Genomic DNA, 50,745 nt, shown 5'->3' with positions numbered 1-50,745 from the left:
AAGAGTAGTGAAGTCCTCGGAAATATCAGGATCTATATCAGATGGTTCAACATCAAGAATCGAAGCAAATTTAATGATTGTTTCTTTGCTTATAGGCTGCTTACTATTTGGGTTCATATAGTGGCTTACACCGCCCTGTGTCTTAATATCCAACAGATTAGCGATTTTAGCTTGAGTTAATCCAAAATCTTTTTTCTTTGTTTCATAAATACTTTTTAGGCGAGTTTTAATCTCAAAAAGTCTTTGTTCCACTTCGCTCATTGTATCCCTCTCGTATCTTTTGCCGGAATTATATTAGCCCCGCTAATAAGATCAAGAATAGTGAAAATATTAAAGCTATTGAATAAGTTAAATAGTTTTGCTAATATTTAACTATTCAGGAGGCTATATGAAACTAACCGATTATTTAGCCGAGAAAAAACTCACTCAAGAACAGTTTGCTCGGCTTGTACAAAAAACCCAAGGATTTGTTAGCCATTATCTGACGGGACGTTGTGAATTAAGCGCGAAAACGACATTAGTTTGGTCTGCAGTAACTGATTATTTAGTTACTCCGCATGAATTAAGTCCGCACTTATATCCAAACCCAGATGATGGATTACCAAAACACCTTAGAGCGTAATTTACCAACCTTTACCTAAAAGAAAACCATAAAAATAAGGCAAAAATTATGGAAATGAAGAAAGTTATTATCGAAATGATTGATCGGATTCCTGGGGGGAGAAGTGCGGTAGCAGGGTTCCTAGGTTTTACCGAAAGTGAATTAAAGAATCGCCTTTATCAAATAAAAGGCCAACGATTCAAAAATGAAGAATTGATTGCACTGCAACTTGAGTATGGATGCACTGATTTTATCGATGAGCTTTGCCGAAATGCTGGTGGACGTTTTGTACCTGATGTGGCAGAGGATGAATTAGACAAGGTTGAGCTTGCCAATTTACAACTGCACGAGCTTTCGGCTCGAGGCTTGTTATTTGCTGCATTAGAAACAGCGTTAGAAGACGGTGAAATCACCTCGAAAGAAGAAGACAAAATCCGTCAAGCATTGAGTAAGCATTTAGCAGCAACACAACATTCGATTGAATGTGCGATTGTGTTACACAAGAAATAAAAAAGCCACGAGGAGATTTCGTGGCTTTAAGGAGACGTTTTATATGAATAAAACGAACATAAAAGACAGTAGTGATTGTACTTCTTCATCTCCGCTTTGGCAAGCCCTTGAATATCGAAAGCGATTAAAAAAACTTATCGAGCAAGGGGCATCAATTAACGAATTAGATAAACAAGCAAAATTGCTATTTAAGGAGATGAATGATGGGAAATCTCGTCAGAATTGAAGATTGGCGCGAATTACGCGAAAAAAAAGAAGAGTCTAAACCCGAAAAGCAAGGTGTGAAGAAAGTGAGTGTGGATGATGGATTTACGGCTATTCCGAATGAACTTTTAAAAGCAATTTTGCGATCTAAAGTTTTAGGTTGGAAAGGATCTTATTTGTTGGCAACCATACTTAAAACGCTTTCTTGGCGAAAAGAAAGCGATTGGTTCACGCATTCACAGGTTTGTGAAATGATGGAAATAGCACCAACCAAATATCACATTAACCAACTTTCGGCAGTAAGAAAAGAATTAATTAAAGAGCGTATTTTGTTTGAAGATGGCAAAAAAACAGGCGTGAATTTGTCTGTTTTTAGCTGGGAAATGCTTAATCCCGAAAAAGTAGGGAGTTCCCGAAATAATAGGGAATTAGTTCCCGAAAAAGTAGGGAGTGACTATCCCGAAAAAGTAGGGAACACAAAAGAAACTATTACAAAAGAAAAAATAAAAGATAACCCCCTCCCCCCTAAAGGGGAATCGACTGACACCGATGTGACACAAGGGCATGGAGATACACACCCTGATGGAAATACACACTCTGATGAAAAACAAAAAATTGATCGAACCGATTATATCGGGATAGCTCAAGCCTACAACGATGCACTGGACTTAACAGGCGTTGCTTTGCCAAGAATTGCCGATCCGTCAAATTTGAGTGACAAACGTAAACTAGCCGTGAAGAAACTTTCTGAGGTGTTTAAAAAACGATTTGGCGATGGTAGTGCGTCGGCATTGGGCGAATATTTTACGGATTTTATGCGCTCTGCTCGTGAGTTTTATTTCGGTGAGAATAACCGTGGCTGGAAAGCTGATTTTGATTTTTTACTACGAGAAAACACGTTGGATAAAGTTTTGGAGGGGAATTTGTAATGCGTAACGGAATCTACGATTTGGAATATTCTTTGGTCGGTGCGTTTTTAAACGGTGGATTATCCCCACAAGCTCGCGAAGTGATGAGTTGGCTTGAACCAGAAATGTTTGCCACATTCCAACTTGGCGCACTTTACGGAAATATTCGCAAACAGGCTCGCAAAGATGATTTGATTGATATTTTGTTACTTGCGCAAGATTACGGTGAAAACTTTGCCAATCTAGCGGAATTAGCAAGCGGATATGCCTACAGCGGAAACATTTTAGGGTATGCAAAGAAAGTCCATTCTGCTTGGGTGAATCGTACTGCTCAACAGGCATTGTTGAAAATGGCAGGGGAGTTAGCCAACGCGAAAGAGGAGCAAGTAAACCAAATCACTCAAAATGCACTTAATCAAATTCAAAAACTGCTTGTCAGCAAAACGGAAATCAAGCCGATTGCGATGGGTGAATTGGTCGATTCTTATGTGGATGTTTTAGAAAAACGTTCAAAAAGCGATTTTAAAGAACGTTTACTTTACACAGGCATTGAGGCGGTCGATAACATTCTTGGCGGCATAAATTCAACGGATATTGTCATTGTGGCTGGTCGCCCAGGAACAGGGAAAACAGAATTTAGCCTGACAGTGACTCGCAATATCGCCAAAAATCATGGCTCAGTTTTATTTTTCAGCCTTGAGATGGGTAACTTCCAATTAGTCGATCGTTTGTTGAGTGCTACTGGTGGCGTGAGCGTGAAGAAATTGCGCAATCCAACCGAGCTTGATGAGGGCGACTATCACCGCTTAACAAGCGCATTGCAAGACGTGCGGTCGCAAGATGTTTATTTTGTCGATCGTGGTGGTTTATCTGCCGATGAAATTTGCGCCATTACAGAAAACTATATTAGCGAGAAAGGCGCACCATCTGTGGTTGTAATTGATTATTTAGGCTTGATGAATCACAAGCAAGAGCGCGGTGTAAATCTAACCCAAGCTATCGCTAATTCTATGAGCAAGCTAAAAGCCTTTACCAAAAACTTCAATATTCCAATCATTTTACTTTGCCAGCTTAACCGTGATGTAGATAGCCGTGCAGTAAAACGCCCTGCTAATTCAGATTTACGTGATTCAGGCTCAATCGAGCAAGATGCAAGCCAAATCATCATGCTTTACCGTGAGGGGGCATACAAGGCAGATTGTGATAATCCTTACTCCGAAGCTATTGTGACTAAAAATCGGTTTGGTGGATTAGGCACAGCTTATATGAAATTTGATAGAGGTCACTTCCTCGATTGCGATCAGGCGCAAGCGTATCAATTCATCAATGAGAAACCACAGCAACAAGCTAAAACCTATGCGGCTAAAAGTTATGGGAAAGGGGCATTGCAATGACAGAACAAAAATTTGATAAAGATACATGGCAAACACCACACTATGTTTTTGAATGGCTATCTCAACGTTTCGGGTGGTTCGATCTTGATGGTTGTGCAACAGCAAACAACGCCTTGACATGGCGCTATATCGGCGAACCTAACTCAGATAATGATGAGAATCAATCAATTGCAGATGACTTTCTAATGCCGCTTGAGCAAATGTTAGATGTGTTGTTGGATGAAGTAGCGGAACGTTGTTCGGCTCCGTTAAGAATCTATGTGAACCCGCCTTATTCCAACGTTACACCATACCTACAACGCGCGAAAGAACTACGAGATGCAGGATATCTAGTGGTGATGTTGCTTAATAACGATAAATCTACTCAATGGTATCAAAACCACATTCAAGGCGTGGCGAATGAAGTGATTGATATCACAGGTGGTCGAATTGCATTTATCAACCCTGTAACAGGAAAAGAAATCAAGGGGAATAGCAAAGGGCAAATGGTCGTAGTCTTTAATCCAACAATGGAAGACTTTGTCACACGTTCAATTAGCCTTGATTTTATTAAAAAGGTTGGTGGGTATATCGGCATGGAGAAATAGGTTAATGGCTTGTAGTGTTGACGATATTAAAAAAGCGCATGGGAAACGAACTGAAGGACGGTTAAAAATTCAGATGATTAAGTTACAAGGCGGTGTTCTTGCACCACTTGATGAGCTGGAATCAGAAGAATTGAAATCATTAAAAAATGGTGAGCAGTATGAAATTGAAATCATCCGTACACGCAATCCCGCTTTCCATCGTAAGGTGTTCGCCTTTTTTAAGTTCTGTTTTAACCATTGGGCTGCAGATAAAACAGAATGGGAACACTTTGATGAACGAAAGCAATTTGACACCTTTCGCAAGCATCTAACGGTATTGGCGGGGTTTTACGAATCCACATACAACATTAAAGGTGATTTGCGGATTGAGGCGCAATCTTTGAGTTATGGAAATATGGAGCAAGCAGAGTTTGAAAGCTGTTACAAGGCGTTAATTAGTGCAGCAATCAAGCATATTTTTAACGATTCAACCGATGAAAATACGTTAAATCAGTTATATGAGTTCTTTTGGTAGGAGTTAGATATGGACTGGATTATTTACTTTGCGCTGATGTTGATAGTGATGAGCTTACCTTTATTAGCACTTCTTTTGGGGCTAATTTCCCCATTCATTGCTAGATTTTTTAACTGGATATTGGTCGTAAGCACATTGGCATATTTTATCTTGATTGCAGTCGGCATTGGTTACGGCGTGATGAGCTTGGTGGATTAAATGAAATTAAACGATGACGATATTCTAGAGTTAAAAATTGTACTTTGGATTGCCGCGGTTTGGGTGATTTTTAATATGGTGTTTGGCTAATGGCTAAAGAGTATAAATGCAAAGTCTGCGGCAAAGCGTTTATAAAAACCTTTAGCTCGACACAGAAAGTTTGCTCACCTGAATGTGCAATTAAATTAGCCCGAGATAATGCGCAAAAAGCGCAAGAGCGAGCAGAAAAGAAAAAGCAAAGGGAACGTAAGGCTAAATTAAAAAGCCGTTCAGAATGGCTGAAAGAGGCGCAATCGGTATTTAATAAATTTATCCGTTTAAGGGATAAAGACAAGCCTTGTATCAGTTGTGGTCGGTATCATCAAGGGCAATACCACGCAGGGCATTATCGGAGTGTGGGGGCGTGTCCTGAATTAAGATTTTGTGAGCTCAACGTACATAAACAATGTGCACCCTGTAATGACCATAAGAGCGGAAACATCATCGAATATCGAATAAATCTCGTCAATAAAATCGGTGCAGATAAGGTAGCTTGGCTAGAACGCCAAGACCACGATCCAAAGAAATACACCATTGAAGATTGCAAGGCGATTATTAAGTATTACAAGGCAAAAATTAAGGAGCTTACATGAATATTGATGTGATTTCAGTTGAATTTGGTTATTGGGCTACACCTCGTTATGAGACTGAATTTCCACGTGTAGCCGCAGGGTTTGCAGAAATGAAATGTGATGCTCGTTATGCTGAAAAATATCGTACGCGTCCTATAAGCGATGAATTAGGTATGGAAATTGATGGCTACCTTGGTGTAATTAGAAAAGTCACACCAGAACTTTATGATGTATTCGTTCTGACTTATATCAAGAGATGGGAAAAACAAGAAATTTGGCGATATTTACATATTTCACGGCGTGAATATTTCAATCGATTGAAAACGGTAAAGACATCACTTTTATTGCTATTATCAACAGAAGGTAAGCAATGTTTATTTATTGCCTGAATAAGTGCGGTCGATTTTGACCGCATTTTCATTATTAATACCTACAATAACCACAAAAATAATTGACATTAATTAATTTATAGGTATAATAACCACATAAACAAACAATATAGGAGCAAATCAATGTGGATAGCCGAAAAATAATTAAGATGATTGAAGCAGATGGTTGGGTTTTCCATCACGCCACAGGAAGTCACCACCACTTCACTCATCCAACAAAGAAAGGGATTGTGACCATCCCACACCCTAAAAAGGATTTAAAGAAAGGGACGGAAAATTCAATATTAAAACAAGCGGGGCTAAAATAGCCCTGCTATTAAAGCAAAGAGGAAAGATTATGTTATATCCAATCGCAATTGAGCCGGGCGACGAAACTCACGCATTTGGTGTTATAGTGCCAGATATTCCTGGTTGTTTTTCTGCCGGTGATACGCTTGAAGAAGCCTATATTAATGCGAAAGAAGCTATTGCGGGGCATTTGGAATTATTGGTTGAAATGGGCGAAGAAGTACCATTGCCAACATCAATGGAAAATCACCGTAACAACCCTGATTTTACAAATTATGGAATGTTCTTTGGTGTGGTAGATGTGGATATTACCCATTTATTAGGTAAATCTGAAAAAATCAACATTACAATGCCTGCTTATTTAATTAAGCGCATTGATGATTTTGTCTCAACACATCGTGAATATAAAAACCGTAGCAGTTTTTTAGCTAAAATCGCAGCAGATAAGATCTTATCTGCGTAATCTTATCTCCCCTTGATAAGCTCCTATTTCAAGGGGAGTTATTTTATTATACATCGAAAAAAATGATAAAACCGTTTGACAGTGCACACTAAAAGTGTATTATATGTACTATATTGCGGTTTTAGCGCATAGCAAACGCAAGAAAGAATTTTACAGCCCTGATCGGAAACGGTCGGGGCTTTTTGTTTACAGTAATAGCTCCTTACCTTGTTAGACTTTATTGGGCGAGAAATCGCACGGGGTAAGGCCATCTATCACAAGCTCACGTTAATGCGTGGGCTTTTTTATTGCCTAAAAAATTAGGGGGAAATATGCCAATTAAAGAGCCTGATGTATGGGCGTTAATATGGTCTTGGTTACAAATTAATTTGAGTTCTAGCTCTATTCAAAGCGCCCTTTGGGCATTATTTATTTCTGTTTTAAGACTTGGATTTATGCGTAAAAAACCAAGTTTCCGATATGTGTTCATTGATGCAGCTATGTGTGCATCTATTGCTGGCGTAGCAGTGCCTATCTGCACTCATATTTTTGGGCATAGCGAATATTCCTCATTTCTTGGCACGATGATTGGTTTTGTTGGTACTGAGAAAATTCGCGAATTCTTATTTAAATTCATTAATCGGAGAATTGAAAAAGATGACAATGATGATTTCCGAAGTGACATTCAATAAAATTTTCCCTCATGCAGTTAAGGGCGTTTATCAAGCCATTTCAGAACAAATAGAAAAAGCAGGTTGTGTGACTAAGATGCAACAAGCTATGTTCTTAGCTCAATGCGGGCATGAAAGTGGAGGATTTACAAGATTTAAAGAAAACTTAAATTATTCTTGGTCTGGGCTTTCTCAAACTTTCCGTAAATATTTCCCCGATCCACTTACAGCCAAGAAATATGAGCGCAAACCTGAGCTAATAGCTAATCGTGTTTATGCTAATCGTTTGGGTAATGGAGATGAGAAAAGTGGAGATGGTTGGAAGTATCGTGGTCGTGGACTGATTCAGATCACAGGTAAGGATAATTATGCCGCGTTTAGAAAATGGTTAGGTAGAGATATTGAGCCAGAAGATATAGCAAGTAATTTAGACTTATCAGTTAAAGCTGCTGTTTGGTATTGGAAACTCTGTGAATTAGCCGATCTTAATTCGGTAGAGAAAGTGACTCGAAGAATTAATGGTGGGCTAAATGGCATTGATGAGCGTTGCAAGCTATATCGAGCATTAATGGTAACTGATAATGACTAAGTACATTTACATAGCGTTAGGGGTTGTTGTAGTGGTTTTGTTTGGCGCATTGCGTTACCAATCAAGTGTTATAGATGAGTTGCATATAACCACAAAACAACAAGCCCAAACTATTCAGCAACAAGAAGATGCTAATAAAGCATTGAACATTGCACTGCAACAAGAGCGTGATGCAGTCATTGAGCAACAGCAACGTAATGATGAAATAGAAAGGATGGCAACAGAAAATGCTGAATCAGTTAAAACAATCATTAAGACACAACCTTGTGCTCACACTCGTTTGCCTCAGTCTGCTCTTGACCGCCTGTACAAATAAAGTCACGACCAAGGCAGAATATATTTACCCACCTCAAGCCTATACTGCACCTTGTGTTAAAACAGCATTTACCGGTGAGACATACGGTGATGTAGTCATACAGCTTGTTAAGGTAACCGCAGAGCGAGATAAGTGCGCAAGCCAAGTAGATAATCTCAATAAGTGGATTAATCAAGCAAAAGGCAGTAAATAATCACGACTAATGTCTAACATCTTTAAATTGGTAGAAACCAAGCCTTCTCGGTAGTTTTGTTAGGACTAAATAACCCGATCAGAAATGGTCGGGTTTTTTATTATCTAAAATTCAGCAGAAGGAAAAAATATGCAATTAGCTAATCCAGAAAACTTTAAGCAATTTGTACAAAATAAAGATGCAAAAACGATTACCACATCAGAAATGGTAGCAAAGGTTTTTGGTAAATATCATCATCACGTTATGCGTGATATTCGTGAAATTTTAGAGGCAGGAGATGATGAATTTAACCGAACCAATTTTGGTTTGGTTGAATATATCGACAAAAAAGGCGAAAAACGTCCAATGTTCGAGATGACAAAAGACGGTTTTATGTTGCTGGTTATGGGTTATAAAACTAAGAAAGCAATGGCAATCAAGATTGCTTACATCAAAGCCTTTAATTTTATGCAAGAGCAGTTAGTTCAAAGCGGAATGACACTCCTTGAGCAATATTACCAAGTGCTTGGCGAATATCAGTCAGATAAACGTTTTGCGAGTTTATGCGGTGCTGGCTTAAGTCAATGGAAAGGTAAAAAGCCATTGCTTGAAGGAACGCTAAGCGTTTTTGAAGATAAACTGCAGATTGAACTGCCGATTAAGTAAGGATTTTCTATGTCAGACGTGAAAGGAAAATCCACGTCTGATGGCGTGGGGAAGTTAACTGATAAACAAAAGCAATTTGTTGAAGAATATCTTGTTGATTTAAATGCAACGCAAGCAGCAATAAGAGCAGGGTATAGTGAGCAAACAGGCTATTCAATCGGTCAGCGATTGTTGAAAAAAGTTGAAGTGCAAGAGGCAATTCAACAAGCCCAAAACAAGCGGTCGGAGCGCACACAAATCACCCAAGACGAAGTGATTCGTCGCTTAATTGAAAATGTGGATATTTCAATGGGTAAGAAAGCGACGGTGATTACCATTCCAAGCAAAAGCGAAAATGGCGAAGTGATGGGCAATGATGTGGCACAGTTTGTGTATGAACCTTCTGCGGCAAATAAAGCTTTGGAGTTACTTGGTAAACATTTGGGTATCTTCAAAGACGGTGTCGATATTACTTCAGGAGGCAAACCATTACAGCCAACTATTATCGAACTTGTCGGGGTAAGCAGTGAGTAAGGTTCAACTTTCTATTCCTGCCAAATTGGTTGATGTGTTCAAAGGTGAGTGTCGATATCGAGGCGCTTATGGTGGGCGAGGCTCTGCAAAAACACGTACATTTGCTTTAATGACGGCTGTTTGGGCATATAAAAGGGATATGGCTGGCGATAGCGGTGTGATTTTATGCGCCCGTGAGTTTATGAACTCATTAGAGGAATCTTCGCTTGAAGAGGTAAAACAGGCGATTCTTTCAACAGAATGGTTGTTGCCACATTTTATTATTGGTGAGAAATTTATTAAAACCAGAAGCGGTCGGATTTCTTACGTTTTTGCAGGATTAAGGCATAACCTTGATAGCATTAAATCCAAAGCCCGTATTTTGCTGGCGTGGGTAGAAGAAGCGGAAACCGTCAGCGAAATCGCGTGGCAGAAATTAGAGCCAACGGTGCGTGAGCATCAATCTGAAATTTGGGTAACGTGGAACCCTGAAAAACGAGGTTCGGCAACTGATGAACGATTTCGACAGCATAAGCCTGAAAACAGTAAGATTGTAGAAATGAACTACCACGACAATCCGTGGTTTCCTGCTGAGCTTGAGCAAACACGTCTGGCAGACAAGCAGCGTCTCGATGATGCTACTTATCGTTGGATTTGGCAAGGTGATTATCTCGAACAATCTGAAGCACAGATATTCCGTGATAAGTTCAAAGAACTGATGTTTACGCCGCAATCTGATTTCAACGGTCCATATTACGGATTAGACTTTGGTTTTGCGAACGACCCGACTGCTGCGGTGAAATGCTGGGTGTTCAACAATGATTTATATATTGAATATGAAGCGGGCAAAGTGCGGTTAGAGTTGGACGAAACGGCAGAATTTATCACACAACGTATTCCTGAATTTGCTCAACATAAAGTGCGGGCTGATTCGGCTCGACCTGAGTCGATTAGTTACCTTAGACGACACGGTGTGCCGCAAATGGAAGGTGTGAAAAAATGGCAAGGCTCGGTTGAAGATGGTATTGAGCATATCAAGTCTTACAACAAGGTGTACATTCACCCACGTTGCAAAGAGACGCTCAATGAATTTCGCTTATACAGCTACAAAACAGACCGTTTGTCAGGTGATGTGTTACCACAGATTATCGATGCAAATAACCATTACATTGATGCATTGCGGTATGCCTTAACGCCTTTGATTAAGAAACGAGGCGATTTTAAACAAACCAGCCTCAAACTCTATTAAGGATTCACTATGTCAGTTCATCTTCCCACCGCTGAAATGGTGGAATTAACCAAGAAAACCAAAATCATTGATGATTTACTCGGTGGCACAGCAACAATGCGGAAAGCCGCACAAACCTATCTTTTCCAAATGGAAATGGAAGAATCCGATAGTTACCGCAAACGCCTTGAGCGTTCGACCCTTTATCCTGCATTGTCGGAAACCCTTTCGCAAATGACAGGTCGAGTGTTCTTCAACCCGATTGACGTTGCCGATGTAACAGAAACGGTGCAAGCCCTTTTTGATGATGTGGATTTAGCAGGCAATAACCTTGATGTATTCGCCTCCCGTTGGTTTTATTCCGCCTTGGCGTATGGTTGCTCGTTCGCTCTGATTGATTTTACCCGCGTAGAAGTCGTGAAAAGTCGCGCAGAAGAGAAAGCCTTAAATGCCCGTCCATATTGGGTACATATTAAACCGCATCAAGTACTGGGTATTAAAACCGCACGAGTAAATGGTAAACAAGCGATTACTCAATTCCGCTATGTTGTAAATGAACAGGTTGAGGATGGCGAATTTGGCGTAAAAACCGTGAAACACGTTTATGTGTACGAAATCGGTAAAGTGCGGAAATTTAGCGAAGCGGAAGGCGAGTTTCGTCTTGAATCGGAATTGCTCCTCACTGCCCAAAATCGACCTCTTGATTTTGTGCCTGTCGTGCCATTTATCACAAAGCGTAACGAACTCACCAATGCCATTGAGCCGCCTTTAATGGAGTTGGCGTATTTGAATGTAAAACACTGGCAGTCTCAATCGGATCAGGACAATATCACTAACATTGCTCGCGTACCGTTGTTAGCGATTTATTCTAATGATGAAGTGAAACAGCTTGCTATTGGTGGTAGCGCGATTCATTTACCTGTTGATAGCTCAATGCAATTTGTCGAACATTCAGGACACGCAATTGCTTCAGGTGTTGAAAGCCTGAAAGATTTGGAAGAGCAAATGAAAACCGCAGGGGCGAAGTTGCTTACCAAAACCGCCTTAGCAATGACTGACAGTCAAGCCCGTGATGAAGCAGGCAAAGAAATTTCCCAGCTACGTTTACTGGCAAACCGATTTGAAGATGCTATTGATTTAGCCTTGGAATATACAGGGCATTGGCTTGGCATTGCCAAAGAGCAGGTGGGTAACGTGCAGATTTCTGGCAACATTGAAAACGATCTCGACCCGTCCGCTTCAATGGCAAGTGTGATTCAGTTACGTAATGCTGGCGTGATTTCGAATCAATCCACCTTTGACGAAGCCAAACGTCGTGGTTTATTAGCCGACGGCTTAGAATGGAACGCAGAGCAAGAACGCCTGCAATCGGAGGGAATGAGTTTTGGAAACGAAGAAACATCAGAAACCAACGCTTAGACAACGCATTGCCCACGCCTTAACCGACCGCAAAATCTTGCATTTTCGCTATGATGCTCACTTGCGACAACAGGTGTACAAGCGGTTAAATACATTGCAAAAATCGCTGATTAACCGCATCAGTGCTATCGGTGTAGAAGGCTTGTCCGCAAAGAAACTAGATAAACTGCTTACAGAACTGCAAACGGAAATTGCAAAAACTTACCAAGAAACAACCGCTTACACGCAAGACGAGTTAAGCGGTTTTTTATCGTTTGAAGCCAGCAAAATCAGCCAGCTTTATAACGATGAAATCGGCTTTGATTTGTTTAATGATGTGCCAAAAGAACGTATTAAAGCGATTAAAAACGTTGCTGTGATTGAAGGGCAACCGTTAGAAGCATGGTGGAATAAACAGCGTGCCGATTTAGCCTTTAAGTTTGAAGGAATTATCCGCTCTGGTGTAGCAGAAGGAAAGCAAAACGGACAGCTGACAACAGAAGTGCGAGAATTGATGAACATTAGCCGTCGCAATGCGGAAACATTAGTGATTACGGCGGTGGCAAAAGTGGCGGACACTGCTCACGAAGAACTTCGCGATGCAAATTTAGATATTCTCTCAGGTGAAGAGCACCTTTCTACGTTGGATATGCGGACTTCCGCAGTTTGCCAAGTACGAGATGGCAAACGATGGGATTTGGACAAAAAGCCAATCGGGCATAACATTCCCTACAAGCGCCCACCGCTGCACCCACGTTGTCGCAGCATTCTTCAGCTTGTCACCAAAAGCTGGGAGGAATTAGGCGTGCAAGGAATGGACGAAATGCCAACTAGCACCCGTGCTTCAATGAATGGACAGGTCGATGAGCGAATCAATTATGAATCGTGGTTACACAGCAAAACCCACGAAGAAAGAGAGCAAGTTCTCGGCAAAGGCAAGGCGGATTTATGGGAACGTGGTGTAATTACTTTCTCGGATATGTTAGATCAATCTGGCAGGGCGTTGACGTTGAGGGATTTACAAAAATCCTATACGCAATCTTGGATAGCGGAAGATATTTATCAACGTATTTCAGAAGAAGTAAAAAACAGCCTTAAAATTCAGGCATTTAAAGCCGCTTATAACATTACTCATCACGAGCTTGTTGCAATGAAAGCCTACACGAGTGAGCTTTATTGGGATTTAAATTACAATATGCGTAATGATAATCTTACACTGACCGATAAGCGGTTTATTGCTGTGGTAAATCAAGGGTTGGACAAAGTGCCTGCTTATAACGGTATGACTTATCGCGATACGACTTTGCCAGATGAGGTATTAGAAAAATATCAGATAGGTAAAATAGTCACAGAAAAAGCTTTTATGAGTTCAAGCATTGATAATAGTTTATCAACTTTTAAAGGTAATGTTCGATTTATTATTCAAAGTAAGAATGGTAAAATAATCGAAGATATTAGTGATTATCCTGATGAACGAGAAGTTTTATTTAAAGATAGAACTAAGTTCTTTATAAAAGATCGCTATATGAATGGTAATGTTACCGTAATTGAAGCGAGGGAATTATAAATGTCAGTGCTTGATTTACCTTTAGAGGAGCAAAAACGGATTGCGAAAGAGGTTTTTCAAATGCCTTTTGAAGAATGGATGGAAGATATGAAAACTTCTTTGAAAGAGGCAAAAGAGTTTCAAAAGAAACTTGAAAATTACAAACCGACCGAAGAAGAAAAGGCTCGTAAAATAAAAGCACTTCGAGAAAATCCCAATGCTATTCATTTCTACCGTAGAGTAACTGATAATTACAATTTAACGGTGGAAGAAGCGATTGAAGCCATTAGACGTAGTTAATAAAACATTATATTGAACCGCTTACAGCAATGTAGGCGGTTTTTTTTACGCCTTGGAAAAGGCACAACCTTAACTAACTGGAAGGAAATCCAATATGAAATTAAAACTTGATGAAAATGGGTGTAGCCGTCCGCGAATTTTGGGAAACGTAACCACTAAAAGTGAGAAATTTGAAAAATTGAACGTTTCCCATTTTAAGCGGTTATTGTTCACTAAAAGTAAGAAACAAAAACGCCCTTTAAATCATCATTAAAGGGCGTTTAAAATTTATACTTTAGAACTTGTAAATATATTATCCTCATACTTACCTGAATAGCTTGCTGAGGTATTGACTACAATTTATCAGAGTCTGTATCTTTAAAAGAATTAAATTGTTTTAATTATTTAACTGCTGATGGTGGTTGAGGTTTAGGTGGTTGAGAATCTCCTTTATCTATTCTACTAGTGTAATCATCTCTATTTTGAGGTAATACTCTAACTTTAAAGTTTAGTCCTTCATTGAGGGGGCGTAGTGTCATCCCTTCCATGGAAACTACATTATTTTTTATTGGGTTAGTATTTTTTTTATCTGCCATTTAATTCCTACCATTTAGCTTGAAGGTGGTCTATTGGGTGATTGCAAGATCAGGTCTTTATAACTACAAGCTAAGCAGACATGATCCATTTCAGATATTGGTTTTAAATTACCACTATCTTCAATCCTATATAGTGTTACATTTCTTAAAATCAACTCATATTCATTTTCTTTTTCATTGATAGAATCAATAATTCCGCGGTACATCAGATTTTTGCTATAAAATAGAGCATCTATGTAATTACCTTCGTATTTTTTTGACATTAGGACGAAAACACTATAGCTTCCATACTTATCAGTAATACCACATTTTTGCAAAAATCTGGATAAAACCTCTGTTTTCTCTAATCGACATAAAAGCATGGCATTAATCAATGCAACAACTCCAGCCCACATAATTTCCGAATAAGGGATTTCATTCTTTTGCGAAACATTGTACACAAATTGCCAAGAATTAAGGAAAACCACCTTATATTCTTTCCAATTATCTATGCCGACATGTAGAAATTGGGAAAAAAGTTGTATTAGTTGCAAGGTAAAATAAGCCAAGATTCCATAAAAAATGATCAATAATGAGTAGATATAGTTCCCCCAAGGTTTATGTTCTGTAAATTTATCAAGAAATATCGTTGTAATAATACCAGGAAATAGTAGCATCACGATTTTTATGCTTAATTCATCCATATAAAGACTCCTTTATGCCTATTTTCTGTATTCTACATTAAATGCTTTTCAAAAAGCAGCTATTTCACAAATCTTCCTGAATTATCCAAATACTTCAAAATCTTGCAATTTTCGATTGCTACCATCAAACAAAGCCCATCCAATAACTTTTGTTTTCTTGGCGAAATTGTCTGATTTTCGTTTGTTGTTTCAACCATTAAATTTTTCCTTACTTAAACATCGCTGCCAACTGATTCGGGCTAAATCGCCAGCCATTTTCCCCACCGCAAATCGCATTAAAACACCATTCGCTACAAAAATATTTGCTTCGTTTTTGCTTAATCCCAAGAACAATACCTAACGCGCCCCACCAGTCGTATTTACAACCCAAAGTGCGGTCAAAATAGGCTTTGATTTGTTCTTCAGCCACACCATCAAGCGGAATTAAATCCCATTTTGTGCTATCGCTTACATCAATTTGCTTGCAACGCACCCCGCCATCTTGTACTGACGAGGAGTAGCAGTCATATACTGTCGCATGCTCATAATGATGCCCATTGCCAAACTCAATACGCTCAATGGCAATCTCGCAGTGCGAGTATTTGCCCTTTGTGCAAAATCGAGTAATGCGGTCGGCTATCGCTTTGACTGGCTCTTTGCGCCAGTCGCGTTTGTGTTTGTACATCGCCAAATACACCTTAGCCATTTTTATATGCCTCCATCAAGTTATCCATTTGCTTGATAATGTCATCATGGATTGATTGCAGTTGCTCAAGCGTGAGATTAGGGGCTTTGAGCTCATACTTACGCATGCGTTGGTTAGCCAACTCAACTTGCAATTTTTCCAAGCCTGCTGCCTGTGTCAAAATCAAGTTTGCAGCGGTCTTATTATCCAGTCTCGCACGTTGTGCAAAGTCTGAGATATATCGACTGCATTCGCCTTCATAATTGGCAGATTTAAATGCTTCTGCAGCCGCTTGGCGCTCACGGTACTCGCTTTCAAAGCGTGTCCATGTACTGTAGATTTTTGCCGCGTGCTCGTCGATGTTGGCGATAAGGTGAGTTTGGGTTGTTGTAAAATTATCAGCAATTTTTTCTTCATCTTTTACCCATGCTGTACCGTTCCATTTACATGGTTCAGTAAGTGGTACAAGTGCGGTTAAATTATCAGGCAATTCACCTAGTGCGGTATGTTCTACTTTTTCGCCTGTTTCCTTGCTGTAATAGGTGCCCCGATGGTCAGCTTGATATTGCCAACTGTTATCTGCTCGCACAATGACAAATCCTTGTTTCGGTTGTGGCGGGGCATCTAAATAACTGCCTGCGGAAAGGCTTCCGCCTTCGCTTACATATTCGATAGTACTGTGGCTGTAAATATCTTGGCTGTCTGTGCAATACACGATGATTTCACCACTGGTTTCGGCAAAGCCGTCTTGATTAAATGTTACGGTCATGTTGTACTCCTTATTCGGCTAAGCAGATGTAGTGATAGGCGATATTGCGGGGACGGTTTTCGTTGGCGGTAGGGACTGTGCGACTTGCATCGAAATCCCAAAAAATCCAGTTTAAATTCCCGTTAGGGTGATTTTCTGTTCCATTAATTAGGGCTTTTGCTCCATTAGAATTTATTCTGATAGCACCATTAGTATCTCCCTGTCTAGCATCCCCATTGGCTAGCCATCCTTTGTATGAGCCGACTGGTGAACCAGCCTTGATATTTCGAATAGCATCACCTTGGCTTGAAAGTACTGTTCGAGCATTATCAATTCCTCGCCCATTATCCCAACCACGAATAAACTCCCCTCGCAAATCAGGTAATACACCTGACGGATATTTCTGTGCCAATTTTGGATAACGGCGAGTGTCAAACCGCTGTCCGTTCATGGCTAAGCAACCTGTTGGGACAGTAGAAAGCGGATAAGGAATAGGGATACCAACAAATAAATCATGTAAGGCATTAAAATCAGTGGCATTGGCTTTTTTCCCAATTTCCGCAAGCAAAGTTGCTTTTAAGTTTGCATCACCAGCTAATGCACGTGCCAATTCTTCCAGCGTGTCTAATGCAGCAGGTGCCGAACCTACCAATGCGGCGATTGCGGTTTTCACAAATTCTGTCGTCGCAATTTGGGTGTTGTTGGTGTTTGGGTTGGCAGTAGGGGCGGATGGGACGCCAGTGAACGCTGGGCTTGCTTTTGGGGCGTAACCTGTGCGGTCTTGGTTGATTTCATCCACTTGGTCTTTTAGATAATTGGTTCTCGCCCCTAGCTCTTTGGCTTGGCGATTATCAATACCGTCTGGCCCGCCCATTACCGGGTCGGATGTTTCCAATTGATAGATGTTTTCCACCCATTGTCGGGTTAAGGTTAAATTTGCCATTTTGTTTCCTTTTTGAATTAAGCTGTGCCACGATTAAATCTGCCGTTACGCATTGCCATACCGTTGTGCCGAAGTGCTGCTTGACGGTAGTCTAAACTTGCCAACACACAGCGTGCTGGTGCAAATACACGCAAGGTTTTTCGCAGTAAATCGGCTTGGTCGTTAGTAATGGTTTGTTGCAGAATCACGCGGTAATGCGCCCATTTGGAACGGTCGCCGTGAAAATATGTACCGTCTCGGGTAAATGAACCGTCGTGACGTTTATCGAATAAACCTTCAATAATCTCCACTTCCCCAAACCCAAGCTGGCGGATAATTTCCCGCATTGCCCACGGTGTGCCTTTGTAGCGGTGCAGTTCAACGGCTCGTTTAATCAGCTTGCGTTTGGCATCAATACTTTCTGCAAGTAACCAGCCGTCATAGCCGGTGACACTCCATTTTTCGGCAAGCAGTTCTAAAAACTCGGTCGGAACTAAATCCACAAAACTGGTCATAATTTGCGATTTATCCAGCAAATTTAACCGCTTGCTAAGGTCAGCAAGTGCGGTCAGTTTTGGCGATATTTCAATGATTGACGGATATTGCAACTTAGCCATCTTTGCGCTCCGCGTTGATGTTTATCGTGATGCTTTCGCATTCTGCCCATTGTTCAGGTGTGAGCTCAGTAAGTTGTGGGCTTGCCAAATGCACGTTATACACGCCAGCGACTTTCAATACGCTTTGAATATCAAGCGGTACAATGTCCAGCCCCAATTTTTGCGTACGTGATGAAAGATAGGTTCGCAAAGCGGTTTCGGCTTTGGCTTTCACTTCATTTTCGGCGACGGTAGCGAGCAAATCTAAGTTAGCAACCACACGATAGCTTTTGCGTTCAGGCGCAGCCACAATCACGGTGTCGCACAGTGGTCGGCGTTTTTCGCCACTGATGTAATGGCGAATTTTCTCCTGTAAAATTGCTGATGGTAGTCCGTGCTTGGTAAGCACCGTGACTTTGACCGTGCCACCTTGAGGGGTGGAAATCGCCACATCAGAAATCACTTGCGACACGCTACGAGTGTGATATTCATAAGCGGCAACCGAACCACAAGTAGTGAACGCTTCAGGGGCGAGCAAAATCCGCTTGCGGTAGTCGTCATCGCTTTCAGTGTCGATACCATTTGCAGACACATCAATATTGGAGACGGTTACATCGGTTGGCAGTTCGCTTTTGAGTGTCTTTACTTGCCCGATTTGCCAGCCATTGCCACTTTCGCCTGTAGTTTGGCAAATCGCCGTTACATCCACATATTGCTCAGTCGGGTTAATTCGCACTTCGGTTTGCGTAGCGAATAATAGACTGTCGGTTGCACCAACCAGCGTGCCTTGTGGAATAACAATGGCGGAATGCGAACCACTCACGCTAAAACGCAAAGTGACTTCGGCAGCTTGGTCTGATAAGCGATAACAGCCCATCGGTTCGCCGCATAAATCTAAAGCAAGCCCTGTGGCAAATTGCGGAAAGGTTTGCAAAAAGGCGTGGTTAATGCCTTGTCGCACTAACATTTCGCGGTAGGCGTAAGATTGAATAATCGACCGTTCAATATGGGCAGGTTGCAATGTTTTACCTGTGCGCTGCTCGTAGTCGGCAATGGCTTCCGCTAAAATTTGCTTAATATCATCGGAGACAATTTTCACGTCTTCTTTTCTCATTGCACCACCTGTGTCTGATAAAGTTCCCGATATACATCGTCCACTAAAGTCCAGAAAATCAACAATTCAAAATGAGGAGCTTGTCCGCTGATTTGCACACTTTCGACTTCTATGCGGTTTTCCCATCGTTGTAGGGCAAGCGTGATTTCACGCACCATATTCGGCAGGGCGACATCTTCGGGCTGGTCAATATATTGAAAATGATCCGAGCCAAATTCAGGGCGAAGCACATCGGTGCCTTTGAGCGTATTGAGAATGTTGGCAATGCACTGATGAATATCATCAATGCCTTGCACCGCCTGCTCGTTAAGGTTCGGTGCAAGTTGCCAGTGGGTTGAGTGTATCGGATTTATATTCATAGCCTTGATGATACAAGGCTATTTGGGGTGGGGCTTTTAAACTGATTTAAAGAATTAGGCTTTAGATGGGCTGGTTGGCTTGCCGTCACCTTGTTCGATGTGGTGATGATTTTTAAGGGAAATGCCGTCAGCAATCACATCGCCACTATTTACGTTCACATTACCGTTGTTCACTTCCACTTCGCAATCATTGACGATAATTTTACCGCTGGTATGAATGGTTAAATCGCCTGATTTACGGTCGTGGGCAATAGTTGTACCGTTTTTAAATTTTTTGAACCAAATGTCGCCATCTTGCACTGGCGTTTTGTCTTGCTCGTTATAAATCGTGCCCAACACACAACCACCTTCACCTCGCGCATCGAGGAGTAGCGCGACCAATTCCCCCTCATCAGGCAAGCAGTAAAACTGGTTACCGCCTGCATTGGGTGTTAAGAATGAAAGCCACGCGGTTTCTAAATCTTCCAATGCAGGAATTTTACACCGCACTTTGTGGCTTTTCGGGTCGATTGCCGACACAATGCCTTCTTGATAGGTCGCACCAAAATTATGAGTTTGCATTCGTCATCTCCATGCCTAAAGTCATCAAATCATCGGGGATAAATTCCAACATTCTCACCTCGATGCTGGTGGTGTAGCCCTGTTTGTTAAAGGTATGGCGTGATTGTTTGATTAAGTATTTGCCCGAAAATATGCCCAAATTTTTAAGCATAATGGTTGAACCTGCCACCAGTTTTGGGTTGCCAATCAGGGTAATATCGCCTGCACTTTGGTCTTCGTTTTGCTCACTTAATGCTGCATCGCCTCTGGCATCAATCTGTTCTTGGCTTTCGCCACGTGTCGTGATTTTGAGCGTATCGCCACTTGCTGCCTGTGCCTGTTTAATTTTCGGGCGAAGAGCGGTGGCTTTTTTGCTTTTTTTCACCACTTTTTTACCGCTTGTATCAAATCCTTTGATTTCCACTTGCTTTGCTGTATCTTTAATCCGATCTCGAAGTCGCAAGCTAATACATTCGCTTTCATCGAGTACGACTACGGGTTCGCTTTGCCCGAGTTCATCTTTATTGGTAAACACCAGCTGATTGCCCACAATCTTGAAACTGTGATGATATTCACGGGCAAGGCGGGCAAGAAATTCCACATCGCGCTCTTGATATTGGGTGATGCGTTGAATGGGAATGTGGCGAATTTTGCCCACCACTTTGAGTTTCAAGCGATTTGCCACCGCTGCCACCACTTGGGCGAGCGTGGTGTTCTCGTAGGCTTTTGGCTTAAGTGTGCGGTTAGCTTTGCTAATGCCAGTGGATAAGGCTCGCAAGGTAATGCTGGACGGACGATAGCCATATTCTACCTCATCAATCTCAAACTTCCCAATTTGCACCAGAGACTCGCCCTGATAGCCAATCGCCGCCTTGAGTTTGTCGCCCTGAGTGGGGAACCATTGGCGAATCCACTTACCGCTGATGTCTTCAAAGGAAACAGAAAGCTCGTCCGATTGTCCTTCCAAATAGTCGGTGTAAGTTAATTCCAGCAAAGACGGCTCAATCTCTGCCGTGATATTGGTTTTCTCATAAAAAAGCGAAAAATCGGGCGTTTGGACTTTACTCATTATTTCCTCTTAACCACGGCGGCAGGTTTTCGTTTTGGGTCGGCTTTACATTGAGAACAGGGATAAACACGGTTGCCCCTGTCGGCAACACTTCGCAAAAGCTGATATGCGGATTGGCTCTAATAATCCGAGCATATTCCAGTGCGTCGCCATAGTAATAATAGGCGAGATGATCCCAGCGTTCGCCTTGTTTGACGGTATGTTTAAGTACGGTTTGGGTCATTCAAAATCTCCACGTTTTCATCTTCACGCAACACAATCCAAGCGGTCATTTTTGCCACTGAATTTGCAGAATTATCCAGCCGCTCATTGATTTCAGTTAAAGCATTATCGGCAGGCGTGAACCAGTTATTCCATTCGCTATCGGCAGATGCCCGACTGAAACTCTGTTTCATTATTTGCAAATCGTCATACACCGCTGCCACATCACGACTAAATTCACTCACAGCAGGCAAGTATTGGCGAACGCTGTCAAAGGCGGATTGCATCCCGACCAACTCACCAAAACCGCCCAAGGCGTTGTCTAAATTAGCAAGCATACTCGGCAAATACGCCAATGCGGTCGCAGGGTCGTGTACCAACTGGCGAACTACTGCAACGGTGTTTCGGACTTCGTCCACCGCACGTTTGCCTTGCTGATACAATTCCACGCCACGGCTAACCGCACTTTTCACCGTTGAAAGTGTGTTGGTTAATCCTTTCGGCAAAATCGAACCGAGCAAAGATTTTCCGCCTACATTCAATGCCGCACCAAGCAAACCCTGTTGCGAATTGCCAACAAACTCTTTCAAGCTGATGTTCATCTCGCGTGCCAACGCATTGCCTTTGCCGTCGGTAAATAGTGTGGTCGATGAAATATCGGTGATCACAAAATTGCCTTTGTATTTTGAAGCCCACATCAAGGCAAGGGCGTCTTGCTTGGCTTTAGCCGTAAGCAACGACTGATAGCGACTTTCTACGCCACCGATTTTGTGGTGCAGGCGAATGGCAAAGGATAAATCTGTCAGTTTTTCGCCCATGGCTTGCAGTTTTGGCTTGCCTTTGAGCACCGCGTGTTCAGCGAAATCCGCAGAATGGGTTTCATTGAAGTCGGTCAAATTGACAGGCTCAAAGGCGATATTGCCTAGCATAAAATACATATTAGTACGCTCTCCGTTGTCGTTGGTCTAGCACGCGATTAAGCAGGCGTTCAAATTCCACAAGGCTCATATTCAACCCTTGCTGCACCTGTTCCATTACGCCCTGATTTTGGCTACCGTTCACGTTAATGGTCGGGTTAAAATTGACCACGATGCCGTTGTGCTGATTGGTTTCATTATTGGTAACCGCATTTCTATTTAGCGGTTGATAATCGTGAAAAATTGACGCTTCTGTCTCTCTCTTTTGTAAAGAGGGGTCAGGGGAGATTTGGGCATCAGGGTTAAAATCAGGCGTACGAAAATCAGTCGATTGATTAAGTCCAAGCAGATTACCAACAAAATTCGCCCCGAATTTCACATCGTCCCACAGTGTGCCGAAAAAGCCTTTTTTCTCGTTTAACAGCGGTTTAAAGGCGGTTTCAACGCTATTTAAAACAGGCTCGAATTTGACCGCACTTGAGAGATTTTTGCTGGCTTCCGTGGCGAGTGGTTGAGCGTTATCCATCCCGATTGCTAATCCTTCCACCACGTTTACACCGTAACCCTTAAACACGCGGCTTGGCGAGTGAATACCGAGTTTTTCAGCAAACCAACCTTTAATGCCATCGCCTAAATCGGAGACGATTTGTTTTGCTCCTTCCCACGCATTGCGAATACCATTGACTAAACCGCTGATAAGGTTCGAACCAAATTCGGTAAACTTCGCTGGCATATCAATACCAAACCACGACAACACGGTAGAAAATACTTGCTGGAATAAACCGAGTGGCGACCAGTTCAGAATGGTGGCGGTGATGTTACCAATGCCTGATGTGAAGAAGTTACTGATATTTGTCCATGCTTCAGAACAAAAACCGGTAATCGCTGACCACGCTGAAGAAAATGCACCGGAAACGGTTTGCCATAATGCTGTGAACCATGGACCGATTTTTTCCCAGTTATCCCATAAGAGATAAGCAAGTCCCGCGATAACGGCGATAGTGATGCCGATTGGATTGGTGAGCAAGGCTCGACTCATCATCAAAATGCTTTTACCAAACGTGATTGCCATATCTAAGACTTTTACGCTCAATACTGAAAACAACATAATGAGCTGTCGCCCCCAGCCTAAAAATGAGCGAATAAAGCCAATCGTTTTAAGAATTGGTTTACCCATTACCACCCAGCTCATACTTACACCACCAATCACTGCAGTTAAAGCTGAAAAGCCAGTGAAAACACCTGCTATTGCACCACCCAAATAGAGTAGCGTATCGGCAAGCCAACTGTTTTGAGCCATTAAATCGGTTACCCAATGCATGAGGTCGGCTAATTTACCGGCAACACTATTAATCACTGGAAGGAGTTTTGCTCCTAATGCAGTCCAAAATTCAGTGACGCTATTCTTCAATAACTGTAAGCCGTTTTCCGTGGTTGCAGCGCGTGCCGCAAACTCTTTTTCCATTGAGCCAAGATATTTCGGCTTGCCGTTTTCGTCGGTTTCTTGTAGTGTTTTTAGACTTTTATCCAGCACATCAACGTTACCGGCTAGCAATGCCACATCATCGGCATATTCCAAGCCAAACATATCCACCAATGCGCCCATTTGTTTTTCTTTTGGGAGTTTATTGACCCGTTTTAGGAAATCCTTTAATGCCCCTTCAGCATCTTTACCGATGGCATTTTTCAGCCCTTTGGCATTCATCCCCATTGACTTCAGTGCCGCTTGGAATTTCTTCCCACCTTTTTCCGCAGTCATTAATTTAGTCAGCATACCGTTAATGGCTGTCCCCGCCACTTCTGGTGTTTTACCAAGGGAAATAAAACTATTAGAGAGTGCAGCAGCTGCATTCTCGGTTAAACCAAATTGCTTTGACACACCTCCAACACGCCCCAACGTATTCACAATGTCTGCCGCTTTTGCAGGTGAGCTATTTGACAGTTCATTAATGGCATCACCTAAATTGCCAATGTTGCTAATGGGGATTTTGTACACGTTGGCTAGCTTTGCCATGGCATCACCGCTTTGCTCGGCAGACATATCAAATGCAACCGACATTTTGGCAATCTTTTCAGTAAAGGATTTTAGATCTTGTTCTGCCACACCTAATTGACCACCAGCTGCGGTAATCGCTGCCAGATCTTCTCCGGTCATTGGTAAAGTGCGGGTAAGATTTAAAATATCTTTGGATAAATTTGCAAAGCCTTCAGGTGATTTGAAGTCCACAACCTTTTTCACATCTGCCATGGCGCTTTCAAATTTAATGGCAGGTTCAGCGATATTCATCACCATACCGCTTGTGGCTTTAATGCCTGAAATCGTACCGGTTAAACCCAATGCGGTTGTGCCAGCTAAACTTTTTAATTTAGCAGTGGTACTGAGCGTGCTATCTCTTAAAGTATGAAGGGTATTTTGTAGGCGTTTAATGCCCGCCATTGCGCCGCCTACGCTTGCACCAATCATCAAGGCTATTGAAAGATTACTTGCCATCGTTTATAGTGTCCTTAATTATTTTTTAGGGGTAGAGTTATGCAAAAACAAGAAAAAGTGGGTGTGCTTGAATCCTTATTCTGGTTCTGTTACGGGCTGTTGATGCTGGGGCTTTTCGGTGTTTTAACTTATGCCTTTTGGCAAAACGGCTTAATGACTTCTTGGTTAAGCGGTTTGGGTTATGTAACACTGGCATTTTTCATTACCGTCATCATCAACACCTTGCTCATAATGGCTTATTTTGCTTTTGCCTTTATCTCCCGCTTATTCGATGTCGCATTCGAGTTTGCTTTCCCATCAAAAAACAAAGCCGCTTAAATAGCGGCTTTTGTGTAATTAGCTTTTATCTGCCGTTTGGCTTGATTGAGCCACCGTTCAATATCATCAAGCGTCATTTCTTCCAATTCACTTGGCTGAAAGCCGAACCAAAAGGCTAAATCTGCCAACACTGCATTCAGACTTTCTTCGCTTACTTTCCCTTTTGCATTTTCTCAATGATTTTTGCCGCGCGTTGGAAGTCGGCAATATCCAGCTCATCAATATCTTCCGGCACTAAACCTGTTACGATAGAGAGCAAGCTCACACTTTGCTCTGCCTCCGTTGCACCGGTCATTTTGCGAACATCACGAACTTTGGGGCGGCGGATTTTTAATTCAGTGATGGTATTGCCTTGCCCGTCTTGAATCGGGAAGTCGAGAGCGAGAATAGTTTCAGACATAAAAAAACTCCTTTGTGAGTGTATTGTTTAACGTTCACAAAGGAGAATATCGCATTAGAGGTTGTGTTGATTTTAAAGGCGTTTAAAGGTTTTCACGCCATTATTGACCGATATTAGTGCGGTATTTTTGCAATACATCCTGACCGTTTACACGGTAGATGTTTGCAAGCACATCCACAAACAGAATTTCTTTTCCTGCGAGTGTTTGTTTTACCGAATAAATCTTGAAGCTATCAGAATGTTCCGTCGCTTCCTTATTCTTCAAACTTCCACCTGTGGTTTTGTTAAACGCCACGTTCATAATAGTGACAAGCGGTTCTTCAGCCGCTAAGCCACGAGAATCAAACACCTGTAAATTAGAACGCGCCATCAACTGCACGTTTTTGTATGGATTGTAGGCTCTTGCGCGCACTTCAGGGTAAAAGCTATCCCAAATCACTTCACCTTCCATTGCATTTAAGCCAGCCGGAAGTTCTACTGTGCCGTGTAGCCCCAAGCCTTTGTGTTCAATGAACTCAAACTCAAGATCAGGCAATTTAAATTCTTTGGCTTTACCCAAAAGCGAGTTGCCGTCCATATAGACATTGGCGTTCACAATCTGATGAATTGCGGTACTCATAATTTTCTCCTTCTAGCGTTGTGACACCAAGTTCACTAAGTATTTACGGGTCATTACCGATTTATTGCTGATAAGTTCGGCTGGCAATTTCGGCGTGTATTCATACATCAACGGCACGTGGCCTTTGCTAAATTCATCGACTAAGTCGGTATCGTAGTCAAGGCTGACGTGATAACCTACAATACTTGGTAAGGCTCGCAAATAGGTGTCTACCGTTTCCAATAAACTGTCAATCAACGCATCATCAATTGGGCGGTCAATAAATTGCAACTCGGTGCGACGGATGCTTTCGTCGATTAAGTCACCTGTGCGCAATGCCGTTTCAAAATTGATGATATGGGTTACCGTTGGATAGTTTGATGAACGGTTACCCCATAAGCGGAAACCTGTACCAAAGCTATTGAAAATCGTGGTAATGCCGACTGCGTTAAGTAGGTTGGTTTCCGATTGCTCATCGTCTACGCGAGCAGTTAAAGGCACTTCCATACCTATTACGCCTTGTAATTGACGGTTAGAAGTGGAGAACCAGTAGCCGTTGTCGGTATCGGTTTTCATCCGCAAGCCTGCCGCGTGTACCGCTAAACTTTCTAATGTATTACTTGAGCCAAGCGCATAGGGATAGAAATGACGAACACGTTCAGAACTTGCGGAGGCATTCAATACACCAATCGGGCCGCGAGCTTGAATCGCTTTAGAAAGCGATGTGCCTTTTGGTAGTTGCACGTAAGCTACTGCTTTGAGCTGTTCCGCAAGAGTTGAAAGTGCAGCAGCACAACTTGCTGTTTTATCAAACTCAGGGCAGATTAGAATTTTTGCGTCCGCACCGTAAAGGTTGAAGCCATCACGCAATAACTCAAAACCTTTGCGTTTGCCAGTCGCTGAATCAATGCCGCCTTTGATGTCTTCTTCCGTCACTTTGGTTGGGTCAGCGTAATCGTAGGTAGCTTTTAATTCACTGTGTTTTGCTTTTAGGATAATTTCACCTGTTTGCAAATCTACGGTGTAATCGTCACCTTCCGTTAAAGTGCGGTCGGAAACTAAGGTTAAATTTAATAAGCCTGCGTGAGCGGTTTGCGTACGTAATGTGTTGCTATCTTGTGTTAGCACTTCGTCGCTGACGTTAGTTTTGTGTTTTGCAGTATCTAATACATTGACCACATATACTTTCCCTGCTGCATAACGCGATAGTACGTCAAAGGCATCAGGCAAGGTAAAGCCTTTATTTAAGATGACACCAAATTTTGAAAAGTCTTTGGTGGTTTGGCACACGGTGAGTTCATTCACCGCCCCAATTGGGGCTGTACCGACGATACCGATAATCGCACCGTCCACAGTTTCCACCGCAACAGAGCCACCTGTCACGCGTATCGTTTTCGTCCCATGATGAAATGCCATAGTTATCTCCTAGGGTTGATTAGGTTTAAGGTTGTCCGCACGGCGATAAAGTGCGGTGGTAAATTTAGGTAAATCTTTGGATTCGCAAAGCTCCACTTGCCACGTTTCCGTTTGCACCATCAGCTGATATTGCCAAAGTCCGTCCGCTTCACCGGCGAACTCCTCACTGATCAGACTACAGGCGGTACAGTTGGTCGGCTTAAAGCCTACTACGGCCAGGCGAATTTTATCCAACATATCCACCGCACCGTGGTCGTCATGCTGACTACGGGCGATTACCGTAAGAGCAATCATTACTATGCGGCGTTGTTGGATAATGTCCACGCTGTCAATGCTTTCAAACTTCGAGCCGGCATATTGCACCAATACCGCACCGAATTCGTCGGTGAGGTTGTAGTGTTCTAAATCATCAGGAAATAATTCAATGCTGAACTGTTCCGTTTTGTCTTCAATCCGCTTGCGGATGCTGTCTAAAATCGGGAGAGTGGCACTCATCTTAATATCCTGATAAATCCAGTTTCTGCGGAGCCTTTGTTTTGAATTTAAGAGCGGACGGCAGGTTGTCATCTTGGGCTGAGCCTAGTTCGGTTAAACCAAGGTGTAACTTGCCGTTTTGAATCCGTTCCAAATCCTTCAAGGCTTGTGTGTGGGTTTCCTTCACATTATCCGGAAAGCCTTTGCCTTCCGGACGGCGTGAATACAACCAAAAACGCGCCAGTTGCAAACAGATATTGCGCACAAGGGTCGGCACTTGGTTTAACGGCAACACATAACGCGAGCGTAAATAACCGTCCACGATTTCCATGGCGTAAGCGCAGGCGTTGTTAAGTACAGCTTGGTCTACTTCGGTAGCACGTGATGTATCGTTAGATAACGCAATCAGCGTGCTTTCGCTCATCACTTCCGTTAAATCTTGTGCCGAGATGTACATTATTGCTCGTCCTTATCTTTGTTATCTTGGACGTCTTTGTCAGCTTGTCCGCTTTTTTTAGCTGCTTCCTGCGCTTTTTTCTCCGCTTCGGCTTTTGCCTTCGCTTCCTTTTCAGCCGCTTCTTGCGCCGCCTTTTCAGCAGCTTCTTCTGCCGCTAAACGTTGTTTTTCGGCTTCTGCTTCAGCTTGTTGGCGTTCTGCTTCGGTGTCGTCTAATACAATGTAAAGCGAATTTTTTTCCGCTTCTTCATCGGTCAGTTCGATTTTGTCTCCTTGCTCGTAGCGTTTACCGTTGTGCAAAATTGCTATCGCGGCGGCTACCAAATAGGCTTTTTTTTGTGTTTCGGACATGGTTATCTCCTAAAAAATAAGGTCAAAATCAACCGCACTTAAAACGGGTTTAAATGCGGTTTGAATCGGGTTTAAATACAGCCTTTGATTAAGTAACCGGCGGCTTTACCCACAATGTACGGTTTGTTGATATCGGTAGTGCGAACAATTTCAACTTTACCGCCCACTTCTTTGTAGGTATCCACATACAAGCCGTTTTTACGGCGTACGGTATAACCAAATGATGGCTCGTAGATATTTTGTTTTTGTTCTTTTGATGCCGGCGCAACATAAGCCAATACAATCGCTTTCGACCAAATATCTTTTAATTCACCCGCTTGTTCATGCACTGCTTCACCCACAACAACACGATCTACTTTGATTAATTTTGCAAAGTCTTCCGGAGTTAATACAGCAGTAGCCACGTATTTGATTTTTTCTAATACTTTTGGGTGTTCGCTTAACACTTCCCACACGTCGCCAGAAATTGCACAAACGTTTGGTTTGCGGCCAGTGGTGCGTTTAATTGCACGAATACCGGTTTTAATCACACCAATAGGGTCTGAATTAGGGTCGGTAAATTGAGACGTGCCGCTTAAGGTCACTTTGTTTGTGGTTTCGTAATTGGCTTCGTCTAAAGCTAAGTCCGCACAAGCTTTTTCACGGCCAAGGGCAATAACATCCTGAGTAACACCGGTGGCGTATTGACGCAACGGATATACACCTTCAGTTTCATTCACTTCACGGATATCAATCGGGTATTCGATGTCGTTTTCTTCTAAAACAACAGTCAATGATCCAATATCTTCTGGTGTTAAACGGTTTGATTTTGCGCGGAGTTCACGTTTAGTGGTTTGTAAACGGAACGCCAAACGGCCGAATGTCGGGATTTTACCGCCTTCTTTTTGCGTTTCGGCAACCGGGAATAACACTTCGGAAATCATATTGCCGTTGTAATAGCCTTGCGCGAGTTCGGTTAATACCGGGTCAACGACGCGTTGTTTTGATAAATCAGTCATTGATTTGCTCCTTTATTGAGTGATTGCGTTAAATGCGGCTGTGTAGTCCACATTGTGTTCTTTCATATAAGCACGGACTTTTTTGTCCATGTCGATGGCGTCAGCTGACGTACCTTCGGCATATTGCACCGTACCGTCTTCTGCGCCTGCGGCTTTGTCTTTAGTCGCGACTTCGCCAAATTCCACAATTTGCGGCTGAGCTTCTAAAAACGCTTTGATTTTGCCATGTAGGCTTTCACCTTCACCAAACTCAACCACGCTACCGGCGGCAGTTGTCGAGCCGTAATTCAATAAATCGATGGCTTGTTGTTTCGCCACTGGGGCTAATTTGCCCGCTTTGACTAAACCTTCGGCAAAGTCGGCATTGTCGGCTTTGGCTTGATTCAGTAATGCTTCAGCTTTTTCGGCTTTCAACTGTTGGTTTTCTGCCTTGAGCTGTTCAATTTCTTCAGGGGTCATTTCAGGTTCTCCTTGTGGTTCTGAAGGTTGATTAGGTTCATTAAAACTAGGCATTGGAATACCTATTTCGTCTTGTTGATACCGTTTTAAATCATTGCGAATGGATTCTTCTTGCACACTTGCCACCAAATAATCTGGCACAGCTTTGTCTGCTTCTTCCTGTCCGTGCGTGCCGATAATCCAATCCCGCAAGCGACGCCAAAGACTGGCTTCTGCCCAATCGGAAAAGTCCACCACACCTTGTTCGTTTTCCGCAAATTCTGGGTTGCGTAAGCCTTTTACAGCCGGTGGCATCGCTCCTAAAAAGCCGACATGGCGTAAATACAAGTTACCGGGGCAAGGGTTATTCGGGCTATCGGGCAAATAAAAAGAGGAAGAGATTTTCTTGAATCGCCCTTTTTCCACCATTTCCGCGAACTCGGGATCAATTTGGTCGAACTCGGCTTTCAATACATCACCGTCTAACTCAAGACGTTTTACCCAGCCATAAGCAGGGGCGTTGTGTTTGGGGTGACCGATCACCGCAGGGGATTCGTGAAAATTGATGTTGTAAGCGTCAACGGCTTGTTGCAAATCGGCTGTAGTGATTTCCACTTCCACGCCATTTGCGTCGGTGCGTTTGCCTGCTTTGAAAATTTCGATTAGTTGCATAAGGTATCCTCGTTTGAATACCGCTAGCATAGGCGAAAATGATAAGTTTGGATTTTAAAGTGATTGAAAGAATAAAAGAGGGATAAATTCCGTTTGAAGTGAAATACACATAACCTACAAATCTAAAACGGTTTAAGAGGCGTTTAAATGCGTTTAAGTGCGTTTAAATTTTTTAAGACGATAAATTACATTATTTTTAAATTAAAACGCCACCGCGCGATTTTGTGGCGTTATTTTGATTTTTAGTAGTTATCTTAAATTTTGGTCGATTTGGCGTTGCAAAAGTGCGGTGGCTTTTTTCAGAAATTTTTGTTCGTCCTGAGCATTCACTCCCAACCATGGACGCGCAGGAATTTTAGACTGTTTAGCATAAACGGTATTACTCCCTTTTCCAAATTTTAACCGCTTGCCTTTCTTCGGTCTAATTACGCCACCGAACTGGTGCAGTTTGGCATATTTTGCATCGGAACCAAACTCAAGACGATTATCATCATAATTGTATGCTGTCTTTTGTGATAAATAACCTCCCTGTTTTAGTATCTGATCATTTCCTTTTATTTCCCGTGTAATAGGGGAAAGGGGTTGCCATTTTTTACCATCGGGCGCAACTTCAGCTTTAAATCGGTCGGCATGAATTTTCTTCAAGGTTTCGCCCAATAAGCCGTAGAGTTTGCGCGGGTGTTGCAATTGGCTTACGATTTTTGTGAGCTTTCGAATCGCCTGGTTGTCGTCTAAGGTGATTTTTAACATGGGTTTCTCTTGATTAAAAAATAACTTGGGCGTATATTGGTGGTGCGGTGGGGGTTTCCTACTGGAAAGGTTGCTTGGCATAAGCCCGCATTATCCTGTTCGAATCAGGCAAACCACCGCAATAATCACAATTCTCCATATAACACTTTAAAACGTCCTAACGCGCTTAAATCTTCTAAACGACTTGCTGTTCTGACCATGTTCAATTTATGTGGTAGTTTCTTACCGCTCAACACGTCTTTTAGCTTGATTTCATAGTCCATTTTAACCGCCACTTTACCTTGTTCGGTTTCATAGACGAATAACAGGGTCGGTTGTTTTTGTTGGTCGTCCAATAAAATCACCTTCGGATGGCGTAGCTTTTCTGGCAACTGTTCCCAAAATTCTACAGGCAAGCTGATTCCCTTGGCTTGTTTGCTGTCGCGTAGTGCATGCAATACGTCATCATCACGCACCGCAATCACCGCACTTTGTGGGGCTTTATCCAAATTGTCTAATTTGGTGATCACGTTTTCCGGAATCACGCCCACGTATTTCATATTGCCGCGCGCTATTTTTTGCGTGTTGACGGTATCCACCATGTCTTTCATCGCGCCGTTTAACAACACCATGGCTTTCGGATTTTTCAGCACGTCATCAATCAGCAGACTGGCTAAGTGCGGTTCTGCCATAGTTATTTTTTGCAGTAACAGCTTGTCCACGTCCACATCTCGGGATTGGGTGAGGCGTTCAAAGTTGTAGGGCGCAAAACCTACATCATAACCTTTCGGCACACGCACCGTGCGCGGATTGCCGGAACGCACGCCCACCAGTTTTTCTTCCCACTCAATTTCAGGCGATGAGCTCACGGTTTTACCCATTTCGGCTAAGTCGTCTTCATCATGCGCTGATACAGTGCAGTGGCAACCGTACGCTTTGATTGGGTAATAATAGCGCCAAAACGGATCAGTCGCCGGTAAAATCGTGCCGTCTAGGTCGATATGTTTTTGGCGTGGGTGCGCATTGTCGTGATGGTGATATTCCCAATAAGGCAATACATCCGCCAAGTCTAAATGTTGTTTTAAACGCCCACGGTTATATGCACCATAAACGTTGGTGTCGTAAATAATCCGTGTGCGCCAGTTGCGACCTCCGTTATATTGCCAGCCGGTATTTGCCACAATCTCGTCAAAGCGCTTACGGAAACCTTCAAGGGTTTCACCGTTAGAAATCGCGTCATCCACCGCTTCGCGAAACGCTGTAAGCACTTCGTTACGATTCGCCCCGGCGACCATGAAGAAATAATCATGTTCTTCGCCCAGCACGTCTAAATAACTGTTGGTCGGTAAATTGAGTTTCTTCTCAAAATATTTGACCTGCTCTTCAAAAGTGAACTTCATGCCAAATCTCCCCTAACCCCTCTTTGCTAAAGAGGGGGACTTGGTGCGCTCATCTTCTACGGATTGACGACCGGCAAAATGCGCGGTAGTTGATGCCCACGCCATCACCTTGCCATATTCGGCGAAACTCAATTCAGGAATTAAACTGTCAAGCTGATGACGGAAGTCTTCCAGGCTTTCAGCCTGTGAAAGTTGGTCTTTGATGGTTTGTAGCCATTCCTCCACGAACGGTTCGCCTTCGACTTCCAACTGCTCACCAATGCTATCCACGATAGATTTTGGAATTGGCTCGGCAAAATCCACCTTATCCGTTCCCTTCTTTTGTAAAGATAGGTTAGGGGAGATTTCTTGCACCACAATGTCGCCCTCTTCAAAGCCATAGGTGCGCATTAAGTATTGTTCGGTAAATTGCACGCCCAAGCCAACCAGTAAGCCATCACGTTCCGCTTGGAGTTTGTCAATGCTTTCCTGTTCGTACAAATCAAAGGTCGGCAAGGTTTCTACACTGAAATTCAGCTCGCAAATCCACGCCAATAATTGATTGAATACGCCTTCCACAAGGCTTGCGTCGTCATCGCGAATGTCGAGCGTCACTTCCAAGCCCGCCGTTGCGCTGGCACGGTTGGCTTCCGCTTCGGTTGTTTGGTTTTGCCCCAATAACGCAATGGCGATTTCAGACTTGCAGTAACGCAGGAAATCATCAAACACTTGTGATGACCCGCTTTTGCTTGCGCTTTCTAACATAGAAATAGAGCTATCTTCGGGGATTGCTGCCACCGCCGTACCGAGCATTTCTTCCATACTGGCCAATAGCTCATTAATTTCATGCACCTGCGCTTGACGAGGATGTTTGCCGACTAGCCAAGGCGAACCGTATTTTTCCATGAATTCGAGCCAGAATTTAAAGCCACCTTTCTTGAAGGTCGCCGCCCAAAAACACATCGCAAGGTCGGCACGTCCGTAAGGATTCATATAGTCCGCTTGTTGTGTCGCAAGTAAGAATTTCTTTTCCGGAACAAGATCGCCGTTGCGGTTATCTTTGGTGCGGAGCATTAAACGGTTTTCTTCATCGAACACAAACCATTCCTGCGGTTTACCCACTACAGCAACGGGTAATAATAAGCCGTTTTGGTTTTCCCACATGACTTCCAAGGCTTGGTAGCCAAACAGGGTAGCATCTAAAATTTGGTTGATGATTTGGCTCACTGGCAAGCGGTCGAAAAGTGCGGTCAAAATCTCGTCCGTTTTTTCGTTACCAGTTGGGGTAAGGCGCCATTCAAGCCCTTTGATTGCTGCCTTACGTCTTCGTACACAGCCACCCACGTGGCTATCGGATAGGATTTCGCGATAAGCCGAAATGTCCTTGCCCATTTTTTTCAAAACAGGATCAGGGTTGGGTAAATAGTGCATAAACGACCAAAAGTCGATAGCTTTGGCGCGGGTCGCGATAACGCCGATTAAATCTTGTTTCTTCGCTGTCATAGTTAATATCCTTGGGTCATTTTGCGACTGGCACGCGGTTTACGGCTGTGTGCCATTACAGGTTGCATTACTGCTTCAGTAGCGGCAGTTAAGGCTAAAAAGCACGCCCACGTGCGGTCGGCGTGTCCGTTGCTGTCGCTTTCTGCGGTAAAGCGTGGCTGTCCGTTTGAGCCTGTAACCTTTTTCAATTTGTGCAAATCTTCTCGCAAATCGCTGTTGCCTTGCGGAATACGAATCTTGCGGTCTTCAAAGGCGGTTTTACCAATGGTGGCCATTTTGAGTTTAGTGGAAACATTAAAGAGCGTGCCTTGAATACGTTTGCCGTGTTCGTACTGAGCGTCTTCTACCATTTTTTCGCCCATCCCAGTTTGGTCGAGGTTTCCGCCTACTACGTGATATTGTTTCATAACACGGTTGAGTTCTTCCAACTGCTCGCGCAATGGCACGCGTTTGAGTGTAATGAGCTCACGCGTCCAATAAATATCGCCGACCAACTCCAATACCCAAATGACGGTTAAGTCACCACGCGCGGCAATATCCATGCCCACAAAACAAGCGCCACCTTGATAAAGCTCGGGCTTGCCGGCATCAGAATGTTCTACGGCATCAATCAAATCGTAAGATAACCATGCACTTGCTTCGTCTAACCATTTGAGTTCGAACTCTTGTGCCCATGCATCTTCATCATTCAAGCCACGACGGAGTTGGTCAATGTCACGTGGTAAGCCGTCCGCTACCGCTTGATAAATATCAACGGTATGGCGAGACCATTCAGTGTTGTCTAGGTCAGTCATCAATTCATAAAATTTATTGCCTTTACCATTCGGCGTAGAAACTACGCGCAATTTCCAACCGGCAGATATGACGGGGAACAGAGCTTTCCAAATTTCACGGCTATCTGCATGGAAGGCAAATTCATCCAGAAATACATTGGCAGAAAACCCCCGTGCGGTGTCAGGATTAGCAGGCAGTGCGGTGATTTTTGAACCGTTAGGGAAGACAACTTCAAGGGCGTTAATAGTGGTATCGTCTTTGAAAGGCACTTCAAGTACCTCGCAGACCATACCCAAGGCTTCAAGATGGCGTTTTACGCCTTCATTCATGGCTTCTTTAGCTTGGCGCTCACCGCGCGATAAAATCACCCAGCGAGTGCGTTCGCCTTTAGCTTCTGCGTCTAAACAATCCAGTACAATTTCAAACGTGGTCGTAAATGTTTTCCCTGTTTGTCGGGCAAACATCGCCACTTTGAATCGGCTTTTATCATTCAGCCAACGCTTTTGATAGTCATAAAGAACGGTATTATTCGATGCCATAAACTGCTTTTACCATTTGTTGAACATCTGCCAAACTAACACCCTGTTGCTTACCTGCTTCTTCCACGGCTTCTGCAGCACGTTTAATGGTTTCTTGACGAATGGCTTGCTCGCGTTTAAAACTTAAACTTTCAGCCTGTTCCAACCGTTGAATGGCTGACGATAGCAATGCCAAATCCTTCGGCTCTGCCTTGCCGTTTTCGCTCATGCCGATAGAGGTTTCAAAGGCAAGATTCTTCACGATTTCCATGAGCAGTTTGCCAATATCGCTTTGTGGTGCCTCGCCGAATTGTTTCGTCCAAATCTCAGCGACTTCACGTGCATTGCGAATTTTGCTTGCCATTTGTTCCATACGGCTTGCATAACGATTAAGACCTGTGCGGCTTAATTGATAGCTGTCATCTAACCCGCAATCGCGGATCAGGTCGTTGATTTCTTCAAGGATTTGCGCTTGTGAAAGGTGCTTGTCTCGCAACATCATTGCAAGTTGGGTTTTGATATTAGGTGGAAGTAAGTCCACTTTGCTTGCACGGCCACGTGTATTTTTATCGCTCATTTAAACCTCCTTTAAATTGGGTTTAAATCTTTGGACTTGGCTTTTTTACGCCGTCCACGAAAACGCGACCTTGTGCCACATCCAACCCACGCTGTGTAATAGTAGCTACGAAGAAATCTTTGCCGTTGTTGTTTAAACGAGCCAGCGTAATCAAGCCTTGCTCCTCAAGCCATAACAGGTGGTTTCGCACTAAGTCTCGGCTAATATCGTGGCCATACATATCTAAGCAATCATTTAAAATGCTTTCATTGGCATCATAACCACATTCTTCAAGCGAGCGCAGAATAACCAAACGTTGGTCTTTGGTGAAAATATCTTGACGCATCATTCTTTGTTTACCTCTTTTTCAATTAACAACTTCACTTGATGGTTAAGACTGTTGATGTTGGTATTTAATACGTCGGTTGTGCCTTTCATTTCCGTCATTAATAAACGCAAATCGGACACTTCTTTTGAAGTTGGCAAATGTCTTAATTCACCTTTGACTTCCGATAGGCTTTTTTCGTTGTTCTCAATTGCCCTGCGTAAGTCAGCAACATCAGTTTTGCGAGCATATTTACTGTCCATCGTCAGCCAAAAATATGTCCATACAGCACCGCCAATCGCCACTACAATTGCCCAATGACGTTGCACAAAATCCAGTACTTCTATCATTATTTAGGTTCCTTTTTTTGGCAGATTTTTTCATAAGTTAAATTATGATTAAGCACCTGCCGTTTGGTTTCTTCTGTATCTTTACGGCTTGGGTAAATAAGACCAAATGCTGAACATCCGCTAGTCTTCACGGAAATAACCTTTTGACTGCAGCTGCTCATCAACAGACTTGCCAGACAAAGTACGGTTAGTTTCAGTAATGTTTTTTGCCGTGTTTGCATTTTCTAACTCCTGGGCGACTGCGGCCGCTTCACGTTTTACGAATTCGATCTCTTCTTGTTGCTTGCGAATTTTTGCCGCTTGCACGCGACCATGAATAAAAACGCCAGCCAAAACGGCGAAAGCCGCCCCTACAATATAAAGATTAATCACTGTTACCCCCTTGGCCATTGCGGTTTTGCATCGCATTGGCAAAGCCTTTCGTTGCCGCGCCACCGCCACAAAAAATAGCAAATGTCGTGAATAATTCCGGTACATAGGAGCGATTTAACCATACGCAAAATACCAAAATCCCCGCCATGAGAAGTGCGCCAAAGAACTGGATAAATGCAGTAGTTGACAGGCGACCATCGGCGTTAGTGATAAGCTGTGAAAACATTAGTAACTCCAATACAAGTAAAAACCTTGTGCGGCAGTCGTTCCGCCATTGATTACGCGATTACGCTTTGCGTTGTTGCTTGGCTTAAAACGTGAGGCTTTGTAGTTTCCCCAACCTTTCGGGACGGTGGTGTTTTTTACGCGTTTGCTCATTTGTCCTCCTGAATTTGTTGGCATTGGTAGATGGTGCTACCAACACTAAATTTGCCGTATGTTTGGCAAGTATCTTCAACAGCCAGCATCGTAAACACAACGACAAGGCAACATATCACCCCGACCAGAAAAGCACCGGCAAGCAAGGGATCTAAGTCCTGTATGAGAACTGCGGCAAAACACAGGCTCAAAATAAGCGCAAGAAATAATGCAATTCCCATAGCTACCCCCTGAACAAATGGTCGAAATTAATCACTTGCTCGGAATCCAACCACGTCCACACATCAAAACACGGGCAATCTTTAATCCATTCGTTCGGTGTAATCGTGCCGTCACCATTCAGATCAGGGCTTAAATCACGATGTCCACAAATGCGTGCACTGGGATATTCGCTTTCCAGTTTTTGCAATAATGTATGCAGGGCAATCCATTGCTTTTCGGTGTATTCGCCGTAGTTTTTACCGCTTTCGTCAATACCACCTACAAGACAAATGCCGACCGAATATTGATTATGACCTTTCACGTGCGCGCCGATTTCGCCAATCATTCGACCGGTTTCAACGGTGCCGTCCGTGTCGATTACATAGTGATAGCCGAGGTGTTGCAGGTGTGGGTTGAATTGTTTGACTAACACGGAGCTACGCTTAAAATCGCGCTGTTTATGCCATTCATCAATACGTTGCGCGGCGGTTTGTGTCGCCGTGCGTAATGATTTGCCATTTTTTGTGGCAGAACAGTGGATCACAATTTTGGTAATGGGGAGGGATAAAGACATAAAAAAACTCCTTCTAAGTGAACTTAAAAGGAGTTTAAAACGGATGGGGTTTTATTGATTTTAAATTGATTTAAAGAAGTTAATCGGCAAAATTAGCGGAGGATATGATGCCTGTATATTTACTCGCAGATACACCATATTTTTTACCGTTCCAAATAATTGTTTTAGATACATCTTGATGTTTTTCACTGTATTCAGTCATCACAGACATGGTAAGCTCCATGATTTTCTTGCCTAATGTTTTGATCTCGTTGTCGCCTTCAAAAGCAGATAACACAGCTGAGTTAGATAATACCATCAAAATATTTTCATCGGTATTCGTTGGTGATGGTGTCACCACTGTCATCATGCTTTTTACTTTATGGGTTTTCTTATCTAGAGTAATGATAAGACCAAATCTTTCGGTGAACATATAGTTCACCACATCATTGACTTCACCATCGGTTATTTTTGGATTTTTCGTCATCTTGTATGGGGATTGTGCATTTTTTAATGCTCTTCCGATTCGGGATGAGAATTTCTTCACATCAAGATCAAGTGTTTGCTCTGGTTTTTCGGCTTCTGTTTTAGGCTCTTCTTTGACTTCCTCTGTCACCTCAAGCTGTTCAACCGTTTTTTCTGTTACCTGTGATTCGGTTTGTGCTGATTCAGCTTTTTCAACCTGTTCAGATTGAGGCGTTACGACTTCTTCTTTTGTCGGTGTGCTTTCTACTGCTTGCTGTGTAGTTTCTGTCTTAGTTGGTGTTTCCGCCTTATTTGGGGCAACCATTACAGCGGCAATAACTAATCCCACAAAACCCACAACAAAACCGGCTAAGTGACGAACGATTTTGCCACGCCCTTTATTCTTAAAGTATTTTGCAACAAAATACCATACTAAGACTAATACAATGAGAGGTAAAAATTCCATAGGTTATAGCTCCTTAAAATTATTGTGAATAGAACGGTGAAATAATAACCTAAAAAATCATTTTTAACCCATAAAAAAACGCCCTTTCGGGCGTTTTTATTAATTATCTACCACAATTGCATTGTGGAATTGGCATCGGGCGACGTTTAGCTCTAATAGTTTCTCCAGTTCTTGGGTCTTTATGAGACCAACGGAAGATTAGAGGACAAACGCACCCACATTTTGAGCAAATTGTTGTTGCCATGGTGGTTCACCGTTAAATTTCAAATTACCATCACTTAGCCTATGGACAACACTATGCAACTTGTTTTAGAATACTTCACCGTTTTCGAAGGTGTTCTTCTTTTGCAGGCATTGTGTACAGCGGATGGAGAACTATACATAGTAATTAATACGCCAATATTACTTACTATCCTAAAACCCAGTCTTTATGATTGGGTTTTTACATTTCTAGCCGACCGAAATCTAGTGAGATTTGTGTAATTGAGTAACCCATTGCTTCTAAAATAATTTCTGCAAAGGTGTCTGCCTGCCATTCGGGATCTTCATTGATTGTAGGTGGCTCGTCTGCTTTGTGTAAGTAGGCTTGGTGCATTAGAAAAACGTGTCCGAGTTCATGCAACACAATTTCGAGTGAATCTTTATCGCCTTTACAGGCAAGAATATAGGTATTTTCAGGAATACGAATGGTAAACTCGCTTGGGCTGAAATGCCCTTTGGTGAAGTTATGGGTGAGTTCCTGCCATTCGGTCTCTGACAGGATCTCAAGATTGACAATCGTTGCCACATTTTCCAATACATCATCAAAACGTTGTCGTGCTTTATTCCATTTGGTAAATTTCAAATGCTTAGCAAGAGGCAACGCCATTTTTTCAATTTCATTTCTGGTCATTGGTTTTACTCGTAAGCCGTTCATTTCGTATAATAAACTTTGTAAACTCATCCATTACTCTCCTTTTTCTGAATGGATTTCTTTTAATAATTCGGCAAATTTGGTGAGTTGCTCTGCGGTCATCGCAGATTTGGCAAAACCTGCTACCATCATTTGCTGTTGTAATGGCAAACCTTCTACAGGAATAGCGTCATTAGAAATATGAGCCAATTCTTTCAAGTTTTCAGTTTGTACGTTTCTGTCTTTAAAGTAGTCAGCAATTTTTTTTACCCATTTAGTCGTGACTTTTTTACGACCAGTTTCCATTCCGCTTAAAAATGCAGGAGTGGTTCCGATAGTCTCTGCCATACTAAGTAGTGTTTCACCGGCATCAATCCGAGCTTTGCGGACTGCTTTGCCGAATTCTGTAAGTGCCATAGTTTTATCTCCTTGTCTCTCTTATTTCCCAATTTTAAGCAATTAAACAAGAAAGTCAATAAATTATTTTTTGATTTTTGATTTTTTATTTACCTATTTGGTAAATACTGGATTGTTAAAAAACGCCCTTTCGGACGTTTTTTCTCATTTTTAGCGGTTATGCGTTGCCAAACATATCAAACTGACGGCGTTGGATTTCTTCTTTTGTGATTTTTTTCACTATCTGATAAATCCACTGCATAGATACGTTATATTTTCTGGCAAGTTCGCGGTGATTTGTACCGTTAAATTCGTTGAAAATCTTACGGTCACGCTCGTTTAGCAATAAAACAAGGTTGCGCGGGATATAAATCACCTCACCGCCCCAGCATTGTGCAATGTGATTTGCCACTTCAATGCTGATTTGTTGTGCGAGCATAGGTTCAATATCAGCGATTTTCTCTTTTATTTTTACTTCTGTATGCTTTGCTAAATCCGCCAAAATCTCAGGCGCTTTTTCATTAAACGTTTCAATTTGTTCCGTTGTTGCATTCAACATAGCCACCTCTACTGTTTGGACGATCATTATTGCGCAAAATTATAGCGATATTGTTCCACATTGTGCGGATTATTTTCAGGAAGGAATAAGGGGGGAGTGAATAATTAATTGATTTATAAAAGAAAAACCGCCCTTTCGGGCGGTTAAAAAAGTTTATTTGGATTGGTTTTCTTTCCATTTTTTCCAGACTTCATAGCCTGGTAAATGTTCCACTGGTTGCCCCAGTTGGTAAAAGCGTTCGATATAAAGAATGGTGTTTTCCATTTCATTATTTTCCGCCACACGTTGGGCTTGTTTGCGTTCTTCGTTGTTGATTGCAGCAGACCCTACGCCTGAAAATAGTGGTTTGTTGGTTTCCATCACTTGCATTAAGTAACGATGATTGTTAAGCGGGGCGAGATTTCGGCTTTCTCGTCGCTTTTTCTGCACTGAATTGACCGTCTCACTCAAACAGTGGGCTAATAATTGAGAAGGCGGGAATAAATCTAGCACTTCTCGCATTAATTTAACCGCTCTTAAGTTACTCAAGGCTGATTTATCAGGGCGGAACAATGCAATATAGCTGACCAAAGGACGCGCCACACCATATTTTAACTCGGTAATCAGCCCTAATAATTCACGTCCTGCATCATCTTCCAACAGTTGGTCGAGGTGAATATCAGAATGGCACACCGGACAACGGCACAATTTCATACATTCCCCCTTGCTTGCCATTTTTTCAGGCGTTCAAGCACTAAACCAGCCATTTGGTCGTTTAATGCGCCCACATTCAGCGCAAGCGGTTTGTTTTGAGCCGTTAATATCGGGTTCACCACACCGCGCACCCATTTGTTTAATGCGGTTTCCGACCCATCGCGCACCAATCCTTTCTTGCTCATTTCAATCCAAATTGCACGAATTTTGTGCGCAATTCGGCTTTTTACAACCGCACTTTTTCTGCTTGGCAAATGATTTCGGCGGCTGGTTTTCTTAAATCCTTTGGCTTCCATCTCCGCTTCCACTTTCATTAACTCCGCCACACTCATTTCTTTGCATGATGTTTTCCCGGTCACTCGCTCCAGCATAGCGCGATAGCTATACTCATCCATTGCCAGTTTTTGCTTGGCAATATGAATTAGCTGGATCAGCTTTGGTTTAGTTTTATGCATTGTTTATTCCTTTTTAAAACACATTATTCAGCCCACTTAAATCCCCCTCTTTCGTAAAGAGGGGGTAGGGGAGATTTAATAGGCTGTAAATGGGTTTTATTTTGCATTCTGAAGAATTTCGTCAATAACTGGATCCTTCAAAAGAATTTTCTCAATAATGCCAATCAACGTACGACCAATTTCATTTGGATTATCAACTTTCGCACTAACATCCCATTCATCACCATCTTGGGTGCAAAAATCTAATTTTATTTTGTGCTCGAAACCATTTTTAACGTTAGCGTCCATACCCTCAAAAGCAAGCCAACCAGCTCTAACAATTTCAGGTAACTTAAACATTAAACAAGTCATCGCATCCTTCACATATAAAACTGTCACTTGATGGTATTCTGTATTGACATTAAAAGTTAAATCGTCATCACTGACTCCCACTTTAAACTCAAACGTTACTGCATACTTTTTTTCTTCCATTTCATTTATCTCCCTAATCTCATTCTCAACCCTGGCAATAAATTCTGCACATTCCCCACATATACCGCTGCGTGTTGCGCTTGCCCTGTGCGCAAGGCTCTTAATGCACGCACCAGTTGTTTTGCTGCTTGCTCTAACTGCTCATCCAACCGCACTTTTTCTTGCTCAGTCATACTTCTTCCCCTTCAATCACTGAATCAATTTCCACACCATTCCAGTTAAGGGAGGAGCAGTGTTCAAATCACACAACTCAATGGCTTGTTCTAGTGTTTCTGCTGTCATTTTCACTTCAATCACGCCATATAAGCGCACGATATAATCAGCCATAATCTCCCCCTTAAAACGGTTTTCTTAATACTCGTTCACAAAACGCAGCGCGGTGTTTGCACCATTCTCGGTTACGAGCGTCAGGTGCGTTAAGTTCCGCAATCGCCCATTGCTCTTTGGCATCTTGCAATTCGCCTCTACGTTCACTGTTTGCCGCTTGTTCACTGTAATATTTAAAGCGATCAAACTTGTTGATGTTTTTGTTCATAAGGTTCTCCTGTTGGTTTAAAGCCTATTATGAACGCCCTTCATTCCATCCCCCTCTTTTGTAAAGAGGGGTTAGGGGAGATTTAAAGAGCGTTTAAATAGGTTTTAATATTTAATAAATGTAGTAACTATCCAAGCAATACAGATACAAAATACACAAATGGTTATCGCACCGCTCCAATCCATCACGCTACCTCCTGCTCAAACGGTGTAATCACAAAGTCTTCTACGCCTGTTTTAATGGTCACGCCTGCTACGGTTGCCGCTAATTCTGGCTCGTTTAACATGGCTTCTTTGTTCACTTCTTCTTTCGTCCGGATGAAATGTTCAAAGCCTAGCTTGTGCAAACTTTCCAACACGCTGTCCGCCCCGCGAATGCTGACGGAAGGCGGGCGTTGACGCCATTGCACCTCACCTGTGTTGAATGAGCCGGTTTTGGTTTTGCCGTTTTGCGTGAGTTCATCACGTCGGCTTTCACACCACGCTTGCACCGCATCTTGTTTGGGGGAGAGCTTTTCTTTCACTGCGTTCATCAAAGGCGCGTATTCTTCGGTGATTGAAGCCAGCTTGTCGTTTTGTTCAATCGCTAGTCGTTCTAATTCACGGTTTAAATCGCCGATCTCTTTAATTGCCGTTTCCACTTCGTCGCGGGTTTGATAACGCACTGCAAAGGTGTCGGTTTTAATGCTGGTTGCTTTTTTAGCCATTTCTTTTCTCCTGTTGGTTAATGTAAATAGGAACGCCAAATTACTTTGATGCCTTCCACCATCATTTGATATTCCGCCCAATGTGCGCCATCGTTGCCTTGAATGTAGGCGAGGGCTTGTCCGGTTTTCTCAAATTTCTTGGTGATGGCGTTTTGCTCAATGCGAACGCGCGGTTTAATTTTGTCGAACTCAATATTCACCACATGCAAGCCCATTTTGTTAAGTTCGTTTACGCATTTCTGCGCTTGTGATAAATACCCCAGTGCGATTTTGTTGCATCCACCAAACACAGGGTGCGGTTTGGCTTGTTCGCGTAAAGTGCGGTTGATTTTTGCTGAGTTTTCCATTAGTTCGCTCCTTTCATTTGTGCTTGGGCGGTTAAAATGAGATCTAGTGTGATGACAGTGCCTTGTCCTTTCGCCGTCATGCCGGCTAGGCGTAAATATTGCGTTAAAGCGCGTAAGCCGCCCGCCTTGCCGCCGATGTCATAAAGGACGGTCATTAAATCTTTGTCGGCAATATCCAAGCCCCATGCTTGTGCAATCGCTTTAATGTCGCCTTTTGTACTGGCTTTTAAGCCACAGTTGTTACCAATGCGTGACCATAAACGGGCATACTCATGCGCCTGATTCACACCGCCTTGGATTCGTGTGTACACTTTGTCGTTACCAATGAGCGCAAAGCCCACTTCTGCTTCTTCTTGAATAATGCGGATTTCTTCGAGTGCGTCATAAGGCAGGTGGTCGCTTTCGTCGATAATCACTAAGCCTTGTGTGCCTTTGAGCTTTTTAGTAATTAGGCGTGATAAGCGGTCTTTACGGCGTGGCGCATCGTTAATACCTAACTCAAGGGCTAACTCATACAAAATACTGCTTAATGTGGCACGCGCTGGACTTGCGGTTATCATCCACACGTTTTGGTTCGTTTTTTTGTATTCTTGGCATGCTTTAGTTTTGCCCACACCGCTTGCGCCATACACCGTCACCATAGTCGGTAGGATTTTTGCCATATCCAATGCAGAAAACACTTTCTTCGCTGTCGGAATTTCAATAAAGTGCGGTGCTTCCACAAACACTTTTTCTTTCTTTTCACGGGTGTCGAGCCAGTTATTTAATGCTTGTTCCACTTTTTCCACATTGCCGGCATAAGTGCCTTTTAAATACGCGCTTAATGCCCCTGGATTCACGCCTGATTGCGCAGCAATCTCGCGCTGGGTGTAGGTTTGGTTGTCTAAGAGTTGTTTGATTTGGTTAATTAGTGTCATAATAATCACCCTGTTTGTTTGCTAGGAGTATCTATGTTTAATCTTTGTCAATTGCCCATGGATGTTGAATACAAAGAGCTAGACTACTGCGCCGAATATGCCGCTCAGGTTATTTTTTCCGATTGGGATTCCAAGGATTTTGATGCGCTCTTTGTCTCGTTAAAGCACTATCCAAGCCTTGAAAAATATATTGAATTTGAAGAGGAACACCTTCGCCCTTATCTGCTTTCATTAATTGGTCTTCCCACCAAAGCGCGCAAGCAGCAAGAAAAGACGTCTTCTGAACGTTTTCGTCTTGAATCGACTTATGCCCATTGGCGGATGGCAACGATTGCACTAATGATTCAAAACAAGCTGTTAGAGTTAAAAATCGTTCGGACTTCATCAGCTCGGAAAACTGTTGAAACGTCGCTGAACTTTCTGTCAGACCTTGATCTGTTTTACGAATTTTCACCCGTCTGGCTTTCGCAATTTGGCGACACTTCACCTTTTCTGAACGAAGCTGGTGAAGAAATGTGGTATCCTGATGATAAGAATTAGTAGTCATTTTTTCTCCTTAAATCGGCTTTAAACTCGCTTTAAAGCCCTTTTGCTTTCTTAGCCATTGCTAAGTAATCTTCTAAACCTTGTTGGAAGGTGCTGACTTCCTCATCTTCCAACACATCCTGCTTACGCACCGTATTACCTTCTCGGCGGTACAATTCGATAATTTTCGGTTCAGGCGGTTCTTCCTCCTCGAATTGAGGTTGCAAGCGCGCTGCTTCTTGTGCATTCATCGTGAGTGTGGCTTTCGCTTGAGCTTTTACCGCTTTCACCATTTGCTTGCGTGCTTTATCGTGCTCACGACCTTTCGCTTTATCACCAAATGCCACCGCTTCAGTACATTTCGCTTCGGCTAAGAACACGCCATCCAAACCATAAACCCACACTTTGTTGTGCAAGTCTTGCGGGTCGAATTTCACCACCACCTTGCGGTGTGCGGTGGCAATCAGTTCGCTCGCTAAATAGCGGTTTTTGCGATTATTGACCTTACCACCAGCATCTAACTCAAATGTGCCGTCTTTTCTCAATGTAACGGCTTCGCTCATCAACATTAAAAAACGCATTTGTTCTGCGCTTGCCTTGCGAATTTGCGCCTTGGCGTAATCGCGCTCAAATACTTGGCTGAAACTGTAAATGCCTTGGCAAATTTCCGTTTGTCTGCCTTCGCGTTCATTGAAAGTGCGGATGCCATCTTCTATGGCTAAAATAAATGTGTCGTAATCTACGCCGTCTTTCCCGCTGTTGTAGTTATCGGGCTTGTTATAAACGTTCTCGCCTGCGTAAAAGCCTGCAAGGCTTGGGTGTTTATCGACTAATTCGCCTAAACCACCGTGTGAAAACGCACGTTCGATTGGTTTTGCTTGCCCGTGACCTTTGCCAAATTGCACCGATGTCCACAACAATTCGATGCCAAGCATCGGGATAATCCCAATCACATCATCTTCTTTTACTTTAAAGCGATAGCGGTTCTTCACGCCCCCAGTCATCCATTTATTTGCCGCCGCGCGGGTGTTATCAATGGTGCATTTTTTCGGGATGCCGTATTTCCAAATCAAATCCATCAAACTTAGGCGAATGGTGTCGCTGTTTTCGCTCAAATCCACACGGTAAGCCAAGATTTTGCGGGTGCGAATGTCTTGCCAAATCCAGGTTTTAGGGCGGACAATCTCACCGTTATGCCAGCGGACGAACACGTTGTGTTGGTAGCCATCGCCGTTGATCCATTCAAGAGCTTCAATTTCCGCCACGGTGCGGCGCATGGATGGGTAATACTGCATCACAGCATGATCACCTTCGCGTAATTGCACTTGCACCAATTTCGGCACTTCACGCTCAATTTTGCGTTTTATGCTACTTGCCGATGGGATGTTCCAGCCTTTTTCCCTTGCAGCACGTTTTAAACGCTCGTAGCAACTGCCGAATTGCGGTTGTTCGTTACGGAAATAATCTGCTTTAAAGGCTTCCCAGGCTTCTTCCGTAAATGTCGCTTCCTTACCAGATTTCTTGTTATTGTGTTTAGCAATCAATAACGGTAACCAATCTGGGCGTTCAAACGACCGCACTTGGTAATACCAACGTTTGAGCGATCCTTTCGCAATGTCGCATTCTTCCGCGACAGCATCCAAAGCGGTCATTAATTCCACGCCATTTCGCACTAAATCGTCTAATTTATGCAGTGGTACGAGCTTGGCTTTGGCATTTTCCTTCTGTTTATCAGTCGCCTTTTCGTAAGGTTTCCAAATCACTTCGGGGAGATAGTTGAGTTCTTTTCTAGTGCGGGGTGTTTCTGAAACGTTGTCGATTTCCACCGCACTTTGTTTTAATAAAAGCTCTGCTTGGGTTTCTTGTGGGAGAGAGGAAAAAGCGTATTCGTAACCGACACCGCGAATGCCTTGAACCTGTCTTTTTTCCCAGTTTCCTGCTCTTGCTTTCTTGTTTACCCCTTGTGGGGAACTAGGCATAGTTTCTAAAACTGCGAGCTGTTGAGCTGAAATCCACATTTCCATACATCCTCCTACTCGTAACGAGCGGGCCATATTTCCTCAGGTTTCATACCGATAAAATCTGCAATAATTCGTTCACCTTTTGGATATTTGCGATCAAGCGCATTGCCTAAAGTTCTAGGGTGTAAGCCAGCTTCAATGGATAGTTGAGACAAGGTTTTCCCTTTCTCTTGTATCATTGCGATGATGTATGCGCGGTGCATATTTTTTTTACTCTTTTTCATAATGTGCTATCCTTACTCTTTAGATTAAATCTTAGGTGTTACTCTTTAGAAACTATGGAAACTATACATCTAAGTTTTCAGAAACTCAAGTGGTTTCTGAAAAATAATTGATATTTTTTAGAGTCGCTTTTAAAGTGCTTTAATAATCAATAGGTTATATTTTAGAAACTAGGCAGAAACTAAAGTTTCTGAAAGGTAGGTTTATGAGAAACTCCAAAGAGTGGTTTTCAGCAAATGAACTAAAGGACTTGGAAGGACTACCAAATTCGCCTCAGGGAATAAACAAGAGGGCTAGAACACAGAACTGGATAAAAAGAGAAAAGGACGGTGTACAAGGTGGCGCGGTTGAATATCACTATTCATCGTTACCCAAGGAAGTTCAAAAATCACTAGGTTTTATACCTTCCGTTGCTTCATCAATTGGAGCCGCAGTAGGGGCTACGTTTGCGGGAGTGCCAGGTGCTGTTATTGGTGGGATAATTGGTAGCATGACTAGTAGTGGCTCTAGCAATGAAACTAAGGTAGATATATCTAATGAAAACGTGATCATGATTGATAGCTATTCTTCTATCAACGTTTCAGCAGGCTTCGGCAGTTTTAATGAGGGCGTAACAAAGCCTGACGAGCAAACGCCTTATTCTGCGGCATTACTGCGAAAACTGGGCGTAAACCCGAAATACGCGGCTGTGTTTTGGGCAGACGGCATTTCAATGCGCCCAACCATTGATGACGGCGATCAGATGTTGGTGGATTTAAAAAGAAAGGAAATCAAAGGCGATAAAATCTATTTAGTGCAAAACGGAGCAAGCGTGTGGGTGAAACGCGTGAAAATTCGTTGGGACGGTGTAGAGCTGATTTCAGACAATAGAGAAGAATACCCCCCAATCATACTTTCAAAGGATGAAGCCGAAAATCTTCAAGTTATAGGACAACTCGTCCACCTCGGCAAAAATATGATTTAAACACCATTTAAACCCGCTTTAACGTTTCCCAAATTTAGCGGTTAAAGCGGTGAGTTTTGGAAAATTTTTCCCATTTCATTATTTCTGTTTTTCTTCCAATAAAAAAGGGGCTGGCACACCGTCAAGCCCCGTTTTATCTACATCCATCCCACTTATTCCCGAAAAATTCCGCCAAATCCCTATTTGTTTCTTTGTTTCTCATATTAAGTGGTTGGATACAATGGGCACGTGGTTGTTGAAAACGGGATGCCTGTGTATGTTCACGAAGACGGGAAGGAAATTCCGTTTGATGCCACAAAAGCCACAGCCAAAATTGCAGAGCTTAACAGTGAGGCGAAAAAACACCGTGAAGCCAAAGAGCAGGCGGAAGCAAAACTCTCGGCATTTTCGGGGATTGACGATCCGAAAGCAGCAATCAAAGCCTTGGAAACGGTGAAAAATCTCGATGATAAGAAGTTGATTGATGCGGGCGAAGTGGAAAAGGTGAAAGCAGAAATGCGTAAAACCTTTGATGAACAACTGGCAGAATCCAAATCTCAAGCTGAAAAACTACAATCGCAATTGCACGCAGAACTAATTGGTGGTTCGTTTGCTCGCTCTAAATATGCCGCAGAACATTTAAATTTACCTTCTGATGTGGTGCAAGCCTTCTTTGGTAAGCATTTCAGTATTTCAGATGAAGGTAAAGTGGTGGCGAAGTTCGCCGATGGCAATGAAATTTACAGCCGTTCACGCCCAGGTGAAAAAGCCGATTTTGAGGAAGCATTAGAGGCGTTAGTCGGTGCGTATCCAAATAAAGATGCGATTTTAAAACCATCAGGTACATCAGGTTCAGGTATTGGCGCGGGAACAGGCGGTAGCAATGCCCCTAAATCCTTAGCCGAATGTAAAACCGACGCAGAAAAAATTGCGTATATGCAACAACATTCATAATCGGGTGCAAGAGATTGCACCTTTTTTATTTACGGTGCAATCGCACCATAACATAGGAGCTTATTATGGCTTTTGACTTACAAGTCTTTAACAAACAAACACATTTAGCGTTAACTGAAACTGTCGATCAGGATATTGAAAAATTCAATCAAGCTTCAGGCGGAGTGATTACATTGCAAAATGCTCCAACACAAGGTGATTTTGATATTCGTGCGAGCTTTAAAGCGATTCAAGGCTTAGTGCGTCGTCGTAATGCTTATGGCAGTGGTACAGTGCAAGCGAAACGCCTAGAACAATTACTCAATGTAGCAGTAAAAGTGGCTGCAGGTACGCACCCGATTGAGTATGAACCGCAACAATATCGTTGGGTATTACAAAACCCAGAATTGGCAGCCATTGAAATTGGTCAGCAATTAGCAAAAGCGCGCTTGGCAGATATGTTAAACACCGCAATTTTAGGGGCGGTTGCCGCGATTGGTGGGCAAACTACAGCTGTGCTAGACGACAAGAAAAATG

Annotated in this window: 79 protein-coding genes (2 of these 79 only partly in view); 28 read left to right on the top strand and 51 right to left on the bottom strand. The window is 42.8% G+C overall.

Going from position 1 to position 50,745, the window contains the following annotated elements:
• Positions 1-261, bottom strand: the beginning of a protein-coding gene (locus tag A9501_RS04755) for a LexA family transcriptional regulator (protein WP_065265105.1). It extends 492 nt beyond the left edge of the window; 261 of the gene's 753 nt are visible here — the first part of the coding sequence; the start codon lies at positions 259-261; the stop codon falls past the left edge of the window.
• Positions 262-388: 127 nt separating this feature from the next.
• Here A9501_RS04755 and A9501_RS04750 point away from each other — a divergent pair, with 127 nt between their 5' ends.
• From A9501_RS04750 to A9501_RS09705, 23 genes are all read left to right on the top strand, one after another.
• Positions 389-622 (top strand): helix-turn-helix domain-containing protein, encoded by a 234-nt coding sequence (locus tag A9501_RS04750; RefSeq protein WP_065265104.1) that lies wholly within the window; start codon positions 389-391, stop codon positions 620-622.
• A gap of 48 nt (positions 623-670) precedes the next feature.
• Complete coding sequence (locus A9501_RS04745) at positions 671-1,111, top strand: YmfL family putative regulatory protein (protein ID WP_065265103.1); 441 nt, start codon at positions 671-673, stop codon at positions 1,109-1,111.
• Positions 1,112-1,154: 43 nt separating this feature from the next.
• Positions 1,155-1,337 carry a hypothetical protein gene (locus tag A9501_RS04740; RefSeq protein WP_065265102.1) on the top strand — a complete coding sequence of 61 codons (183 nt, stop codon included), beginning with the start codon at positions 1,155-1,157 and terminating at the stop codon, positions 1,335-1,337.
• Positions 1,312-2,244 carry a replication protein gene (locus tag A9501_RS04735; protein WP_257006490.1) on the top strand — a complete coding sequence of 311 codons (933 nt, stop codon included), beginning with the start codon at positions 1,312-1,314 and terminating at the stop codon, positions 2,242-2,244. The genes A9501_RS04740 and A9501_RS04735 overlap by 26 nt, the downstream gene beginning before the upstream one ends.
• Entirely contained in the window at positions 2,244-3,617 is a 1,374-nt protein-coding gene (locus A9501_RS04730) for a replicative DNA helicase (protein WP_065265100.1), read from the top strand. Before A9501_RS04735 ends, A9501_RS04730 begins: the two co-directional genes overlap by 1 nt.
• On the top strand, positions 3,614-4,204 hold the full coding sequence (locus A9501_RS04725) for a DNA N-6-adenine-methyltransferase (RefSeq protein ID WP_065265099.1): 591 nt from the start codon (positions 3,614-3,616) through the stop codon (positions 4,202-4,204). Before A9501_RS04730 ends, A9501_RS04725 begins: the two co-directional genes overlap by 4 nt.
• 4 nt (positions 4,205-4,208) lie before the next feature.
• Positions 4,209-4,718 carry a DUF1367 family protein gene (locus A9501_RS04720; RefSeq protein WP_065265098.1) on the top strand — a complete coding sequence of 170 codons (510 nt, stop codon included), beginning with the start codon at positions 4,209-4,211 and terminating at the stop codon, positions 4,716-4,718.
• A 9-nt stretch (positions 4,719-4,727) separates the two neighbouring features.
• Positions 4,728-4,916 (top strand): hypothetical protein, encoded by a 189-nt coding sequence (locus tag A9501_RS04715; RefSeq protein WP_065265097.1) that lies wholly within the window; start codon positions 4,728-4,730, stop codon positions 4,914-4,916.
• 89 nt (positions 4,917-5,005) lie between these two features.
• Entirely contained in the window at positions 5,006-5,548 is a 543-nt protein-coding gene (locus tag A9501_RS04710; protein ID WP_065265096.1) for a recombination protein NinG, read from the top strand.
• Positions 5,545-5,916, top strand: coding sequence for an antiterminator Q family protein (locus tag A9501_RS04705; protein WP_065265095.1), 372 nt, complete (start codon positions 5,545-5,547; stop codon positions 5,914-5,916). The genes A9501_RS04710 and A9501_RS04705 overlap by 4 nt, the downstream gene beginning before the upstream one ends.
• A 125-nt stretch (positions 5,917-6,041) precedes the next feature.
• The gene (locus A9501_RS04700; RefSeq protein ID WP_005633921.1) at positions 6,042-6,224 is read left to right on the top strand and encodes a type II toxin-antitoxin system HicA family toxin; all 183 of its coding nucleotides are present in this window, start codon (positions 6,042-6,044) and stop codon (positions 6,222-6,224) included.
• A 29-nt stretch (positions 6,225-6,253) separates the two neighbouring features.
• Positions 6,254-6,667: a type II toxin-antitoxin system HicB family antitoxin gene (locus tag A9501_RS04695; RefSeq protein WP_005633922.1), complete on the top strand. Its 414-nt coding sequence runs from the start codon at positions 6,254-6,256 to the stop codon at positions 6,665-6,667.
• A 311-nt stretch (positions 6,668-6,978) separates the two neighbouring features.
• A complete protein-coding gene (locus A9501_RS04690; RefSeq protein ID WP_065265094.1) occupies positions 6,979-7,338 on the top strand; it encodes a phage holin, lambda family in 360 nt (119 codons plus the stop codon).
• Entirely contained in the window at positions 7,304-7,906 is a 603-nt protein-coding gene (locus A9501_RS04685) for a glycoside hydrolase family 19 protein (RefSeq protein WP_065265093.1), read from the top strand. The genes A9501_RS04690 and A9501_RS04685 overlap by 35 nt, the downstream gene beginning before the upstream one ends.
• Positions 7,899-8,222 (top strand): DUF2570 family protein, encoded by a 324-nt coding sequence (locus tag A9501_RS04680; protein WP_065265092.1) that lies wholly within the window; start codon positions 7,899-7,901, stop codon positions 8,220-8,222. Before A9501_RS04685 ends, A9501_RS04680 begins: the two co-directional genes overlap by 8 nt.
• Positions 8,134-8,415 (top strand): Rz1-like lysis system protein LysC, encoded by a 282-nt coding sequence (lysC, locus tag A9501_RS04675; protein WP_065265091.1) that lies wholly within the window; start codon positions 8,134-8,136, stop codon positions 8,413-8,415. Before A9501_RS04680 ends, lysC begins: the two co-directional genes overlap by 89 nt.
• A gap of 129 nt (positions 8,416-8,544) precedes the next feature.
• Positions 8,545-9,060 carry a Rha family transcriptional regulator gene (locus A9501_RS04670; protein ID WP_065265090.1) on the top strand — a complete coding sequence of 172 codons (516 nt, stop codon included), beginning with the start codon at positions 8,545-8,547 and terminating at the stop codon, positions 9,058-9,060.
• 9 nt (positions 9,061-9,069) lie between these two features.
• Entirely contained in the window at positions 9,070-9,573 is a 504-nt protein-coding gene (locus A9501_RS04665; protein WP_065265089.1) for a terminase small subunit, read from the top strand.
• On the top strand, positions 9,566-10,801 hold the full coding sequence (locus A9501_RS04660; protein ID WP_065265088.1) for a PBSX family phage terminase large subunit: 1,236 nt from the start codon (positions 9,566-9,568) through the stop codon (positions 10,799-10,801). Before A9501_RS04665 ends, A9501_RS04660 begins: the two co-directional genes overlap by 8 nt.
• Positions 10,802-10,810: 9 nt before the next feature.
• Complete coding sequence (locus A9501_RS04655) at positions 10,811-12,199, top strand: DUF4055 domain-containing protein (RefSeq protein ID WP_065265087.1); 1,389 nt, start codon at positions 10,811-10,813, stop codon at positions 12,197-12,199.
• Complete coding sequence (locus A9501_RS04650; RefSeq protein ID WP_083071901.1) at positions 12,165-13,745, top strand: minor capsid protein; 1,581 nt, start codon at positions 12,165-12,167, stop codon at positions 13,743-13,745. Before A9501_RS04655 ends, A9501_RS04650 begins: the two co-directional genes overlap by 35 nt.
• A complete protein-coding gene (locus tag A9501_RS04645; RefSeq protein ID WP_044233319.1) occupies positions 13,746-14,024 on the top strand; it encodes a hypothetical protein in 279 nt (92 codons plus the stop codon).
• A gap of 94 nt (positions 14,025-14,118) precedes the next feature.
• Positions 14,119-14,277 (top strand): hypothetical protein, encoded by a 159-nt coding sequence (locus A9501_RS09705; RefSeq protein WP_179855782.1) that lies wholly within the window; start codon positions 14,119-14,121, stop codon positions 14,275-14,277.
• Between the two features lie 127 nt (positions 14,278-14,404).
• On the opposite strand, the gene A9501_RS04640 is transcribed toward A9501_RS09705, so the two are convergent.
• The 14 genes from A9501_RS04640 to A9501_RS04580 are packed head-to-tail and all read right to left on the bottom strand — an operon-like array spanning position 14,405 to position 24,903.
• Positions 14,405-14,599 carry a hypothetical protein gene (locus A9501_RS04640; RefSeq protein WP_065265086.1) on the bottom strand — a complete coding sequence of 65 codons (195 nt, stop codon included), beginning with the start codon at positions 14,597-14,599 and terminating at the stop codon, positions 14,405-14,407.
• A gap of 14 nt (positions 14,600-14,613) precedes the next feature.
• Positions 14,614-15,282 (bottom strand): hypothetical protein, encoded by a 669-nt coding sequence (locus tag A9501_RS04635; RefSeq protein ID WP_065265085.1) that lies wholly within the window; start codon positions 15,280-15,282, stop codon positions 14,614-14,616.
• 59 nt (positions 15,283-15,341) lie between these two features.
• Positions 15,342-15,479 (bottom strand): hypothetical protein, encoded by a 138-nt coding sequence (locus A9501_RS09700; RefSeq protein ID WP_179855781.1) that lies wholly within the window; start codon positions 15,477-15,479, stop codon positions 15,342-15,344.
• Positions 15,480-15,490: 11 nt separating this feature from the next.
• The gene (locus A9501_RS04630) at positions 15,491-15,967 is read right to left on the bottom strand and encodes an enoyl-CoA hydratase (protein WP_065265084.1); all 477 of its coding nucleotides are present in this window, start codon (positions 15,965-15,967) and stop codon (positions 15,491-15,493) included.
• Positions 15,960-16,715 carry a hypothetical protein gene (locus A9501_RS04625; RefSeq protein ID WP_065265083.1) on the bottom strand — a complete coding sequence of 252 codons (756 nt, stop codon included), beginning with the start codon at positions 16,713-16,715 and terminating at the stop codon, positions 15,960-15,962. The genes A9501_RS04630 and A9501_RS04625 overlap by 8 nt, the downstream gene beginning before the upstream one ends.
• A gap of 10 nt (positions 16,716-16,725) precedes the next feature.
• Positions 16,726-17,637: a phage tail protein gene (locus tag A9501_RS04620; protein WP_083071900.1), complete on the bottom strand. Its 912-nt coding sequence runs from the start codon at positions 17,635-17,637 to the stop codon at positions 16,726-16,728.
• A gap of 17 nt (positions 17,638-17,654) precedes the next feature.
• On the bottom strand, positions 17,655-18,233 hold the full coding sequence (locus tag A9501_RS04615) for a phage tail protein (protein ID WP_065265082.1): 579 nt from the start codon (positions 18,231-18,233) through the stop codon (positions 17,655-17,657).
• Positions 18,226-19,326: a baseplate assembly protein gene (locus A9501_RS04610; protein ID WP_065265081.1), complete on the bottom strand. Its 1,101-nt coding sequence runs from the start codon at positions 19,324-19,326 to the stop codon at positions 18,226-18,228. The genes A9501_RS04615 and A9501_RS04610 overlap by 8 nt, the downstream gene beginning before the upstream one ends.
• Positions 19,323-19,685 carry a GPW/gp25 family protein gene (locus A9501_RS04605; RefSeq protein WP_065265080.1) on the bottom strand — a complete coding sequence of 121 codons (363 nt, stop codon included), beginning with the start codon at positions 19,683-19,685 and terminating at the stop codon, positions 19,323-19,325. The genes A9501_RS04610 and A9501_RS04605 overlap by 4 nt, the downstream gene beginning before the upstream one ends.
• A 54-nt stretch (positions 19,686-19,739) precedes the next feature.
• The gene (locus tag A9501_RS04600) at positions 19,740-20,246 is read right to left on the bottom strand and encodes a phage baseplate assembly protein V (protein ID WP_065265079.1); all 507 of its coding nucleotides are present in this window, start codon (positions 20,244-20,246) and stop codon (positions 19,740-19,742) included.
• On the bottom strand, positions 20,233-21,294 hold the full coding sequence (locus A9501_RS04595) for a phage late control D family protein (protein ID WP_065265078.1): 1,062 nt from the start codon (positions 21,292-21,294) through the stop codon (positions 20,233-20,235). Before A9501_RS04595 ends, A9501_RS04600 begins: the two co-directional genes overlap by 14 nt.
• Entirely contained in the window at positions 21,287-21,517 is a 231-nt protein-coding gene (locus A9501_RS04590; protein WP_050847073.1) for a tail protein X, read from the bottom strand. Before A9501_RS04590 ends, A9501_RS04595 begins: the two co-directional genes overlap by 8 nt.
• Positions 21,498-22,433 carry a phage tail protein gene (locus A9501_RS04585; protein ID WP_065265077.1) on the bottom strand — a complete coding sequence of 312 codons (936 nt, stop codon included), beginning with the start codon at positions 22,431-22,433 and terminating at the stop codon, positions 21,498-21,500. The genes A9501_RS04590 and A9501_RS04585 overlap by 20 nt, the downstream gene beginning before the upstream one ends.
• A gap of 1 nt (position 22,434) precedes the next feature.
• Positions 22,435-24,903: a phage tail tape measure protein gene (locus A9501_RS04580; RefSeq protein ID WP_065265076.1), complete on the bottom strand. Its 2,469-nt coding sequence runs from the start codon at positions 24,901-24,903 to the stop codon at positions 22,435-22,437.
• A 39-nt stretch (positions 24,904-24,942) separates the two neighbouring features.
• Between A9501_RS04580 and A9501_RS04575 the strand changes: the two genes are divergently transcribed.
• Positions 24,943-25,221 (top strand): hypothetical protein, encoded by a 279-nt coding sequence (locus A9501_RS04575; RefSeq protein ID WP_065265075.1) that lies wholly within the window; start codon positions 24,943-24,945, stop codon positions 25,219-25,221.
• Here the strand turns inward: A9501_RS04575 and A9501_RS04570 are convergent.
• The 34 genes from A9501_RS04570 to A9501_RS04420 form a co-directional block, all read right to left on the bottom strand.
• Positions 25,218-25,352: a GpE family phage tail protein gene (locus A9501_RS04570; protein WP_065265074.1), complete on the bottom strand. Its 135-nt coding sequence runs from the start codon at positions 25,350-25,352 to the stop codon at positions 25,218-25,220. The two genes, A9501_RS04575 and A9501_RS04570, sit on opposite strands and share 4 nt — an antisense overlap.
• Before the next feature lie 20 nt (positions 25,353-25,372).
• The gene (locus tag A9501_RS04565; RefSeq protein ID WP_065265073.1) at positions 25,373-25,621 is read right to left on the bottom strand and encodes a phage tail assembly protein; all 249 of its coding nucleotides are present in this window, start codon (positions 25,619-25,621) and stop codon (positions 25,373-25,375) included.
• 100 nt (positions 25,622-25,721) lie between these two features.
• Positions 25,722-26,240 carry a phage major tail tube protein gene (locus A9501_RS04560; protein WP_065265072.1) on the bottom strand — a complete coding sequence of 173 codons (519 nt, stop codon included), beginning with the start codon at positions 26,238-26,240 and terminating at the stop codon, positions 25,722-25,724.
• A 12-nt stretch (positions 26,241-26,252) separates the two neighbouring features.
• Positions 26,253-27,635, bottom strand: a complete 1,383-nt coding sequence (locus A9501_RS04555) for a phage tail sheath family protein (RefSeq protein WP_065265071.1) — start codon at positions 27,633-27,635, stop codon at positions 26,253-26,255.
• A gap of 9 nt (positions 27,636-27,644) precedes the next feature.
• Positions 27,645-28,130, bottom strand: coding sequence for a Gp37 family protein (locus A9501_RS04550; RefSeq protein WP_065265070.1), 486 nt, complete (start codon positions 28,128-28,130; stop codon positions 27,645-27,647).
• Position 28,131: 1 nt separating this feature from the next.
• Positions 28,132-28,566 (bottom strand): gp436 family protein, encoded by a 435-nt coding sequence (locus A9501_RS04545; RefSeq protein WP_065265069.1) that lies wholly within the window; start codon positions 28,564-28,566, stop codon positions 28,132-28,134.
• Complete coding sequence (locus tag A9501_RS04540) at positions 28,566-28,916, bottom strand: DUF7210 family protein (RefSeq protein WP_065265068.1); 351 nt, start codon at positions 28,914-28,916, stop codon at positions 28,566-28,568. The genes A9501_RS04545 and A9501_RS04540 overlap by 1 nt, the downstream gene beginning before the upstream one ends.
• Positions 28,917-28,987: 71 nt before the next feature.
• Positions 28,988-29,914: a hypothetical protein gene (locus A9501_RS04535; protein WP_065265067.1), complete on the bottom strand. Its 927-nt coding sequence runs from the start codon at positions 29,912-29,914 to the stop codon at positions 28,988-28,990.
• Between the two features lie 12 nt (positions 29,915-29,926).
• The gene (locus A9501_RS04530) at positions 29,927-31,024 is read right to left on the bottom strand and encodes a peptidase (RefSeq protein ID WP_065265066.1); all 1,098 of its coding nucleotides are present in this window, start codon (positions 31,022-31,024) and stop codon (positions 29,927-29,929) included.
• A gap of 249 nt (positions 31,025-31,273) precedes the next feature.
• Positions 31,274-31,774 (bottom strand): phage virion morphogenesis protein, encoded by a 501-nt coding sequence (locus tag A9501_RS04525; protein ID WP_065265065.1) that lies wholly within the window; start codon positions 31,772-31,774, stop codon positions 31,274-31,276.
• A gap of 125 nt (positions 31,775-31,899) precedes the next feature.
• Positions 31,900-33,153 (bottom strand): phage head morphogenesis protein, encoded by a 1,254-nt coding sequence (locus A9501_RS04520; RefSeq protein WP_065265064.1) that lies wholly within the window; start codon positions 33,151-33,153, stop codon positions 31,900-31,902.
• A gap of 12 nt (positions 33,154-33,165) precedes the next feature.
• The gene (locus A9501_RS04515) at positions 33,166-34,635 is read right to left on the bottom strand and encodes a DUF935 domain-containing protein (protein ID WP_065265063.1); all 1,470 of its coding nucleotides are present in this window, start codon (positions 34,633-34,635) and stop codon (positions 33,166-33,168) included.
• 2 nt (positions 34,636-34,637) lie between these two features.
• Complete coding sequence (locus A9501_RS04510) at positions 34,638-35,948, bottom strand: terminase large subunit domain-containing protein (protein ID WP_065265062.1); 1,311 nt, start codon at positions 35,946-35,948, stop codon at positions 34,638-34,640.
• On the bottom strand, positions 35,935-36,504 hold the full coding sequence (locus A9501_RS04505; RefSeq protein ID WP_065265061.1) for a DUF3486 family protein: 570 nt from the start codon (positions 36,502-36,504) through the stop codon (positions 35,935-35,937). The genes A9501_RS04510 and A9501_RS04505 overlap by 14 nt, the downstream gene beginning before the upstream one ends.
• A gap of 22 nt (positions 36,505-36,526) precedes the next feature.
• Positions 36,527-36,829, bottom strand: coding sequence for a VpaChn25_0724 family phage protein (locus A9501_RS04500; protein ID WP_373554068.1), 303 nt, complete (start codon positions 36,827-36,829; stop codon positions 36,527-36,529).
• Positions 36,829-37,158 (bottom strand): DUF2730 family protein, encoded by a 330-nt coding sequence (locus A9501_RS04495; protein WP_065265059.1) that lies wholly within the window; start codon positions 37,156-37,158, stop codon positions 36,829-36,831. Before A9501_RS04495 ends, A9501_RS04500 begins: the two co-directional genes overlap by 1 nt.
• A 120-nt stretch (positions 37,159-37,278) precedes the next feature.
• Positions 37,279-37,566 carry a DUF2681 domain-containing protein gene (locus A9501_RS04490; protein WP_179855780.1) on the bottom strand — a complete coding sequence of 96 codons (288 nt, stop codon included), beginning with the start codon at positions 37,564-37,566 and terminating at the stop codon, positions 37,279-37,281.
• A complete protein-coding gene (locus A9501_RS04485) occupies positions 37,523-37,756 on the bottom strand; it encodes a DUF2644 domain-containing protein (RefSeq protein WP_065265057.1) in 234 nt (77 codons plus the stop codon). The genes A9501_RS04490 and A9501_RS04485 overlap by 44 nt, the downstream gene beginning before the upstream one ends.
• Positions 37,756-37,908 (bottom strand): hypothetical protein, encoded by a 153-nt coding sequence (locus A9501_RS09695; RefSeq protein ID WP_179855779.1) that lies wholly within the window; start codon positions 37,906-37,908, stop codon positions 37,756-37,758. Before A9501_RS09695 ends, A9501_RS04485 begins: the two co-directional genes overlap by 1 nt.
• On the bottom strand, positions 37,905-38,129 hold the full coding sequence (locus A9501_RS04480; protein WP_065265056.1) for a hypothetical protein: 225 nt from the start codon (positions 38,127-38,129) through the stop codon (positions 37,905-37,907). The genes A9501_RS09695 and A9501_RS04480 overlap by 4 nt, the downstream gene beginning before the upstream one ends.
• A 2-nt stretch (positions 38,130-38,131) precedes the next feature.
• The gene (locus A9501_RS04475; RefSeq protein ID WP_065265055.1) at positions 38,132-38,683 is read right to left on the bottom strand and encodes an N-acetylmuramoyl-L-alanine amidase; all 552 of its coding nucleotides are present in this window, start codon (positions 38,681-38,683) and stop codon (positions 38,132-38,134) included.
• A gap of 79 nt (positions 38,684-38,762) precedes the next feature.
• Positions 38,763-39,593 carry a hypothetical protein gene (locus A9501_RS04470; RefSeq protein ID WP_065265054.1) on the bottom strand — a complete coding sequence of 277 codons (831 nt, stop codon included), beginning with the start codon at positions 39,591-39,593 and terminating at the stop codon, positions 38,763-38,765.
• A gap of 442 nt (positions 39,594-40,035) precedes the next feature.
• Positions 40,036-40,536 (bottom strand): hypothetical protein, encoded by a 501-nt coding sequence (locus tag A9501_RS04465; protein ID WP_065265053.1) that lies wholly within the window; start codon positions 40,534-40,536, stop codon positions 40,036-40,038.
• 3 nt (positions 40,537-40,539) lie between these two features.
• On the bottom strand, positions 40,540-40,902 hold the full coding sequence (locus A9501_RS04460; protein ID WP_065265052.1) for a helix-turn-helix domain-containing protein: 363 nt from the start codon (positions 40,900-40,902) through the stop codon (positions 40,540-40,542).
• A 157-nt stretch (positions 40,903-41,059) separates the two neighbouring features.
• The gene (locus A9501_RS04455; protein ID WP_257006489.1) at positions 41,060-41,467 is read right to left on the bottom strand and encodes a Mor transcription activator family protein; all 408 of its coding nucleotides are present in this window, start codon (positions 41,465-41,467) and stop codon (positions 41,060-41,062) included.
• Positions 41,468-41,593: 126 nt separating this feature from the next.
• Positions 41,594-42,133: a hypothetical protein gene (locus tag A9501_RS04450; protein ID WP_065265051.1), complete on the bottom strand. Its 540-nt coding sequence runs from the start codon at positions 42,131-42,133 to the stop codon at positions 41,594-41,596.
• Positions 42,130-42,588 (bottom strand): gp16 family protein, encoded by a 459-nt coding sequence (locus tag A9501_RS04445; RefSeq protein ID WP_065265050.1) that lies wholly within the window; start codon positions 42,586-42,588, stop codon positions 42,130-42,132. Before A9501_RS04445 ends, A9501_RS04450 begins: the two co-directional genes overlap by 4 nt.
• Before the next feature lie 96 nt (positions 42,589-42,684).
• Complete coding sequence (locus A9501_RS04440; protein ID WP_065265049.1) at positions 42,685-43,059, bottom strand: hypothetical protein; 375 nt, start codon at positions 43,057-43,059, stop codon at positions 42,685-42,687.
• A gap of 5 nt (positions 43,060-43,064) precedes the next feature.
• A complete protein-coding gene (locus A9501_RS09690) occupies positions 43,065-43,232 on the bottom strand; it encodes a hypothetical protein (RefSeq protein ID WP_179855778.1) in 168 nt (55 codons plus the stop codon).
• Between the two features lie 16 nt (positions 43,233-43,248).
• Positions 43,249-43,386, bottom strand: coding sequence for a hypothetical protein (locus tag A9501_RS09685; RefSeq protein WP_179855777.1), 138 nt, complete (start codon positions 43,384-43,386; stop codon positions 43,249-43,251).
• 10 nt (positions 43,387-43,396) lie between these two features.
• Complete coding sequence (locus A9501_RS04435) at positions 43,397-43,594, bottom strand: ANR family transcriptional regulator (protein WP_005643766.1); 198 nt, start codon at positions 43,592-43,594, stop codon at positions 43,397-43,399.
• A 184-nt stretch (positions 43,595-43,778) separates the two neighbouring features.
• A complete protein-coding gene (locus A9501_RS04430; RefSeq protein ID WP_065265048.1) occupies positions 43,779-44,300 on the bottom strand; it encodes a host-nuclease inhibitor Gam family protein in 522 nt (173 codons plus the stop codon).
• Between the two features lie 17 nt (positions 44,301-44,317).
• The gene (locus A9501_RS04425) at positions 44,318-44,647 is read right to left on the bottom strand and encodes a hypothetical protein (protein WP_065265047.1); all 330 of its coding nucleotides are present in this window, start codon (positions 44,645-44,647) and stop codon (positions 44,318-44,320) included.
• Entirely contained in the window at positions 44,647-45,564 is a 918-nt protein-coding gene (locus A9501_RS04420; RefSeq protein ID WP_065265046.1) for an AAA family ATPase, read from the bottom strand. Before A9501_RS04420 ends, A9501_RS04425 begins: the two co-directional genes overlap by 1 nt.
• A gap of 33 nt (positions 45,565-45,597) precedes the next feature.
• Here A9501_RS04420 and A9501_RS04415 point away from each other — a divergent pair, with 33 nt between their 5' ends.
• On the top strand, positions 45,598-46,104 hold the full coding sequence (locus A9501_RS04415; RefSeq protein WP_065265045.1) for a hypothetical protein: 507 nt from the start codon (positions 45,598-45,600) through the stop codon (positions 46,102-46,104).
• Positions 46,105-46,142: 38 nt separating this feature from the next.
• Here the strand turns inward: A9501_RS04415 and A9501_RS04410 are convergent, their stop codons facing one another.
• Together A9501_RS04410 and A9501_RS04405 are read right to left on the bottom strand one after the other, a co-directional pair.
• Positions 46,143-48,113 carry a transposase domain-containing protein gene (locus A9501_RS04410; RefSeq protein ID WP_065265044.1) on the bottom strand — a complete coding sequence of 657 codons (1,971 nt, stop codon included), beginning with the start codon at positions 48,111-48,113 and terminating at the stop codon, positions 46,143-46,145.
• 8 nt (positions 48,114-48,121) lie between these two features.
• Positions 48,122-48,334: a helix-turn-helix domain-containing protein gene (locus A9501_RS04405; protein WP_061723340.1), complete on the bottom strand. Its 213-nt coding sequence runs from the start codon at positions 48,332-48,334 to the stop codon at positions 48,122-48,124.
• A gap of 203 nt (positions 48,335-48,537) precedes the next feature.
• Between A9501_RS04405 and A9501_RS04400 the strand changes: the two genes are divergently transcribed.
• From A9501_RS04400 to A9501_RS04390, 3 genes are all read left to right on the top strand, one after another.
• Positions 48,538-49,296 carry a helix-turn-helix domain-containing protein gene (locus A9501_RS04400; protein ID WP_065265043.1) on the top strand — a complete coding sequence of 253 codons (759 nt, stop codon included), beginning with the start codon at positions 48,538-48,540 and terminating at the stop codon, positions 49,294-49,296.
• A gap of 207 nt (positions 49,297-49,503) precedes the next feature.
• The gene (locus tag A9501_RS04395) at positions 49,504-50,229 is read left to right on the top strand and encodes a DUF6651 domain-containing protein (protein ID WP_257006488.1); all 726 of its coding nucleotides are present in this window, start codon (positions 49,504-49,506) and stop codon (positions 50,227-50,229) included.
• Positions 50,230-50,294: 65 nt separating this feature from the next.
• Positions 50,295-50,745 carry the 5' end (the start) of a major capsid protein gene (locus tag A9501_RS04390; protein ID WP_065265041.1) on the top strand. 500 nt of this gene lie beyond the right edge of the window, so the window shows 451 of its 951 coding nt (coding positions 1-451); it begins with the start codon at positions 50,295-50,297; the stop codon falls past the right edge of the window.

It is taken from the genome of Haemophilus sp. CCUG 66565 (assembly GCF_001679495.1).
Lineage (GTDB): Bacteria > Pseudomonadota > Gammaproteobacteria > Enterobacterales > Pasteurellaceae > Haemophilus > Haemophilus haemolyticus_K.
Note: the sequence above shows the minus strand (reverse complement) of the source record. Positions and strands in the feature narration are given on the sequence as shown.

What these genes read in the sequence shown, in the direction of transcription:
- A9501_RS04550 (WP_065265070.1), bottom strand. Translation starts at nt 28,130, where the DNA reads ATGAGTGCCACTCTCCCGATTTTAGACAGCATCCGCAAGCGGATTGAA.
- A9501_RS09705 (WP_179855782.1), top strand. Translation starts at nt 14,119, where the DNA reads ATGAAATTAAAACTTGATGAAAATGGGTGTAGCCGTCCGCGAATTTTG.
- A9501_RS09695 (WP_179855779.1), bottom strand. Translation starts at nt 37,908, where the DNA reads ATGAGCAAACGCGTAAAAAACACCACCGTCCCGAAAGGTTGGGGAAAC.
- A9501_RS04590 (WP_050847073.1), bottom strand. Translation starts at nt 21,517, where the DNA reads ATGACCCAAACCGTACTTAAACATACCGTCAAACAAGGCGAACGCTGG.
- A9501_RS04635 (WP_065265085.1), bottom strand. Translation starts at nt 15,282, where the DNA reads ATGGATGAATTAAGCATAAAAATCGTGATGCTACTATTTCCTGGTATT.
- A9501_RS04735 (WP_257006490.1), top strand. Translation starts at nt 1,312, where the DNA reads ATGATGGGAAATCTCGTCAGAATTGAAGATTGGCGCGAATTACGCGAA.
- A9501_RS04535 (WP_065265067.1), bottom strand. Translation starts at nt 29,914, where the DNA reads ATGACTGATTTATCAAAACAACGCGTCGTTGACCCGGTATTAACCGAA.
- A9501_RS09690 (WP_179855778.1), bottom strand. Translation starts at nt 43,232, where the DNA reads ATGACTGAGCAAGAAAAAGTGCGGTTGGATGAGCAGTTAGAGCAAGCA.
- A9501_RS04500 (WP_373554068.1), bottom strand. Translation starts at nt 36,829, where the DNA reads ATGCGTCAAGATATTTTCACCAAAGACCAACGTTTGGTTATTCTGCGC.
- A9501_RS04460 (WP_065265052.1), bottom strand. Translation starts at nt 40,902, where the DNA reads ATGGCACTTACAGAATTCGGCAAAGCAGTCCGCAAAGCTCGGATTGAT.
- A9501_RS04475 (WP_065265055.1), bottom strand. Translation starts at nt 38,683, where the DNA reads ATGTCTTTATCCCTCCCCATTACCAAAATTGTGATCCACTGTTCTGCC.
- A9501_RS04450 (WP_065265051.1), bottom strand. Translation starts at nt 42,133, where the DNA reads ATGAAATTGTGCCGTTGTCCGGTGTGCCATTCTGATATTCACCTCGAC.
- A9501_RS04740 (WP_065265102.1), top strand. Translation starts at nt 1,155, where the DNA reads ATGAATAAAACGAACATAAAAGACAGTAGTGATTGTACTTCTTCATCT.
- A9501_RS04610 (WP_065265081.1), bottom strand. Translation starts at nt 19,326, where the DNA reads ATGAGAAAAGAAGACGTGAAAATTGTCTCCGATGATATTAAGCAAATT.
- A9501_RS04435 (WP_005643766.1), bottom strand. Translation starts at nt 43,594, where the DNA reads ATGAACAAAAACATCAACAAGTTTGATCGCTTTAAATATTACAGTGAA.
- A9501_RS04400 (WP_065265043.1), top strand. Translation starts at nt 48,538, where the DNA reads ATGAGAAACTCCAAAGAGTGGTTTTCAGCAAATGAACTAAAGGACTTG.
- A9501_RS04750 (WP_065265104.1), top strand. Translation starts at nt 389, where the DNA reads ATGAAACTAACCGATTATTTAGCCGAGAAAAAACTCACTCAAGAACAG.
- A9501_RS04745 (WP_065265103.1), top strand. Translation starts at nt 671, where the DNA reads ATGGAAATGAAGAAAGTTATTATCGAAATGATTGATCGGATTCCTGGG.
- A9501_RS04430 (WP_065265048.1), bottom strand. Translation starts at nt 44,300, where the DNA reads ATGGCTAAAAAAGCAACCAGCATTAAAACCGACACCTTTGCAGTGCGT.
- A9501_RS04495 (WP_065265059.1), bottom strand. Translation starts at nt 37,158, where the DNA reads ATGATAGAAGTACTGGATTTTGTGCAACGTCATTGGGCAATTGTAGTG.
- A9501_RS04505 (WP_065265061.1), bottom strand. Translation starts at nt 36,504, where the DNA reads ATGAGCGATAAAAATACACGTGGCCGTGCAAGCAAAGTGGACTTACTT.
- lysC (WP_065265091.1), top strand. Translation starts at nt 8,134, where the DNA reads ATGCTGAATCAGTTAAAACAATCATTAAGACACAACCTTGTGCTCACA.
- A9501_RS04585 (WP_065265077.1), bottom strand. Translation starts at nt 22,433, where the DNA reads ATGTATTTTATGCTAGGCAATATCGCCTTTGAGCCTGTCAATTTGACC.
- A9501_RS04510 (WP_065265062.1), bottom strand. Translation starts at nt 35,948, where the DNA reads ATGGCATCGAATAATACCGTTCTTTATGACTATCAAAAGCGTTGGCTG.
- A9501_RS04605 (WP_065265080.1), bottom strand. Translation starts at nt 19,685, where the DNA reads ATGAATATAAATCCGATACACTCAACCCACTGGCAACTTGCACCGAAC.
- A9501_RS04540 (WP_065265068.1), bottom strand. Translation starts at nt 28,916, where the DNA reads ATGTCCGAAACACAAAAAAAAGCCTATTTGGTAGCCGCCGCGATAGCA.
- A9501_RS04515 (WP_065265063.1), bottom strand. Translation starts at nt 34,635, where the DNA reads ATGACAGCGAAGAAACAAGATTTAATCGGCGTTATCGCGACCCGCGCC.
- A9501_RS04425 (WP_065265047.1), bottom strand. Translation starts at nt 44,647, where the DNA reads ATGGAAAACTCAGCAAAAATCAACCGCACTTTACGCGAACAAGCCAAA.
- A9501_RS04720 (WP_065265098.1), top strand. Translation starts at nt 4,209, where the DNA reads ATGGCTTGTAGTGTTGACGATATTAAAAAAGCGCATGGGAAACGAACT.
- A9501_RS04405 (WP_061723340.1), bottom strand. Translation starts at nt 48,334, where the DNA reads ATGAAAAAGAGTAAAAAAAATATGCACCGCGCATACATCATCGCAATG.
- A9501_RS04640 (WP_065265086.1), bottom strand. Translation starts at nt 14,599, where the DNA reads ATGGCAGATAAAAAAAATACTAACCCAATAAAAAATAATGTAGTTTCC.
- A9501_RS04545 (WP_065265069.1), bottom strand. Translation starts at nt 28,566, where the DNA reads ATGTACATCTCGGCACAAGATTTAACGGAAGTGATGAGCGAAAGCACG.
- A9501_RS04575 (WP_065265075.1), top strand. Translation starts at nt 24,943, where the DNA reads ATGCAAAAACAAGAAAAAGTGGGTGTGCTTGAATCCTTATTCTGGTTC.
- A9501_RS09685 (WP_179855777.1), bottom strand. Translation starts at nt 43,386, where the DNA reads ATGGCTGATTATATCGTGCGCTTATATGGCGTGATTGAAGTGAAAATG.
- A9501_RS04710 (WP_065265096.1), top strand. Translation starts at nt 5,006, where the DNA reads ATGGCTAAAGAGTATAAATGCAAAGTCTGCGGCAAAGCGTTTATAAAA.
- A9501_RS04715 (WP_065265097.1), top strand. Translation starts at nt 4,728, where the DNA reads ATGGACTGGATTATTTACTTTGCGCTGATGTTGATAGTGATGAGCTTA.
- A9501_RS04465 (WP_065265053.1), bottom strand. Translation starts at nt 40,536, where the DNA reads ATGAGTTTACAAAGTTTATTATACGAAATGAACGGCTTACGAGTAAAA.
- A9501_RS04655 (WP_065265087.1), top strand. Translation starts at nt 10,811, where the DNA reads ATGTCAGTTCATCTTCCCACCGCTGAAATGGTGGAATTAACCAAGAAA.
- A9501_RS04565 (WP_065265073.1), bottom strand. Translation starts at nt 25,621, where the DNA reads ATGTCTGAAACTATTCTCGCTCTCGACTTCCCGATTCAAGACGGGCAA.
- A9501_RS04420 (WP_065265046.1), bottom strand. Translation starts at nt 45,564, where the DNA reads ATGACACTAATTAACCAAATCAAACAACTCTTAGACAACCAAACCTAC.
- A9501_RS04410 (WP_065265044.1), bottom strand. Translation starts at nt 48,113, where the DNA reads ATGGAAATGTGGATTTCAGCTCAACAGCTCGCAGTTTTAGAAACTATG.
- A9501_RS04670 (WP_065265090.1), top strand. Translation starts at nt 8,545, where the DNA reads ATGCAATTAGCTAATCCAGAAAACTTTAAGCAATTTGTACAAAATAAA.
- A9501_RS04625 (WP_065265083.1), bottom strand. Translation starts at nt 16,715, where the DNA reads ATGACCGTAACATTTAATCAAGACGGCTTTGCCGAAACCAGTGGTGAA.
- A9501_RS04615 (WP_065265082.1), bottom strand. Translation starts at nt 18,233, where the DNA reads ATGGCTAAGTTGCAATATCCGTCAATCATTGAAATATCGCCAAAACTG.
- A9501_RS04705 (WP_065265095.1), top strand. Translation starts at nt 5,545, where the DNA reads ATGAATATTGATGTGATTTCAGTTGAATTTGGTTATTGGGCTACACCT.
- A9501_RS04480 (WP_065265056.1), bottom strand. Translation starts at nt 38,129, where the DNA reads ATGGGAATTGCATTATTTCTTGCGCTTATTTTGAGCCTGTGTTTTGCC.
- A9501_RS04645 (WP_044233319.1), top strand. Translation starts at nt 13,746, where the DNA reads ATGTCAGTGCTTGATTTACCTTTAGAGGAGCAAAAACGGATTGCGAAA.
- A9501_RS04730 (WP_065265100.1), top strand. Translation starts at nt 2,244, where the DNA reads ATGCGTAACGGAATCTACGATTTGGAATATTCTTTGGTCGGTGCGTTT.
- A9501_RS04560 (WP_065265072.1), bottom strand. Translation starts at nt 26,240, where the DNA reads ATGAGTACCGCAATTCATCAGATTGTGAACGCCAATGTCTATATGGAC.
- A9501_RS04485 (WP_065265057.1), bottom strand. Translation starts at nt 37,756, where the DNA reads ATGTTTTCACAGCTTATCACTAACGCCGATGGTCGCCTGTCAACTACT.
- A9501_RS04685 (WP_065265093.1), top strand. Translation starts at nt 7,304, where the DNA reads ATGACAATGATGATTTCCGAAGTGACATTCAATAAAATTTTCCCTCAT.
- A9501_RS04595 (WP_065265078.1), bottom strand. Translation starts at nt 21,294, where the DNA reads ATGAGTAAAGTCCAAACGCCCGATTTTTCGCTTTTTTATGAGAAAACC.
- A9501_RS04690 (WP_065265094.1), top strand. Translation starts at nt 6,979, where the DNA reads ATGCCAATTAAAGAGCCTGATGTATGGGCGTTAATATGGTCTTGGTTA.
- A9501_RS04630 (WP_065265084.1), bottom strand. Translation starts at nt 15,967, where the DNA reads ATGGCTAAGGTGTATTTGGCGATGTACAAACACAAACGCGACTGGCGC.
- A9501_RS04455 (WP_257006489.1), bottom strand. Translation starts at nt 41,467, where the DNA reads ATGATCGTCCAAACAGTAGAGGTGGCTATGTTGAATGCAACAACGGAA.
- A9501_RS04490 (WP_179855780.1), bottom strand. Translation starts at nt 37,566, where the DNA reads ATGCGATGCAAAACCGCAATGGCCAAGGGGGTAACAGTGATTAATCTT.
- A9501_RS04440 (WP_065265049.1), bottom strand. Translation starts at nt 43,059, where the DNA reads ATGGAAGAAAAAAAGTATGCAGTAACGTTTGAGTTTAAAGTGGGAGTC.
- A9501_RS09700 (WP_179855781.1), bottom strand. Translation starts at nt 15,479, where the DNA reads ATGGTTGAAACAACAAACGAAAATCAGACAATTTCGCCAAGAAAACAA.
- A9501_RS04520 (WP_065265064.1), bottom strand. Translation starts at nt 33,153, where the DNA reads ATGAAGTTCACTTTTGAAGAGCAGGTCAAATATTTTGAGAAGAAACTC.
- A9501_RS04555 (WP_065265071.1), bottom strand. Translation starts at nt 27,635, where the DNA reads ATGGCATTTCATCATGGGACGAAAACGATACGCGTGACAGGTGGCTCT.
- A9501_RS04580 (WP_065265076.1), bottom strand. Translation starts at nt 24,903, where the DNA reads ATGGCAAGTAATCTTTCAATAGCCTTGATGATTGGTGCAAGCGTAGGC.
- A9501_RS04530 (WP_065265066.1), bottom strand. Translation starts at nt 31,024, where the DNA reads ATGCAACTAATCGAAATTTTCAAAGCAGGCAAACGCACCGACGCAAAT.
- A9501_RS04600 (WP_065265079.1), bottom strand. Translation starts at nt 20,246, where the DNA reads ATGCAAACTCATAATTTTGGTGCGACCTATCAAGAAGGCATTGTGTCG.
- A9501_RS04620 (WP_083071900.1), bottom strand. Translation starts at nt 17,637, where the DNA reads ATGGCAAATTTAACCTTAACCCGACAATGGGTGGAAAACATCTATCAA.
- A9501_RS04470 (WP_065265054.1), bottom strand. Translation starts at nt 39,593, where the DNA reads ATGGAATTTTTACCTCTCATTGTATTAGTCTTAGTATGGTATTTTGTT.
- A9501_RS04695 (WP_005633922.1), top strand. Translation starts at nt 6,254, where the DNA reads ATGTTATATCCAATCGCAATTGAGCCGGGCGACGAAACTCACGCATTT.
- A9501_RS04445 (WP_065265050.1), bottom strand. Translation starts at nt 42,588, where the DNA reads ATGCATAAAACTAAACCAAAGCTGATCCAGCTAATTCATATTGCCAAG.
- A9501_RS04525 (WP_065265065.1), bottom strand. Translation starts at nt 31,774, where the DNA reads ATGTTAAAAATCACCTTAGACGACAACCAGGCGATTCGAAAGCTCACA.
- A9501_RS04415 (WP_065265045.1), top strand. Translation starts at nt 45,598, where the DNA reads ATGTTTAATCTTTGTCAATTGCCCATGGATGTTGAATACAAAGAGCTA.
- A9501_RS04680 (WP_065265092.1), top strand. Translation starts at nt 7,899, where the DNA reads ATGACTAAGTACATTTACATAGCGTTAGGGGTTGTTGTAGTGGTTTTG.
- A9501_RS04665 (WP_065265089.1), top strand. Translation starts at nt 9,070, where the DNA reads ATGTCAGACGTGAAAGGAAAATCCACGTCTGATGGCGTGGGGAAGTTA.
- A9501_RS04725 (WP_065265099.1), top strand. Translation starts at nt 3,614, where the DNA reads ATGACAGAACAAAAATTTGATAAAGATACATGGCAAACACCACACTAT.